This window comes from Paraburkholderia sp. A3BS-1L, from assembly GCF_051125215.1.
GTDB lineage: Bacteria > Pseudomonadota > Gammaproteobacteria > Burkholderiales > Burkholderiaceae > Paraburkholderia.
In genome coordinates, this window is sequence record NZ_CP120443.1 from 625,123 (window position 1) to 682,793 (window position 57,671).

The window sequence follows — 57,671 nt, forward strand, 5'->3', positions numbered from 1 at the left end:
ACGGCGAAGTGCGATTCGATCTCCGAAATCAGATCGGCGAAAAAGGCCGTCTCCATCTTTTCCTTGCGGTCGACATACCAGTCGGTGCCGCCTTGCGGCATCACGATCACGACTGGTGGAATCTCGTGGCGCGCAATTAGCGTGTCGGCGGTGTTTTGCAGGCCGCCTTGGGTGACCCAGTCCATCGCGTCGCCGTTGTTGCCGTGCAGCAGGTAGAGCACCGGATAGCGTGCGGCGTCGGTGCGATAGCCGGTGGGCAGATAGACCGCGTAAGGCCAGTCGCGCCCGAGCGCCGTCGCGTGGAAGCTGTGCATGGCGACCGTGCCGGCCGTGGCGCGCCCGGCGAACGGGACGAGCGCCGCGAAGGTCGCGAAGGCCATGAGGATCACGAGCGCCGCGCGGAGCAGCGCCACGCGCGCCGCGGCGAAAGACGGTGCGAAAGACGGTGCGAAAGACGGTGCGAAAGACGGTGCAAAGTCCGCGGTGCGGGGAGGTCTGCGCATGGCAGGCGTGGCCGATGAGGAAGGCGCGTCAGCGGCGCGCGGGCCCATCATGCTAGCAGCGGCCCGTGCGCGCCGGAAGCGCGGCGGCGCTTTTCAGGCCGACCCTTCTTCAGGCCGACACCCTCGCGCGCGAGGGCAGCAGGCGCTTGAGCGGATCGGATGCGCGCGCAACCAGCAGCAGCGAGGTCAATGCGATGGCGTCGGCGGCGAGGCCGAGCGGCACGTTCAGATAGCCGTCGGTGTACCAGTAGAGGACCGAGTCCACCGTCAGCGAGATGACCGCGCCGGCCACGAACGACAGCATCCCCTTGCGGCCTACGAGTCCCACCCACGGCAGCGCGGCGGCGAGCTTCTTCGCCCAGCCGAGCCGGATCATGTGCGCGGTGAGCCACGCGATGCCGAAGAAGTTGACGGCGCGAAACCACGCGAGATTGCGCTTGTAGTCGCTGTCGAGCGTGGTGTCGCCCAGATGCAGGCGGTAGATGGCGGCGGCCACGACAACGGCGAGCGCGAGCGCGGTGACGAAAGCACCGAGCCTGCGCTGCGCGGTGACGCTCTGGAACACCGGCTGCGCCTGGGCAATCACGCCGGCCACGAACATCAATTGCCAGCCGAACGGATTGAAGTCCCAGCTCATGTCGGCCACGTGCGGCAGCCACGGCGTGAGATACGGGCCGATGGCCCACAGCGCGAAGCTGATAGCGGCCAGCAGCCACGGGCGCGTGCGCGCGAGCGGCAGGGCCAGCGGCGCGGCCAGCGCGAAGCACGCGTACATCGGCAGCACGCCCGCGAGATACGGCTGGCGGCGCAGCAGCACGATATCGCGCAGTGCGGCGGCGGGGGCGAGCGTGAGATCGTCGAGATCGGTGGTGGCGAGGTTCGGCGCGTCGACGTTGCAGGCGACCATGATCGCGGTCACGAGCAGCATGAGCAGCGCGGTGACCACGAAGGCGCGGTAGATCTCGAACGCGCGCTTGATGAAGCGCTGGCGCGCGGCGGCCTCGGTGCGGCGCGCGCAAAGCGCGGCCCACGCGGTGGCCGTGGCGAAGCCGCCCAGGAACACGAACACTTCGGCGGCATCGCACAGCGCGTAAGCATGCAGCGTGACGCGCGAGAGGATGCTGCCGCCGATGTGATCGACGACGATGATCAGCAGGACAAGGCCACGAAAGAAGTCGAGCTCGACGAGACGTTTGGGTGACTGTGACATGGATCGGGCGTCAGCCGGCTGTGGCGCGCCATGTGGGGCTAGGTCGGCCGGGGAGGGCGCGCACGGCCGACCTGGCGCATGCAAAAAGGTCGCTGCAGTGGCGGGCCGCCTCCCGCACGAAGCCGGAGGGGCGCGAAAAGTCAAAAGCCCCCGCGAATGCACAACGGAGGCCCCAGGAATGACCTGAATTGACGCGTCAAGGTTCCCATGCTTCGGGTTATCCGCTTGACGGGGGCAATACTACATGAGTTTCAAACGGCTTTCAGGAGACTCGGCTACTTAAGTTCTGGTTCAGCCTGCCGATATGTCGGATGAGCGCTCGATCTGACTCTATTTCAGTGCGCGCGGGACGAGAACATTCTTCGTATTTTTAAGATTTGTATCAGAGTGTTGTTGCCTACCGGATATATGTGAAATGCGTTTTACAATGCCAGACGGTTTTTAAGATGGATTCGGAGCTGCTGTCATGGAATTTGCGCGACGGTAGCGGATTTTGTCATGTAAAGCCCGCAATTTGAACGCGGATGGGGCCGGGCCGGCGCATGCGACTGGCCGGAGAGCGGAAGGGAGCGCGTTTCGACGCTGCAGACCTGCTCGGGCGCCCGAGTGGCGTTCCGTTGCGATGAGCGGCTTTGCATGGGACAGGAGAGCAACAACCATGTTCGACGATCGTTCCGGGCAAGGCGCCAACGGTCTGGCGCGCCGTCTCTGGCAATGTCTCGCAGGCTTCGGTCTCGCGGCATTGCTGGGCGCTTGCGCAAACGTTGACCAGCAACCGGCGCAGCCGCAGCCGCAGCCCGATCAGTCGGCTGCCGCGAGCGCCGCATCGGATGCGGCCGCCACCGCCGCGAAAGCGTCGGCGAGCCAGCTGCAAGCAGCCGCGCCTGTCACGCGCGTGGTCACCAAGACCACGTGGATACGTGTGCGCCGCGGCGACTCGCTGCTCGGGATCGCGGCGAGCCACAAGGTTGCGGTCAAGGACATCGCGGCATGGAACGGCATCAAGCCCACCAGCCACGTGCGGATCGGCCAGTCGCTCAAGCTGGTCTCTAAGCAGACGATCACGGTGCAAGCCGCGGCGCCCGCGCAATCCGGCGGCGCAGCAAGCAAGGGAAGCAGCGCGGCAGCAGATTCGGCGGCAAGCTCGACGACGAGCGCCGAGGACAGCCGCCAGGTCGCGGCCGAAGTCAAGCGCCATGCCCGCAGCGTGGCGCTGGTGTGGCCCGCTAAGGGCAAGGTGGTGGAGCCGTTCGAGCCGGGCACGACGCGCGGCATCGAGATCGCAGGCAAGGCCGGCGACCCGGTGATCGCCGCCGCCGACGGCAAGGTCATGTATGCGGGCACGGGCCTGAACGAATACGGCAGCCTGATCATCGTCCAGCACAACAAGGACTTCCTGACGGCTTATTCGCACAACCGGCGCCTGCTCGTGAGGACGGGAGACATGGTCCACCAGGGCCAGCAGATCGCGGAGATGGGCAGCGAGAACAACGACCGCGTGGCGGTGATGTTCGAGGTGCGCCGCGACGGCAAGCCGGTCGACCCGATACCGTATCTGCCCGCTCCGCAGAGCTGAGCGCGCCGTTTCGGAGCGCGGCGCAAGGGCGTCGCGTCCGATTGCCGGACAGCTTCGCTTGCTCGATCAGATAGAGCCAACACATTGCCATAAAGCAAAAAACGTCCTGACGCATCGCCGCGTCAGGACGTTTTTTCAATCAGCGCAAACCGCGCGCTGCTGAAAACCGCGTCTCAAAACGCATCTCCCGGCACCCGCACCGACCCTTCCATCAGCACGCGCGCGCTGCGGCTCATGATGGCTTTCTTGACCACCCACTCGCCGTTTTCCTCGTGCGCCTCGGCGCCCACGCGCAGCGTGCCCGACGGATGGCCGAAGCGCACCGCTTTGCGCTCGCCGCCGCCCGCCGCGAGATTCACGAGCGTGCCCGGAATGGCCGCCGCCGTGCCGATCGCCACCGCCGCCGTGCCCATCATGGCGTGATGGAGCTTGCCCATCGACATCGCGCGCACCAGCAGATCGACGTCGCCGGCTTCCACGCGCTTGCCGCTCGAAGCCGCATAGCCCTGCGGCTTCGCCACGAAGGCAATCTTCGGGGTGTGCTGGCGCGTGGCGATCTCGTCGAGGTCCTTGATGAGGCCCATGCGCAGCGCGCCGTGCGCGCGGATGGTCTCGAACTTCCTCAGCGCTTCGGCGTCGCCGTTGATGGCGTCCTGCAGTTCCGTGCCCGTATAGCCGATGGCTTCGGCGTTCACGAAGATCGTCGGAATGCCGGCGTTGATCATGGTGGCCTTGAGCGTGCCGACGCCCGGCACTTCGAGGTCGTCCACGAGTTGGCCGGTGGGGAACATCGCGCCGCTCGCGCCTTCTTCTTCGGCGGCGGGGTCGAGGAACTCGAGCTGCACTTCGGCGGCGGGGAAGGTCACGCCGTCGAGCTCGAAGTCGCCGGTTTCCTGCACCTCGCCGTCCGTGATGGGTACATGCGCGACGATGGTCTTGCCGATATTGGCCTGCCAGATGCGCACGGTGGCGGTGCCATTGGCGGGAATGCGGCTCGGGTCGACAAGCCCGCCGCTGATCGCGAACGGACCGACCGCGGCCGAGAGATTGCCGCAGTTGCCGCTCCAGTCGACGAAGGCGCGGTCGATGGCGACCTGGCCGAACAGATAGTCGACGTCATGGTCGGGCCGGCTGCTTTTGGCGACGATCACGGTCTTGCTGGTGCTGGAGGTGGCGCCGCCCATGCCGTCGATCTGCTTGCCGTAGGGGTCGGGGCTGCCGATCACGCGCATGAGCAGCTTGTCGCGCGCCTCGCCGGGTTGCTGCGCGGCTTCGGGCAGATCCTGGAGGCGGAAAAACACGCCTTTACTGGTGCCGCCGCGAATGTAGGTGGCGGGAATGCGGATCTGGGGTTTATGTCCCATGGAAAAAATCCTGTATCGATGAAGTTACGCGATCTCCCCTCTCCCTTGAGGGAGAGGGGCCGGGGGAGAGGGGGAAGTGTTCTTGCCGAGCGCGCCAAGAATTGCCTCCAGCACCGCTTCGGTGTTCAGCAATATCTCGTCGTTCCAGAAACGCAGCACCGTAAAGCTTTGGCGCTTCAACCACGCGTCACGCACCGCATCGTTGGCGTTGTCGTTGTGCTGGCCGCCATCGGCTTCGACGATCAAGCGCGCACCGAAATGCACGAAGTCCACGATATACGGACCGATGGGTTGCTGGCGGCGGAATTTCTGACCGTGCAGGCGATGCGCGCGGAGGTGGCGCCAGTGCAGCCGTTCCGCGTCGGTCATGGTTTGGCGCAGGGCTCTGGCTCGTTGGGTCTGATTCATCGCGTTTCCCTTTCCCCTCTCCCCAGCCCCTCTCCCCCAGGGGGAGAGGGGCTATCGCCGGTTACGCCGCCTGGGAGGACTCCAGGAAGTCTTGTGCGAAGCGCTGCAGTACGCCGCCCGCTTCGTAGATCGAGACTTCCTCCGCCGTGTCCAGGCGGCACGTGACCGGCACTTCCACGCGCTCGCCGTTCTTGCGCTGGATCACGAGCGTGAGGTCGGCGCGCGGCGTGCGCTCGCCAATCACGTCATACGTCTCCGTGCCGTCGATGCCCAGCGTCGTGCGGTTCGTGCCCGCCTTGAACTCCAGCGGCAGGACGCCCATGCCGATCAGGTTCGTGCGGTGAATGCGCTCGAAGCCCTCCGCAACGATCACTTCCACGCCCGCAAGACGCACGCCCTTGGCCGCCCAGTCGCGCGACGAGCCCTGGCCGTAGTCCGCACCCGCCACGATGATGAGCGGCTGTTTGCGTTCCATGTAGGTCTCGATGGCTTCCCACATGCGCGTGACCTTGCCTTCCGGCTCGATGCGCGCGAGCGAGCCCTTCTTCACGGCGCCGTCCACCACGGCCATCTCGTTGATGAGCGTGGGGTTCGCAAAGGTTGCGCGCTGCGCCGTGAGGTGGTCGCCGCGGTGCGTAGCGTACGAGTTGAAGTCCTCTTCGGGCAGGCCCATTTTCGCGAGGTATTCGCCCGCTGCGCTGTTCGCCAGGATCGCGTTCGAGGGCGAGAGGTGGTCGGTCGTGATGTTGTCGCCAAGCACGGCGAGCGGGCGCAGGCCCTTCAACGTGCGCTCGCCCGCAAGCGCGCCTTCCCAGTACGGCGGACGGCGGATGTACGTGCTTTGCGCGCGCCAGTCGTAGAGCGGGTCGGTGGTCTCGCCGCTGGCGGCCGTGACCGCGAACATCGGTTCGTACACCTTGCGGAACTGCTCGGGCTTCACACTTTGCGCGACGATGGCGTCGATTTCCTCGTCGCTCGGCCAGATGTCCTTCAGGTACACCGGCTTGCCGTTCTGGTCCGTGCCCAGCGAATCCTGCTCGATGTCGAAGCGGATCGTGCCGGCAATCGCATACGCGACCACGAGCGGCGGCGAGGCAAGGAACGCCTGCTTCGCATACGGATGGATGCGGCCGTCGAAGTTGCGGTTGCCCGAGAGCACGGCGGTTGCGTACAGGTCGCGGTCGATGATCTCCTGCTGGATCTTCGGATCGAGCGCGCCAGACATGCCGTTACACGTCGTGCACGCGAACGCCACGATGCCGAAGCCCAGCTTTTCGAGTTCGGGCAGCAGCTTCGCGTCTTCCAGATACAGCTCGACCGCCTTCGATCCCGGCGCGAGCGAACTCTTCACCCACGGCTTGCGCGTGAGGCCGCGCGCGTTCGCGTTGCGCGCGAGCAGCGCGGCGGCGATCACGTTGCGCGGGTTGCTGGTGTTCGTGCAGCTCGTGATGGCGGCGATGATCACCGCGCCGTCGGGCATCTGCCCCGGCGTTTCTTCCCACTTGCCCGCGATGCCGCGCTCGGCCAGTGCCGAGGTGGGCAGGCGCTTGTGCGGGTTCGACGGGCCGGCCATGTTGCGCACCACGCTCGACAGATCGAACGTCAGCGTGCGCTCGTACTGCGCATTGGCGAGCGTGTCGGCCCACAGGCCGCCGGTCTTGGCATACGTTTCGACCAGCTTGATCTGCTCTTCCTCGCGGCCCGTGAGGCGCAGATAGTCGAGCGTCTGGTCGTCGATGAAGAACATCGCGGCCGTGGCGCCGTACTCGGGCGCCATGTTCGAGATGGTCGCGCGGTCGCCGAGCGTGAGGCTCGACGCGCCGGCGCCACGGAACTCCAGATATGCGCCCACGACTTTTTCCTTGCGCAGGAACTCGGTGAGGGCGAGCACGATGTCGGTGGCGGTGATGCCGGGCTGGCGCTTGCCCGTGAGCTCCACGCCGACGATGTCGGGCAGGCGCATCCACGAGGCGCGGCCGAGCATGACGTTCTCGGCTTCCAGACCGCCCACGCCGATGGCGATCACGCCGAGCGCGTCCACGTGCGGCGTGTGGCTGTCCGTGCCCACGCAGGTGTCGGGGAACGCCACGCCGTCGCGCGCCTGGATCACCGGCGACATCTTCTCCAGATTGATCTGGTGCATGATGCCGTTGCCCGGCGGAATCACGTCGACGTTCTTGAACGCTTTCTTCGTCCAGTTGATGAAGTCGAAGCGGTCCTCGTTACGGCGGTCTTCGATCGCGCGGTTCTTCTTGAACGCGTCCGGGTCGAAGCCGCCGCATTCGACGGCGAGCGAGTGGTCGACGATCAGCTGCACCGGCACGACCGGGTTCACCTTGGCGGGGTCGCCGCCCTGGTCGGCGATGGCGTCGCGCAGGCCGGCGAGATCGACGAGCGCGGTCTGGCCGAGGATGTCGTGGCACACGACGCGCGCGGGGAACCACGGAAAGTCGAGGTCGCGCTTGCGCTCGATGAGCTGCTTGAGCGAGTCGGTGAGCGTGGCCGGGTCGCAGCGGCGCACGAGGTTTTCGGCGAGCACGCGCGAGGTGTAGGGCAACGTGCTCCATGCGCCGGGCTGGATGGCCTCGACGGCTTCGCGCGCGTCGAAGTAATCGAGCCGGGTGCCGGGTAGGGGCTTGCGGTAGGCGGTATTCACGGCTGTGGGGACCAATGGTGTAGTGGGGTTGCGGCGGGCACGCGCGCCGTAAGCGATGTGCTCACTCTACGCGCACGTGCCGCCGTCTCCCAGCCTGCCAAACGGCATAGTCCGTCCGGCAGGCTGGCGTGCCTCGATCAGCGCTTGCCGATCGGCGTGAACTTCAGATTCTCCGGACCCGTGTAATTGGCGCTCGGGCGGATGATCTTGTTGTCGATGCGCTGCTCGATGATGTGCGCGCTCCAGCCGGCCGTGCGCGAGATCACGAACAGCGGCGTGAACATCGCCGTCGGCACGCCCATCATGTGGTACGAAACCGCGCTGAACCAGTCGAGGTTCGGGAACATCTTCTTGATTTCCCACATCGTCGATTCGAGGCGCTCGGCGATGTCGAACAGCTTCAGGTTCGACTGCTCCTTCGAGAGCTTCTTCGCGACTTCCTTGATCACCTTGTTGCGCGGGTCCGAGATCGTGTAGACCGGGTGGCCGAAGCCGATCACGACTTCCTTCGCTTCCACGCGGCGGCGGATGTCGGCTTCCGCCTGATCCGGCGTGTCGTAGCGCGACTGGATCTCGAACGCGACTTCATTGGCGCCGCCATGCTTCGGGCCGCGCAGCGCGCCGATCGCGCCGGTGATGGCCGAGTACATGTCCGAGCCCGTGCCGGCGATCACGCGGCCCGTGAAGGTCGAGGCGTTGAACTCGTGCTCCGCGTACAGGTTCAGCGAGACATGCATCGCGTCGACCCACGACTTCGACGGCTCGCGGCCGTGCAGCAGGTGCAGGAAGTGGCCGCCGATCGAGTCGTCGTCGGTTTCCACTTCGATGCGCTTGCCGTTGTGCGAGTAGTGATACCAGTACAGCAGCATCGAGCCGAGCGAGGCCATCAGGCGGTCGGCGATGTCGCGCGCGCCGGGCAGGTTGTGGTCGTCCTTCTCCGGCAGCACGGTGCCGAGCATCGAGACGCCCGTGCGCATCACGTCCATCGGGTGCGCCGAAGCCGGCACCCATTCGAGCGCCGCCTTCACGTTCGCGGGCAGGCCGCGCAGCGCCTTGAGCTTGGTCTTGTAGGCAGCGAGCTCGGCGGTGTTCGGCAGCTTGCCGTGCACGAGCAGGTATGCGACTTCTTCGAATTCGCACGCGGTGGCGAGATCGAGAATGTCGTAGCCGCGGTAGTGCAGGTCGTTGCCGGTGCGGCCCACGGTGCACAGCGCGGTGTTGCCCGCGGTCACGCCGGACAGCGCGACGGACTTCTTCGGCTTGAAGGCGCCTGCGGCTTGCGTGGTGTTGTCGGTTTCGCTCATGGTGTCGTCCTTCCTCTCTCTAATCTGGGCAGATAGTTGAATGCTTGTGCGGCGTTACTTCTTCGCGGCGAAGAGCGCGTCGAGCTTGTCCTCATACGCGTGATAGCCGAGGTACTTGTAAAGGTCCTCGCGCGTTTGCATCGTCGAAACGGCGGCCTTTTGCGTGCCGTCGCGCTTGACCGTCTCATAGAAGTTCAGCGCCGCCGCGTTCATTGCGCGGTACGCGCCGCAGCAGTAGAGCGCGATGTCCACGTTGGCGCTCTTCAGTTCTTCGGTCGTGAAGAACGGCGTCGAGCCGAATTCGGTCAAGTTCGCGAGAATCGGCACCTTCACGGCCGCGCGGAAACGGCGGTAGTCGTCGAGCGTCTTCATGGCTTCGGGGAAGATCATGTCGGCGCCCGCTTCCACGTAGGCGACCGCGCGCTCGATGGCGGCGTCGATGCCTTCCGCGGCTGCTGCATCGGTGCGGGCCATGATCACGAAGCCATCGTCGGTGCGCGCGTCCACGGCGGCCTTCACGCGGTCCACCATTTCGTCGGTCGAGACGACTTCCTTGCCCGGGCGATGGCCGCAGCGCTTCTGGCCCACCTGGTCTTCGAGGTGCACGGCGGCGACGCCCGCCTTGATGAACGACTTGATCGTGCGCGCGATGTTGAAGGCGCCGCCCCAGCCGGTGTCGATGTCGACCATCAGCGGGATGTCGACGGCGTCGGTGATGCGGCGCGCGTCGATCAGGACGTCGTCCATCGTGCTGATGCCGAGATCCGGCACGCCGAGCGAGTTGGCGGCCACGCCGCCGCCCGAGAGGTACACCGCCTTGAAGCCGGTCTGCTCGGCGAGCTTGGCGGCATAGGCGGTGATGGCGCCCACGACCTGCAGCGGTTGTTCGGTGGCTACGGCCGCGCGGAATTTCGCGCCGGCGCTTGCGGGGGATTTGCTGTTCATGTGTGCGAGTCTCCAAAGGAACGGGGCTCATACTGCAGATACCGTGCCAGCTCTGACCAACGCCGCTAATGCGTTGATTTTTCGCCTGATCGCGCCGAGGCCGCCTTGCGCCCCAATTTCCTGCATGAAATTGTGATTTCAAATTTGAAATCATCGCGCGATAATGAAATTTCGAGCCGATGATGAACCGCCGCCCCATGAATCGCTTTCCCACTGCTTCCGAATTTCGCCCGCGCGTCTGGGCGATGGGCATCAGCCGTCTGCGCGACCTGTTCCGCGACATCGCCGGCGAATACGAGGGGCTGGCCGACCTGCGCGTGGTCCCGCGCGGCTTCGAGGAAGCCGCGGCCGAAATCGCGGCGGCCGCGCCCCATCAGCGGCCCGACGTGGTCGTGGCGGCGGGCTCGAACGGCACCTGGCTGAAGGCGCGCATCGACTTGCCCGTGGTGCTCGTGCAGCCCACCGGCTTCGACGTGATGCAGGCGCTCGCGCGCGCGCGCCGCGAGGCCGACCTCGTCGCGCTCGTGACTTATGGCGAGACGCCAGCCGAAGTACGGCGCTTCGCGAGCGCCTACGGCCTCGATGTGGTGTTCGCGTCCTACCGCACCGTGCAGGACGCCGAGGCTTGCGTGCTGGACCTGCGCGACCGGGGCGTGGGCGCGGTGGTGGGGCCGGGTCATGTGAACGACCTTGCGGCGCGGCTCGGGCTCGTGCCGTTTTTCGTCTACTCGCGCTCCTCGGTGCGGCTCGCCTTCGACAACGCGCTCGAAGTCGTGCAGGCCACGTGGCGCGAAACGCAGCGGCGTCAGCGCCTCGACAGCGTGCTCCAGCATCTGCGCGACGGCGTGGTGGCGCTCGACGCGAACGGGCGCGTGGAGGCGATCAACCAGCGCCTTGCCGCCGTGCTCGGCGTCGACCCGGCGGCGGCGGCGGGCCGCTCGCTCGAAGAGCTCGCACCCGACATCGCCTTCACGCTGCCCGACGCCGACGGCGAATCGCTCGAAACCGTGCGCGGCGTGAGCTATGTCGTGCATCGCGGGCCGCTCGTCGACAATGGCGTGGCCTCGGGCGCGGTGCTCACGTTCCAGGAATCGCGCGCGGTGGAGCGGCTCGACCGCACCTTGCGTTCGCGCCAGCGCACCCAGCAATTCGTGGCGCGCTACCGGCTCGGCGACCTGAGCGGCGCGACGCCGGGCATCGCGCGCGTGCGCGAGCTCGCGCAGCGCTACTCGCGCTCGGACGCTACCGTGCTGATCCGCGGCGAAAGCGGCACCGGCAAGGAGATGGTGGCGCAAGGCATCCACCGCGAGAGTGCGCGGCGCGATTTCCCGTTCGTGGCGATCAACTGCGGCGCGTTTCCCGAAGCGCTGCTGGAGAGCGAGTTGTTCGGCTACGAGGAAGGCGCGTTCACGGGCGCGCGGCGCGGCGGCAAGGTCGGGCTGATCGAGGCCGCGCATCGCGGCACGCTCTTTCTCGACGAAATCGGCGAGATGCCGCTGCCGCTGCAAAGCCGTCTGCTGCGGGTGCTGCAGGAGCGCGAGGTGGTGCGCCTCGGCGCAACCGAACCCACGCGCGTGGACGTGCGCGTGGTGGCGGCCACGCACCGCGGGCTCACCGAGCAGATCGACTCGGGCGAATTCCGCGCGGATCTGTTCTATCGGCTGAATATTCTGAATCTGGCGATTCCGCCGCTGCGCGAGCGCGGCGCGGACATCGTGCCGCTCGCCGCCGAGTTGCTGCAGCAGTCGGCGCGCCGCGAGCCGCGCGTGGCGCTGCGCATCCGCAACCAGGACGACGCGGCGCGCGCGCTCGCGCCCGTCGGCGACGCGCTTGCGCGTCATGCGTGGCCAGGCAACGTGCGCGAATTGCAGAACGTGGTGGAGCGGATGGTGGTGGAGCTGGCCGATTCTGACGTGGACGTGCTCACGCCCGAGGTGCTGCGCTCGATCGCGCCCGAGGTGTTCGAGCTGCGCGGCGGCGCAGCGCGAGGAATGTCCATGCCGGGCGCAGCGGCGTTGCACGATGCACGGGCCGTGCAGGATGCGACGGCCGCTCCGGTCGATATGCCAGCCGGTCCGGCCGGTCAGCCGCTCACCTTGCGCGAGCGCAGCCTGCACGTGGAAGCCGACGAGATTCGCGCAGCGCTCGAAGCGCATGGCGGCGACCGCGACCGCGTGTGCGCGCAGCTTGGCATCAGCAAGACGACGCTCTGGCGGCGCCTGAACGCCGCGAAGGCCAAACCGGGCGCGAATCACGCAGGCGGAGGAAATGGAGAGGGTGTGCGGCGCAAAGCGGCGCGCGAGTCCTGACGTGGGAGGGCGTGCGAGGGCGTGCGAGGACGCGCCGCCGCCCTCGTCGCGCGCTCAGTTCTTGATGCCGTTGAGCAGCTTCGCAACCCCGCCGTGCAGGTGCAGCACCTCGGGGCTCTTTTGCAGGAGCGCCTGATAGCGCTCGAAAAACTCCACCGACTCCTCGCCTGCGAAGAGCCCAGCCACGCCTTCGGCGGCGCCCACGCGGTCTTCAGACTTGGCGTCCTTGGCGTCGAGCGTTTCGTCGACGTTCGCAATCACCGTCGAGAGCGGCATCAGCCAGCGGAACTCCGGCCCGTTGATCAACACTTGCAGGAAGGCCGCCGGCGGCGTCGGCCCGAACTCGCGTTCATATACGGCGCGCTCGTGGTCGAGGATCGCCTTGTGCAGCGTGAGGAGCGGCTTGCGGATCTCGGAGAGGAACTGGATTGCGCGGGCTTCGTCCATCGTGGCGGCTCCTGGAGTGGGTTCGACATCGCGCGGCGCGCAAGGCGCGCGCCCATGGCGACGATGGTAGCGCAACAGGGCAGCGCGCGTGACACCGATGCGGTGTGATCGAAGCCAGGCGGGTGGGCGCGCCCGGGAGCGCGGCGCTACACTCGGCCGGTTCCCGCACGGCCGCGATCGCGCCCCTGGATCGATCGACGGCAATCGGCCATTCCCGCATCGGAGGCGCAGGCCATGTCGACCGTAGCCAGCAAATTCACCCGCAACGCCAGCACGCCATCCGGCGACGCGCATGTCGCGCTGCCCATCGTGCCGCTGCGCCGCGAGGACCTGCCCATCGACACGGTCGAGCTTGCGCGCTTCATGGTCGGCAAGTATCTCGTTCGCGACTCCGACGAGGGGCGCATCGCGGGCCGCCTCGTCGAAGTGGAAGCCTACCCGCTCGGCGATTCAACGAGCCACGCCTTCATTGGGCGGCGCGCCTGGAACGCGTCGATGTTCCTTGCGCGCGGGCATGCGTATATCCGGCTCACTTACGGCAGCGCCTACATGCTCAACATGTCGAGCGAAGCCGAGGAGGTGGGCGCGGGCGTGCTGTTTCGCGCCGTGGAGCCGCTCGAAGGACTGGCGGCGATGACGCACCGCCGCCGCGGCGCGCCGCTGCGCGACCTCGCGCGCGGACCCGGGCGGCTTACGCAGGCTTATGGCGTCGGCCAGTCGTTCGACGGCTTCGATCTTTGCAGCGGGCAAGGGCTGTGGATTGGGCGGCTGGACGCGACGATGCAAAACGGAGCGGAGCAAGCGCTGGAGAGCGCCACGGGCGTGACGACTCGCATCGGCTTGTCGCGCGAGACCCATCGGCTACTGCGTTTTTACGAGGTGGGCAACCCGTTTGTCAGCGGTCCGCGCAAGCTGCTGGGGGAGGGCGTTTGAAGCCGATTCATTGCATATTGCATTGTTGCCAGGTACGGAATTGTATTTTAGAGAAATAGGTATTTGCCCTTATCTCTTGTCTTAATAAACTTGAAATCGTTGGCTCGCGGCAAGGCGCTGCCGGCCGGCGCAGAACAAGCTATGGAGGTAAGTGATCATGAAGACCCGTACTCTGATTCAAGCCGCGGTTGTCGCCGCCCTCGTTGCCGCTCCGGCGCTGTCGTTCGCGCAGGATTCGAGCAGCGCCCCCAAGTCCCGCGCCGAAGTGCGCCAGGAACTGATCCAGATCGAGCAGGCCGGCTATAACCCGGCGACGGCTAACGACTCGATGTATCCGCAAGACATCCAGGCCGCCGAAGCGCGCGTGTCGCAACAACAGGGCATGGCCCAGGCGCAATTGCCGGTAGCCGACACCGGCTACGGCGGCGCGCCGATGGGCACGATGCAGTCGGGCCAGCCCGCGCCGCGCGTGGCGCCGTCGCCGGCCCAGTCGACCTATTTCGGTAACTGATTCAGGCGCTCAGACGCCGCGCGCAGGCCGGCCAGACGGGTGGCGCCCGCCTGGCCGGCTCGCTTGCCGGTTTGCAAGCGAGCGCCCGATTTTTCATGCGTGTAACCTCCGCCGCCGCAAGGCGGCTTCGCCCAACCCGCTCGGGATTGGGCGTTTTTTGCTGGCTGCCGCATGCGGGTATTTCGACGGGAGCGGGCCGTCACGTGCCCGCGCCGCCCGTGATGTAGTGCTCCAGTTGCGAGATTGTGAACTGCTGCTCGGCGATGATTTCCTTCACGAGGTCGCCGATCGACACCATGCCCACGAGCTTGCCCTCGGCCATGACAGGAAGGTGGCGCATGCGCCGCTCGGTCATGAGCGCCATGCAGTCGTAGGTGGTCTGGTCGAGCTGAACGAAGCGCACGTGCGGACTCATGATGTCGCGCACAGGGGTCGTTTTGGACGAGCGGTCCATCAGCACGATCTTGCGCGCATAGTCGCGCTCGGTCACGATGCCGACGATCGCGTCGCCGTCGGTGACCACCAGTGCGCCGATCTGCTTTTCGGCCATCAGGCGGATGGCGTTGAACACGGAATCGCTGGCGGCAATCGTATGGACCACCTGTTCCGGCTTGGATTTGAGTACTTGGGCAACGCTCGTCATAGGGCGACTCCTGTTCGTCCTTCGTGTGGTTCGGACATTGCGTGGTGTGGCGCGAGCGGGGTATGCGCTGCCCGCGACCGTTCAGTGAGCCATGATGCAGTAAGCCATGAAAGCCATACCAGTATAGGCCGATGGGCTGGCGCGCGGCACCAGGATATGCGTCCGATTATGGGGCCGATGACACACAGCGAGGGGGCGGGCGGGGCGGATCGGGACAAATGGCGGTACACTCCGGTTCCAAACTTCAATCCGGCCATGGGCCGGTTTATGCCAGCGATTTGTACCAGATCATGTCTACGCCCCACGAGCCGTCCTGCGCGGATGGTGATAACGCCAACGAATGCGTCGTGCTTGACGCGGTCGCCACGCTGCCTACCCGTTACGGCACGTTCGAATCTTATGTTTATCGGGTCAAGGACGGCGGCGCCGAGCACGTTGCGCTCGTAATGGGCGACGTGGGCGGCGGCGAGCCCGTGCTCGCGCGCCTGCACTCCGAATGCCTGACCGGCGATGTGTTCGGCTCGTACCGATGCGACTGCGGCGAGCAGCTCGACCTCGCGCTGCGCTATATCGCGGCCGAGGGGCGCGGCGTGCTGCTGTATTTGCGCGGCCATGAAGGCCGGGGCATCGGCCTGTCGAACAAGATCCGCGCTTATCAGCTGCAGCAGCAGGGCCGCGACACCGTCGAGGCGAATCTCGACCTCGGCCTGCCCGATGATGCGCGCGAATACGATTCGGCAGCGGCAATCCTGCGCCTCCTGAAGGTTACGTCAGTGCGGCTGATGAGCAATAACCCCAAAAAGTTCGACACGCTTTCGAAGCACGGCATTCCCGTGATCGAGCGCGTTGCGCTGGCGATCCCGATGCGCGAGGAAAACGAACGCTATATCCGCACCAAGCAGATCAAGTTCGGGCATTACTTCGAAGAGAATGAGTAGGGGAAAATTCAGCAATGTCCGGAGAGGTCCGGGGTGATTCGATAAGTGCTGTAACGGCATGAATTAAAAGAAAAATTTTCGATTTCGTTGCCCTTGAATTGCTGCATTGACGCTTATCGCCGTGCGCCTAAACTTGCCATGTTGGCGTAGGTTTTTTGGCGTTGAACAAAAAACCTACGCCAACTATCCTTCTCTCAGGAAAACCTACGCCGAGAGAAGAATGCACTTCGATGCGCGTGTCGCGGCCAAGCTGCCGAGCGGCGAACACATGACCTTTGAGCAATTCCCGGGATTGCGTCTCCAGGCTTCGGCAAGCCGCAAGTCATGGACGTATCGCTACAAGTCGCCAATCGACGGTCGCATGCGACAGGTCAAGCTCGGAGAATGGCCAGCTATGGCATTTCCTGCGGCGATCGCTGCCTGGGAAACGAACCGCGTCGAGCGCGATTCGGGAGCAGAATTATCCGCAGTGCGTCGAAAGCGGGAAAAAGCTGGCACTCGTCCATCGCCAACGGACTACACCGTCAAACAGCTGTGTCGCGACTACCTGGCAGGGCACGTAGAAGTAAATCGCAAGGCCAAGGGGGCAGTCGAAGTCGCGCGCATACTCAAGGCGATGCTGGGGCCAATTGCAGATTTGCCCGCCGCCAATATCACACGCGCCCAGGCATTCGATTTCCTCGACTCATATCGGTCGACGCCAGTGCTCGCGGGACGCCTGCGTATGGAGCTAGGTTGTGCATGGCATTACGCGCTCGATGCTGGCCGTCTTCCGGAAAACACTGCGAATTGGTGGAGAGATGTATTAAGAGGGCGCTTGAAGAGCAAGGGGCGCAAAATCGAGGGGAAATATACGGGAACACAGAAGCGAGTGCTCTCCGCAGATGAGCTTGGCATATTGATCCGTTGGTTGCCGAACTTCAGTTTGACCGTTGCCGATGCGTTGACGCTTTACCTTTGGACCGGTACGAGGGGCAGTGAAATCGTGGCCATGGAGAGCACGGAGATCTCGGAGGAAGCAGACGGCTTTTGGTGGACTGTCCCGAAACAAAAGACCAAGGGGCTCAACAACGAGAGAGCAACGGACTTGCGCGTACCACTCATAGGTCGCGCCGAAGTCGTCGTGCGACGACGCCTCGATCAGGCTAAGGGAGCGCCTCTGTTTCCATCGGCGCGAGGAACGCCGATGGACCAGACCGTGGTCCAGCACGGGGTTTACTATCATCAGCCGTATTGCAAGATCGCTCCGAAGCACGACCGGCCGCGTTTGCCCGTCACGCATTGGTCAGCCCACGACCTTCGACGAACAACCCGGACGTTGCTTGCAACGCTGGGATGTCCCAATGATATTGCCGAGGCGGTGCTGGGTCATGTACAGCCTGGAATAGTTGGCATCTACAACCGCCATACCTATGACAAGGAGCGCCGCGAATGGCTCACCCAGCTATCGCATCGCTTGGAGACGATCGCGGCGACGTATCCAATAACGAAGTAGACACCCGCATGCCGATCATTGTTGTCAGCGTTCGACGGTGGGGAAGATCGCTACGGTTGCTCGATCACGCCTCGAACTTGCGTGCAGACATTTGATGAGTTGACTTGGAACCTTTCGGGATTAGGGGAGAGCGTTCGTGAATGGCGCTTGTTTCAGACAGCAGACCCCATGAAGGGTTATTGATTGGCGAAGCTAGCGATAGTGCGACGACCAGGGCGCGAGATTTTATTCATCGCCGACATGCCGCGCGAATAGGATCACGCGGACTTGAAACAAAAAAATCAACGCCAAGGAGCAGGTCCGCAGGGAGTTTCAGCTCAGTCTCTTGTATTGGTGGACTGCAGCAGAACTACCCGGAAATCCATCGTGTGACTGATTAACCTCCGGGTGGAATTTTATTCCCACAAGCGCGTTTGCCACGACCTGATATGACCAGTTAAATTCGGATTTGCGTGGTTGTCGACAAGCAGGAAGTGCATTGCACTCCTTATCGACTGTCTGGTTGTTAGTCTTGACGACGTCCCTGCACAAACAAAAAATTAACGGCAACAAACGAAAGGTGAAATCGCGATGAAGATCTATTTCTCTCTGAAAGAAGTGGCAGAGGCACTCTCGTTATCAGAGACGACGGTACAGAAGCTTGTTCGAGAGAAAGCCTTCCCCGAACCGCGACTACTGTCTGGCCGCAGGGTGGGATGGCTCACGCATGAAGTTCAAAAGTGGGCTGACGCTCGTCCGGTTGCAGACCTGCTGCCACCGGAAAATACGGGTGCGAAGAAGCGGCAAGTCCGAAAAGACAAACGCGAGCGTCCCGAGATCTAACTTCGTCGTGTAGAGAGCGTCAAGCAGCATGGCCGGTCGAGTTAATTGTCGCCCCCCAGTCGTGTCACGACTGATATGGATTGCGTGGCTTGGGAAGCTACACAAGGTGGGCGAGTATGAATGTCCGACTTCACCGATATGAGCAAGCTGTGCGTGACGATCGGCGGCGCACCGTTCGAGCACCGGCTGTATCACTTCGTACTGGCATTCTCGCGCTGGGAGTATGCCTGCGTGGTCGAGGGCGGCGAGAGCTTCGAAGCCCTCGCCAACGGCTTGCAGAATGCTCTGTGGCAGGCGGGAGGTTACCCGCGCGAGCATCGCACCGACAGCCTCTCTGCCGCCTTCAAGAACCTGAGCGAGAAGGAGGACTTCACGACCCGTTACAAGGCGCTGCTTGATCACTACGAGATGCAGGGCACGCGCAACAATCGCGGTTTGGGTCATGAGAACGGGAGTGTCGAATCCTCGCACCGGTATCTGAAGGATGCGGTCGATCAGGCCTTGATGCTTCGCGGCCATCGCGACTTCGCTGATCGTGCCGCCTACGATGAATTCACCCGATACATCGCCGCCGCTCAGTATGACGAATACTTCGGAAGCTCGATTACTGAGCTAGCTGGCCTGCAAGAGTTGAGAACCCTAACCAGCGGCCAGATGGACTAGCTCAACGATTTCCGCGTGCGCTCACTGAAGAAAGTGACGCTCGCAGAACATCCCCCCTTGATCGCCTCTAGTCCCGCCCGTCTAGCTGTAGCGGGACCCCTCATTTCCGCGTGTGGCATTCCGCGTCAAGAAGCAGTTCGCTGTCAGTCAACCTCCAAAAATTTCCGCGACGGACGATTGTCCTGAGGCCGCTCCCACAAGCAGTACATGCGGGAGCCGGTCAAAGCTCGGCATATGTGCTGAAGACTTAATGCGGGAGACACAAGGGGTTTTGACCATGAACACAAGCATCAGATCGAATTCGACATATGAACGGCGGGCGATAACGTTGCTCGCGCTTGGCTTCGGGCTGGTCGGGCTCGACCGCTGGCTCATTACACCGCTGTTCCCGCAAATAATGCGCGACCTTGGTCTCACGTATCAGGATCTGGGGAACGTAACGGCCGTGCTCGGCCTTGCCTGGGGCGTGTCCGCAATCTTGATGGGACGCTTGTCCGACACGATCGGCAGACGCAAGATCCTGATTCCCGCCATCATTCTGTTCTCGCTGCTGTCAGGGTCGACGGGTCTTGTCGGCGGTGTTGCATTGCTGATGACGACGCGCGTATTGATGGGCGTTACCGAAGGCGCGTATTGCCCCGCCAGCTTCGCGGCGGGAGACGACGCGTCGCCTGCCGTCCGCCGCGGTTTGAACCTGGGCATCATTCAGGGCTGCTTCGCGCTTTTCGGGCTCGGCCTCGGGCCGATCATCGCCACGCAACTTCTCTCGGTCGTTCCTTCGTGGCGCATCGTCTTCGCAATCGTCGCCGCACCGGGATTGCTGCTCGCATTCCTGATGTATCGCACGATCCGTGAGCCCACTCACCTCGCCCCGGCGAAGTCGTCCGAGCGAGCGCCGCACCGTGAGAGTTGGAGTTCGGTGCTTCGTTACGGAAACGTCCGCGTCTGCATGGGCGCCATTTTTTGTGCAATGGCGGGCCTGTTCGTTCTCGCCGCGATCACCCCCGTGTATCTGACCGACCTCCGTCACATGTCGACGGCACAGATGGGTTTCGTGATGTCCGGCCTCGGGTTCGGCGGATTTGCCGGTCAGATCTGCGTGTGCGGCATTTCCGATTCCATCGGACGCCGGAACGCCGCGAAGATCACCTTCCTCGCCGGTTGTGCGTCACTGCTCGCCTTCGCTTATGCACCGACGATTCCGGCGGTGTTGTTCGTGCTCCTCTTTGCGATCGCCTTCTTCTGCTGTGGCGCGATCTCGCTGATGGCCGGTCCCGTTGCTGCGGAGGCCGTGCCTTCGCTGCTGACCTCGTCCGCGGTGGGCGCTGTCGTAGGCGCCGGCGAGATATTCGGTGGCGGCGTCGCGCCAGCCATTGCGGGCTTCATCGCCCAGCATATGGGCCTCCAATTCACGATCCTGTTCGCCTCGGCTGCGCTCGGCACCGGCTTTCTGCTCTCCTTTCTGCTTAGAGAAACCGCGCCGGGCAAGCGAGGCGAAGCGGCGACGCACGAAAGCCTGACCGCACAAAACAACTAAGTTGCACCGGAGATCTTCAATGAAAATGTTTCATCGACCGTCAGCCGCCTTTCTGTCCGTGGCGGTTCTGGCAGGCGCATCCACTCACGCACTGGCTCAATCGAATGTCACGTTGTATGGCATCGTCGACTCGGGCCTTGTCTATCAGACCAAGTCCTCCGGCAACGCCGGCGCTCTCAAGGGAGCACTCGATGGCGGTTGGGCGCCCTCGATCTGGGGACTGAAAGGACAGGAAGACATTGGAGGAGGGACCAAAATCGGCTTCGCGCTCGAGAACGGTTTCTCGACGACGACTGGTCAGTTTGGCAACTCCAATGGCGGCATTTTCGGCCGCCACGCGTATGTCCAGGCAACGGGCAGTTTCGGCGATATCAAGGCTGGCCTGCAATTTTCGCCCTTCTTTCTGGCGATCGGCGGCCGCGATCCACGCACCATGTCTAATTTCGCGAGCGCGTTCACGGAGTATCTGGGCAAGGTGGGAATCAACGGGATTTTCGATTCCAACTCGCTGGTGTATACGTCGCCCACATTCGGCGGATTCACTGGCAGCGTTCAGTACGCGCCGGGCGGAATCGCCGGCAGTAGCGTCAAGGGTCGCCGCCTCTCCGGCTCGCTCGTCTATTCGACCGGCCCCTTCTCTGCCGATGCCGCGTACTACCAGACGAAAGACGCGACGACCGGCTCGACCGCGATTGACGGCGTTACGCTAGGCGCGTCATATTCGTTCGAGTCGGTGACGGGTTACGCGCTCGCCATTCGCCTGCGCAACAACGAGGCTCCCGGCAGCCCGAACTATATGGTCTACGGTGGCGGGCTATCGTGGAAGCCTTCGTCTCCCATACTCGTAGATTGCGGCGTGTATTACTCGAAGGACCGATCGGCGAGCGGCAGTCATTCGCTGATGTATTCCGTGGGCAGCATGTACTCGCTGTCCGCGAGGACGTCGCTCTACGCGCAGGTCGCACTGGTCAATAATCATGGCGGCATGGGAACGGGTGTCGCGGCAAACGGCGACCTTACGCAGATCCCGGACGGCAATACACTGGCTGCATCGGTCGGCATTCAACACAGGTTCTGATCTGGACGGTGTCCAGATCAAATAAGAGGTACTCACATGGCACTGGAACATTCGAAGTACGTTGCGGCCGTCGTTCAGGCCGCACCGGAATTCCTGAATCTCGAAAGAGGGATCGAAAAGACGATTGCACTGATCGACGAGGCGGGACAAAAAGGAGCGGCACTGATAGCATTTCCCGAAACCTGGCTGCCCGGCTATCCGTTTCACGTCTGGCTCGGGTCTCCCGCTTGGGCGCTTGGCTCGGGTTTCGTCCAGCGCTATTTCGACAATTCGATGACGTACGACAGTCCGCAAGCCGCTGCACTCAGGGATGCTGCAGCGCGCAACCGGATCACAGTGGTATTGGGCTTGTCAGAGCGAAGCGGTGGCAGCCTGTATATCGCGCAGTGGATCATCGGCCCGGACGGTGCGACGGTTGCCACGCGCCGCAAATTGCGGCCGACGCATATCGAGCGCACCGTATTCGGCGATGGCGACGGCAGCGATCTGGCCGTGCACGATCTCGACATCGGCCGCGTCGGTGCATTGTGCTGCTGGGAGCACATTCAGCCGCTGACCAAATACGCGATGTATGCGCAGCATGAACAGGTGCACGTCGCGGCCTGGCCGAGCTTCTCCATGTATGAATTCGCGCCCGCCCTCGGCCATGAGGTGAACAACGCGGTCAGCCGGGTATATGCTGTTGAAGGCTCGTGCTTCGTACTCGCACCATGTGCGGTGATCAGCGAGGAAATGGTCGACATGTTGTGCGACACGGCGGACAAGCGTGCGATGATCCGCCCCGGCGGCGGCCATGCCACGGCATACGGGCCGGACGGGCAAGCGCTCGTCGAGAAGCTGCCGGAGGCGACGGAGGGGTTGCTGTACGTTGACATCGATCTCGCGCGCATCTCGCTCGCGAAAGTGGCAGCGGATCCCGTTGGGCACTATGCGCGCCCCGACGTTTTGCGACTCTGGTTCGACAACCAACCGCGACGGTGCGTGGAGAATCCTGGCAAAAACGATGCTTCACGCAGATCGCAGTTACCGGTGCGGGATGGCATACCGAACGACACCGACGATCGTCAGGACGCCGTCGACTGATGGCTTAGCCGGTATTCGCGCGGCGTTTTCATGTAATGAGCCCGAAAAACTCGACTGAAATGCGCCGCGCTCGCAAACCCCCAGGTTCCTGCGATCTGCTCAATCGAGCAATTTGCATAGCATCTCAGCGAAAGCCACTGCGCACAGCGCTCCAGTCGCGCGACGAGAATCATGCGGCCGATGGTGGTTCCATCCTGCTGAACGAGGCGATGCAGATAGCGTGCCGACATGCCGAGCGCCGCTGCGGCCAAATCGGCGTTCAGATCGGGATTGCGAAGATTATTCGAGATGAACTGACGCAGTTGTTGCAAGTGCATTGAATGAAGATTGGTGCGGGGGCCGGGACGGACCTGCATCCACTCAGCCAGCAGCCCACCGACCAGATCGGCCGCTGACGCGGAAATTTGTGGCGCGCCTGGGGAACCGGCGAGCCGGTCGCGTTCGGAGCACAGGGTGATGAGGTGTTGGGCCACGAGCATGCCCAGGCCCTCCGTGCCGGAAATCGCATGTGCGACGAAGGTGTCCCGAAGCGGGATCCGGTGCATGACCAGCGACATCGGGAACCGGATGCAGATCTGGTCGAACGACTCGGAGAGTTCCCAGCGAAACGGTCTGCGCGAGTCGAATAAAACAAGGTCATGATGCTCGACGGATGCACAACGTCCGTCCTGAATCAGCTTGCCTGCACCCTGCAACTGTAGACTCGCAAGGATATATTCTCCGTCCGTGTTGGAGACCGACGCGACATCGTGCTCGGCGGCATGCCTGCCACCAGAAATTCGTGAGATGCAGACTTCGGCGATCGTCGCGCTTTGTATGCTTCCGGAGAAATGAGCATCTCGCTCGTGCGATATCGCAAGCGGAACGCAGCATTGCGCCGCTGCCGCCTCCCATTTGGCGAGCGATACGAGCGATTCGCTAACACGGCAATTCGCGTTCGAGGTATCCGGCGATCCCATTCTTCGATCTTCCCAGGGCAGGCGGCTGTGTCACATGAACCATCTCGACATATATGAACTCGCAAATTTCCGGCGTCAATTGGCGATTGCCGCCGGAAATGCGTATGCCTAACGTCGCCTTGAATCTGCAGATGCGGGAATATGCTGGCGGACGACGGCGAGCGCGACCAACACTACCGTCATCGCCGAGCCGAGCATCAGCAGGTAGCCGGTTCCCCCGGTAGCTGTAATAACGGCCGCACCAGCAAAAGCGCTGAGAATTGCGCCGAGCCGGCCAAACGCAAGCGCGGACGCAGTACCGGTTGCCCGCACGCCGGTCGTATAGACATACGCGCAGAGCGCATACATCGTCGATTGGACTGCGTTGACGAACAGGCCGTGCAGCCCCAGTCCGAGGATCAGTAACGCCGTTTGATTCTTCAAATCCACGCCCAGGATCAGCCATGCGCTGAGCGCGCCCCCGACGCAGCACAGGAGCAGAGGGCCGCGCGAGCCGTAGCGGGCGATTGCGATGGCGCACGAAAGGGCGCCGAGCACTCCGCCAAGATTGTAGGCAGTCAGACCATAGCCTGCGATCGCGACCGACAATCCCTCGCTTGTGAGCATGGCGGGCAGCCAGCTGAACGCAGCATAGACGGCGAGCAGGCACGCAAAGAACGCGCACCAGATCGAAATGGTATCTTGGGCGCGGCCCTCACGAAACAGCGTCAAAAATCCGGTCTGCCTTTCAGTGTGCTGCTCGCGCGCATCGGTGAAGGTCGTGGCGGAACCGCAATGGTGCCCCATGCGTGCAAGCAGACGCACGAGATCAGGCCAGCGTCGTCGACGACGCGCGAGATAGCGGGGCGTTTCAGGCAGCATGACGAGCAACACGATACCCAGGGTAAGCGGCAGGATGCCACCGGCGAAGAACAGACCACGCCACCCGTACGATGGCAACACCTGCCCCGCAAACAGTCCTGCGAGCATCCCGCCGAGCGGTACGCAAACGATGGTTGCCGTTACGGCAATCGTCCGATACCGGGCCGGCGTGAATTCGGCGGTGATTGTCGTCGATGTGGGCAGCGCTCCGCCAATGCCCAGACCCGCCACGAAGCGCAGCGCGGCAATGACCGTGATGTTCGGTGCGAACCCGATCGCGCAAGTCGCGGCGCCGAAAATCAACACGCTGGCGATGACGGCCCAGCGACGCCCGAATCGATCGGCGAACAGCCCTGCCGCTGCGCTGCCGATCCCCATGCCGATCAGGCCAGCCGCGACAACAGGCGCGAAGGCGCCGCGTGTTACGCCCCATTCCTTAATCAGGACTGGAATCGAAAAGCCGATGAGCTGGCTGTCGAAGCCGTCCACGACAATGGACAGCGCGGCAAGGACGACAGCGATTCGCTGTACGAGTGCGTATGGGCCGTGATCAAGCGCGTACCCGATGTCGAGCGACCCGCCGTGGTGCCCGCTGTGTCCGCCTGATACGGTTCGCGCCTCGGATGACGCTGGAAGGTACTGGCTCATCTTGTCTCCTCGTGCGCGCAGGGCGCCCTTATGTTCGAAATGGCCGCCTGCAGGCAGCGCTACGATCCGCGCCGCGGCCGGCTGCGTAGATGTGTCGACGTACGGTCAACGACGCACACGCCCACACGCAACATGCGCTTCAATGTCGGGTTGTCGCTCTGTCCGGCTAACGTGCGCGGGCATCGACGAGTCTGACGAGGCTTGCCAGGCAGTGCGTATACGGCACGTCCACACCGACCTTGCTGGCGGCCTCGACGACCGCGCCGTTGATCGCTTCGATCTCGGTACGGCGGCCGGCCAGCACGTCCTGAAGCATCGATGGGCGGTGCGTGCGATGGTGCGCGAGCGCTTCGCGGACATTCGACGCCACATCCGCTTCATTTGCCTCGACTCCGTGAGCGCGCGCGACGGCCACGACCTCCGAAACGATCTTCAACGCGAGCACTTCGCCCTCGGGGATTTTGGTCAATTCGCCGACCATGCATTGCGTCACTGCGCACAGGCTGTTGAGGGCAGCGTTGAACGCAACCTTCTCCCAGATCGCAGCCCACACGTTGGAGTCGGCATGACATACGAGGCCGGCGTCATTCAACGCCTGCACCGTCTGGTCGAGCGCTCTCGTGTGCGAACCTTCCGCGCTCATCAGGCGGATCGTGCCTTGGCCGTGCGAGCTGACGGCGCCAGGCTCCGACTTGTCGGCAGGCCAGGTGGTCACACCGATCATGACTCGACCAGGCGCCGCGGATCGGGCCAGTCTTTCAGCGTTCCCGAGGCCGTTCTGCAATGACAGGATGGCGGTATCGGGGCCGAGTATCCGACTTGCGGCGGCGAGCGCGGCTTGCGTATGCATGGTCTTCGTAAAGACGATGACAAGGTCGACAGGCTGCGTGGCTTCTTGCGGCCTCAGTGCATCGAGATTGCGCACGACCTGTTCGCCGGAATCGGTCGAAAGCCGCAGGCCGTTGTTGCGAATCGACGCGATATGAGCCTCGTCGATGTCGAGCAGACTGACCCCATGACCCGCCAGCGCAAGGCGACCGCCAAAGAACGAGCCCATCGCGCCAGCGCCCAAAATAGCGATCTGCATGACGTGCTCCTCAGAACGGATAGTGGCGTGGAGTGGTCTGCAGCGTGATCCATCGCAAGTCGGTGAACTCGGCGATGCCCGCGTGGCCGCCGAATCTCCCGAAGCCGCTGTCCTTGACGCCGCCGAACGGCATTTGCGCTTCGTCGTGCACCGTCGGCCCGTTGATATGACAGATGCCCGACTCGATCCGTCGAGCGACGTTCATCGCTCGCGCGCTGTCACGGCTGAATACCGCCGACGCAAGACCGTAAGGGTTGTCGTTCGCGCAGGCAATCGCCGCCTCCTCGCCGCGCACGCGTACGATCGGCTTCACCGGACCAAACGATTCGTCGTGATAGATGCGCATGGCCGGCGTGACGTGATCGAGCAACGTAGCCGGCATGAGTGTGGTCTCCGCCTTGCCGCCGCTTGCCAGCGTTGCGCCGTGCGCGAGCGCATCGTCGATCAGCGCGTTGCAGCGCTCGACCGTACTCATGTCGACGACCGAGCCGAGTACGACCGGGCCCTTTCGGGGATCGCCGAGCGGTAGCGTGCGCGCTCGCGTCGCGAGCCGGTCGACGAATACATCCGCGATCTGTTCGTCGACGATAATGCGCTCGGTCGCCATGCAGATTTGTCCCGAGTTGGCGAATGCACCGAAGATGGCCGCATCGACGGCTGCGTTGATGTCGGCGTCGTCGAGCACGATGAACGGCGCCTTGCCGCCGAGTTCGAGCACGGCCGGCTTTAGATGACGGGCACACTGTTCCGCGATCAGGCGCCCAACGCGCGTCGAACCCGTGAAGTTCACCCGCCGGACCTTCGGATGGGCAACCAGCGCGTCGACGATGCGCGGTGCGTCCGCTGGGGCGTTCGTCACAAAATTGACCGTGCCGGGCGGCAATCCCGCCTCCTGCATGGCCTCGACTATCAGGCCGTGGGTGGCGGGACACATCTCCGAGCCCTTCAACACCACGGTGTTGCCGCAGGCAAGCGGCAGCGCGATCGCGCGCACGCCGAGGATGACGGGCGCGTTCCATGGCGCGATGCCGAGGACGACGCCGGCAGCCTGGCGCATGCCCATTGCGAGGCTGCCGGGGACGTCCGACGGGATCAGTTCGCCACCGATCTGCGTGGTCATCGCGGCGGCTTCGAGCAAGCCCTGTGCTGCAAGGTGTACGTTGAAACTCGCCCACAGGCCGGATGCGCCCGTCTCGGCCGCCATTGCCGCTGCAATGGCCTCGAACTTCGCTTCGAGTGCGTGCGCCGCCGCTGTCAGCAGTTCGCGCCGCCTGAGCGGGCCGAATCCCGACCAGACGGGGAAAGCACGGGCCGCGGCATCCACCGCTGCCTCTGCATCCTCCACGCTCGCGGCGGGCGCGCGTGACGCCAGCGCGCCATCAAGCGGACTGTGGCGCTCGAAGATGGCGCCGTTGCGCGCCATGACCTGCTCACCGCCGATCAACATCGACACGGTCTTCATTGTTGTCTCCTGGATTGTTCGAAGGTCAAAGGCTGGCTATGCGACCATGATTTCGACGAGCGACGGACCGCTTGACGAGAGTGCGCTTCGAAGCGCGTCGCGCAGGCCGTCCGCATCGTCCAGACGCACGCCCGGGCATCCCATGCCGGCGGCGATCTTCACGAAATCGAGACCGGGCAGATCGGTGCCCTGTACAGGGTCTTCAGGACGGAAGCCGAATACTGGCGCGAAGTCCTGTAATGCCGCATAGCGCGTATTGTTCAGAATCACGAAGGTGATGGGCAGTTGCAGATGCACGGCTGACCAGATCGCCTGGATCGAATACATGCTCGAGCCATCTCCGATCACGGCGATCGCCCGCTCGCCGTGACTCGCCAACGCCACGCCGACGGCGGCCGGCATCCCGAAGCCAAGGCCGCCGCTATCCATGGTGAGAAACCCGCCCGCGCGCTGGATGGGCAGATACGCTTGCATCACGGGGCGCGCGCTCGGTGCTTCTTCGACGACGATGTCCTCGACACGGCGCACTTCGCTCAGTGTCTGCAACGCGAAGGCGACCGACATGCGCTCACCCGGGCCGGGCGGAAGTGCGCGCGGCGGCAACTGCCGGGGCGCGGGCAACGGCCGCGCGCGCGGCGCCCGACGCTCGAGCAGATCCTGAATGCCGAGCCGCACATTTCCGACGACGGCCAGCCCCTGCGGCGTCCATGCCGCCGTGCCCGGATCATCGATCAGTTGACAAAGCTGTGCGCCAGCGGGAACGTGCGGGCCTTGTCCCTCGACGTGATAACTGAAAGCCGGTGCACCCACGGCGAACACGACGTCGTGGCCATCGAGCAGTTCGACGATGCGCTCGCGCATTGCCGGCAGAAAGCCTGCAAAGAGTCGATGCCCCTCTGGAAAGCTGCAACGCCCGGTCATCGGCGCGACGTACACGCGTGCGAAATGACGTTCGGCGAGGCGAACGATGTCATCGACGGCGCCGGCGCGGTCTACGGCGCCGCCCACGACGAACGCGGGGCGCTCGGATTGATCGAGCAGGTCCCCAATCTGCGCGAGCGCTTCGGGCGCCGGACGTGTGACGTGCGAAACGACGCGCTCGGGCAGCGGCTCGGCGTGCTGATCCCAATCGTCGACAGGAATGGACACGAACACGGGCCCGCGCGGCTCCTGCATCGCGATTGCCCATGCGCGGGCGATGGCAAGCGGCACATCCTGGGCTCGCGCCGGCTCGATGCTCCACTTCACATAGGGCTTGGGGAGTTCCGTGGCGCTCGTGGCCGAGAGAAACGGATCGAACGGCAGGATCGAGCGCGCCTGTTGTCCAGCTGTAATCACCAGCGGGGTTCTGTTGCGGAAGGCGGTGAAGATGTTGCCCATCGCGTTGCCGACCCCGGCTGCCGAATGCAGGTTCACGAGGGCGGCCCGGCCGCTCGCTTGCGCATACCCGTCGGCCATGCCGACGACAACCGCTTCCTGCAGTCCCAGCACATAGCGGAAATCAGCGGGAAAGTCCCGGAACATGGGCAGTTCTGTCGAGCCCGGGTTGGCAAACACGGACGTCATGCCGACGCGCCGCGCGAAGTCGATCACCGCATCGCGCACCGTCATACCCTGTGTGCCCATTTGATTGCCATGCGCTGGAAGGCTCTGCGCCATTGATGTCTCCTGTCGTTCAGAACGGTCTTGGTCTACGGATTATCGGAACATCCGGGAGAGTCCGAAATTGCCGATTTCACAAAAAGGCATTACCTTTGCGCATGACTTTTAATCTCCAGCAGCTTCACGCATTCGTCGTGATCGCATCGTCGGGCAGTCTCGGGCGTGCGGCCGAGACCTTGCACGTCACCCAACCGGCATTGAGCCGGGCAATCCGTCGACTCGAAGAAGAGGTCGGCGCCCCTTTGTTCGAGCGCCATACGCGGGGTATGCACCTGACGGCTGTCGGCGAGGCGCTGCTGCCGCACGCTATCCTGCTGCAACGCGAAGCGGAGCAGGCGCGCGAAGAGATTGACGCGATGCGCGGACTCGCACGCGGAACGATCCGCTGTGGCGCAGTAGGTAGCATTGCAAGCCTCGTGCTGCCGCAGGCGGTAAGCGGCGTGCTGCAAAAGTGGCCCAATTTGCGGGTTGAGATCATCGAGGGAGTCTGGGATCGCCTTGCCGAAGGGTTGGTGCAGCGTGAGATCGATATCGCGCTCAGCACTGCGACGCCGGACACCGAAGAGATCGTCGCGATCGAAGACTGTCGCTGGGAGGACAACAGCTACGTGGTGGCGGCGCTGGATCACCCGCTGCGCGGAAAGCCTGGAATCACGCTTGCCGATACGCTGGAGCAACAGTGGGCGATCCCGCCGCGCGGCACCGCGCCGTTCGAACACATGCAGCAGGTGTTCGTCGCAAACGGGCTCGGATTGCCGAATGTGGTGGTCGAAACCCGATCAATAACCGTATTGAAGAGTCTCGTCGCGAGATCGGGTTTCCTGAGTTGGATGGCTGAACCGATGTACGTGACAGAGAGCAAGGCGGGGGTGTTCGATACGCTCCCATTGCCGGGGGCAGCCGGGCGGCGCACGTTGACCGCATTTCGGCGTCGGCACGGCTTGTTGCCAAGCCCTGCTGTAAAGCTGCTCGAACAATTGAGGCAACTGACGACCGAACCTCGTTAGCGGCAGCACCGGCATATCGCACGTTTTCATCGTGGTCGGCCGCCACCCAGGCGCTGGATCGGGCAAGCTCATGTGGTCGAGTCGTTGCTCGACATTACGCCTACGACTTGAGCGGGCATCGTGGACCGCTTGCCGGCCCGTTGCAGCCGTTGCAACGGCAAGTTTCCACGCTCGCTGAACGGCAGGTTGTGGCCGACTCCCGCCCGACACGATCGGCCAAAGTCGACCATCTCTGCTGTTCGGCAATCGTTCTTTCTACTGCCCCTTCCCTCAGCACACCGGTTAGAGTCCTGACTTCCGTGCAGCACGGTCCTTGTCATACCAATCCAGTTGCGCTGTGTTGTGCATGTTGATCGCGAGTTGGATCTGATATCGCTAATCCTCCTCGTGATCCTCGCACAGCCCTTCGTTCGATGTGACGGTTGCCTTGGCGGACCAACTAATCTGAACTTCCCCCCGCAACAGCTTGCCTCCCATGGCACCTAAAACCGGCGCAAGCCTATCCTGCCATCCCTCGTCGTTATTTTGTTCTTTTGTCGTCCGCAAATCCTGTGAGCGGGGTCGCCGGTAGTCGCGCAAATAGATGAACGCTCACTACAAGAAAATGCATTCGTTCACGCAGCAACGTGAACTGGCCCGGCTGAAAAAATAATGTGTTGCGTGAGCGGGTCTTCCCCGTACACGCAAATAGATGATTGACCGGGAGCGCGAAGGTATGATTCATGGCACAACATGGATGAGCATAGGTTGCCGTGCTCCGAGCAGAAAGATCCAAAGAAAGTATTGAATCGGCGCGCAAAGATACAGACGCCGGCGCAAATTGCACAAAGACATTTCCGCGCGCGGCGCAGCAGGAATCGCGTCAGACCGACAGGGCATTTCAATTCCCCCGATCATCCGACGCGAATTGGCGCGCGGCGGATTTCAATTGCAGCTCGTTGTCAACGGCCAGCCTCTGATGAGTCGACTCTAAGGCCGATACCCTCGTGTTGACCGACGTGCAAATCCCCCTATGGTGTGCGCACGCGACGGCACAAAAAAAGTTTGTTATTCCAGAGAAGTCCTGCTCAATCCGGCACGTTCCATCACACCGATTCGAGCCTCGTTCCGGCTATTGACGAGTGCCAATCTCGTTTGCAAGATGGCATGAAGGCTGTGTGCTGGAGTCAATCATGCCGGTGGTGAAAAGCTTTACCCGGGCGCAATGGGACGCGGCAGCGCGCCGTCTCGAGGCTCTGCCGGAGAAGGCCGCGCATGAGCACCGTGTCAATGTACGGGATGCAATGAAGTCCATCCAGCCTCAAATCATCGATGCGCAGAGAAAGGGCTACACGCAGGAAGAAATCGTCGAGCAGATCGCCCAGGACGGTGTGGAGATCAGTGCCAGCACGTTGCGATACGCGATGCAGCGTGCTACCAAAGAAGAAAAGGCAGTGCAGGCAGAGCGGCACGTCGCTACGAATACCGCCGTGACATCGTCTCGAGTAAAAAATGGCAATCAGGCGAAGCCATCACATTCTGGCCATGCGCGCGCGGGATCACAACAGAACGAGAACGAGGATGGCGGAATCACCAGGCCGCAACGCACAGAGGTTCAAGGCTTCCTCGGATTTCCGATCAGGCCGGATACCGAAAACTTGTAGAGGTATGAAATGGCAATGGAAAATCCTTCTATCTATATGGTCGGTGGCAGCAAGGGTGGCGTTGGCAAGAGTTTCGTTACGCTGGCGTTGGTTGAATATCTCCGGCGTACGGATGTCCACGTTGTCCTGGTGGAGACGGACACGTCCAATCCCGATGTCATGAAAGCCGTCCATGACGAAATCGAATGCGCTTCGTGTGATCTGGATGAGGCGGGGGGCTGGATTGATTTCGTAAATTTCTGCGACGTGCATCGGGATGCGACTGTCATCGTCAATACGGCGGCGCGAAGTCAGGCAGGCGTTGCCCGATACGGAGGGACGCTCGCCAGCACCCTGGATGACCTGGCCCGGCGTCTCGTCGTGCTATGGGTCATCAACCGACAGCGTGACAGTCTCGAACTGCTGCTCGAGTTTGGCGAGACTTTCCCGCGTGCGCTCACGCATGTCGTGCGCAATGGTTACTTCGGCACTCCGGACAAGTTCATGCTGTACCGTGAGTCGAAGCTCCGCAGGGCCGTCGAGGCCCAGGGCCAGTCGCTGGATTTCCCCGACCTTGCGGATCGTGTCGCGGACGAACTGCGTAGTCAGCGTATCTCGATTCGCAGGGCGGCGGAGTCCATGCATATCGGGCAACGTGCGGAACTCTTTCGCTGGCGGGCGCTGTGCGACGCGATGTTCTCGAAGGTCATCGATGTCGACCGGGCGGTTCATGAGCAATAGGCATCAGAGTTCAGTCGACCCGCTCATCCGCCTTTTTCACGAAGTCTCCGGCGATGTTCCCGACGAGGTCAGCCTCGCCCGCATGCGCCGGGTGTCGGGCGCACTGAGTCTGCATGACAATGACGCGCTATGGTCGGTAATTGCCGTGCTCGAATACTACGCGCGTCTTTATGAAGCCATGCCAGAACGCATCAGGTGGGCGGGGGAGGGTAGCGTCGAAGCCGCGCGCCGGGAAACTGGCGGCGCAAAAGATGCCCTGATGCAGCAGCATCGCGAAGCGCTTGAGCGGTGCAAAGCGACGATCCAGTTGGCGGAAAACCTGATTCAGGAACATGAGGCCCGCTACCGGGCCGCACTGGCAAGTCTCAATGAGGCTGCGGTGACGGGTCTGATCGGGCGCCTGTCGAATCAGGTCGCGCGTTCGGCAGGTAACCGGCTGATCGGCGCGGCGACAGTGTCAGCGCGTGAGCAGCGCGAGCGGCTGGGCGTCAAGCTTGACGCCTTCGAGCGGGCGGTTGATACAACGGCGGCGCGCGTGGAGGGGATGGCGACCCGCATGGAAGAGCGGTTCGCGCGTTCGATGCGTTGCATGTTGCTGGTGGGCGGTGCCGTTCTTTGCCTCCTACTGGTTGCCGGTGGCGTTACAGACTGGCAGATGGGACGTCATGTGGCGAGCTCGGACTGTCATGCGTCGCGGTTCTCGCAGGCAGACGGCAGGCCCTGATGGCACTGTCGTCTGCTGCCGCGCGTCCGCGGCTATGGACGAAACTCACTTTGCGCTTGGGTCAGCTTGCGCCGCGTTCAGCGTCTCGCCGGTCGGGAAGGGCCACGGCGGCTGCGCGGTGTGGGTAGCGTTTGGCATTTCCGCGTCAGGAGAGGTGTTGTCGAATTCCTTGTCGCCATTGCCGGGATTCGATCCTGCAATAGGGGCCTCGTCCTCTGGTGCTTCCTCACCGTTTTCTCCCGCATCGGCGTCGTCCGCGTCATCCTGGCCGACAGCCCACGAGGGCGTGGCCGGAATCTCGCGGTCGGTGAGGATTTCAGGAACCCACGGGATTCTGGCGAGGCGGAGTTCGGCGGCGGCAGCGGCGTCGGCTTTTTTCATCTTTGCGATATCGGCGGCGACCTTCGGAGACACAACAGCGGACACGACTTCCGCGATGCGCGCCTTGCTGACGTGATCAAAATACGTGGCACGGGTCGGCGTCCAGTACCGGGCCATGTCGAGGTTCAGCGCATCTGTGAGCGCGTTGATCGCATGCGGCGTTTCTTCGCCTTCGATGCCGTCGAGCAGCGTGCCGGTGCAGAACGCGAGCAGGTCAAGCAACGTCGTGCCGGGGTCCTGGCGGATCATCCACGGGAGCAGATCAGGGCGTTTCGCCGGCAGTTCTGCGATCCATCGCGCGCGTTGGGTTTCGATGGCGTTCCATGCGGGGCTGGTGGGCAGGTCGTCGGCTGCGTGCAGCAGACTGTCGTGATTGTTCCTGCCGGACAGCGTCAGATAGTCAAGCGTGGTCGTAAAGGCAAAGTGCCCGGGCAGCGCGTGCGGGATCAGGTGTTGCAGCAGGGCCGCCAGCGCGACGGTGGGTTGCGTGACCAGTTCAGCGTGGATGGCGGCGGTGCGGTGCGCGGTCAGCCGCTGGCAGAGCTTCGCGCTGTGGACGGGCTTCATCTTCGAAGCCGACGAGCCCGCTCTGTCGGGGGCGTCGGCTTCCGGCGTACCGGACATGGTCGCGCCTGACGTGTCGAGTGCCGCCGTGGTGTCCCGTCGCATGAGGCCGCGCTCGATGACCAGTTCGCCCTTTGGTCCGACGATCACGCACGCGCCGGCCTCAGCCATCTGTGATGCCTCCCAGACCATGGTGCGGCCTTCGAACGCCATGATTGCGGTGTTGACGCGCCCGATTTCAGCGTCGAGGCGTTCGGCTTCCTCGTAGGCGTTCTCATCGTCCTCCGACAATGCTTCGAGGTTTTTTTCCAGCCCGTCGTACTGCGCCGAGAGCGCGTCGATGTCGCGTTGCTCGTCCTCCGTGTATAGGCGCTAGACTGGTTTCAATTTGCCGAAGCGGTTCAGTTCCAGCACGTCGCGCTCGATACGCGTTTCGACCCAACCCCAGCCTTCGGCGCAGACTTCCTCGGCGGCTGCGTCGAGCTTCGCTGCGACGAGGCGTTGCAGCAGATCAGCGTCGGCAATGTAGCCCGCGTTTTCCTCGTCACTGAACAGATCCCGACGGACGTACCCGCCAGCATCTTCGTAGGCGGTGAGGCCGACGAAACGCACAAGACGGCTGCGGCTCGCGTCGATCTCGGCGCGCGTGATCGCCTGCCGCAGATAGTGCGGCTGACGCTGCCACTCGTTTGCCTCAAACCAGAGGCGCTCCTGGGTGTCGTGGTCGTCCGCCAGGGCGAGCGCGGCAAGCTGGTCGAGCGTGATCGCATCCTCGCGCAGCAGCGCGAGCAGCCTGGGCGACAAGTTGGCGAGCTTCATGCGCCGTTTGACCGTGATGGGCGAGGCGGAAAAAAGCGCGGCGATGTAATTGACGCTGCGGCCTTCCTCAGCCAGCATCCGGTATGCGCGGAGCACGTCGAAAGGATCGAGCCCTTCGCGTTCGCTGTTCTCGATCAGTGAAACGGCGAGCGCTTCGCCCTCGCTGACGACCCGCACAGGCACGGGGTAGTCGGCACTGATGTGCTTTTGCTCGAACAGCAGGTCGAGCGCAGCTTCCCGGCGCTGACCCGCGCAAACGCCATATTTGCGGTGTTTCCCGCGAGACCCCTTGATCTCGTGGACGACGAGGTTTTGCAGCAGCCCTTTTGCGCGAATGTTGGCGGCAAGTCCAGGGATACCTGCCAGTGATTTCGTGCGGGCGTTCAGTGGCGACCGCTGCAGACTGGAATACGGCACGGTCGCGACCGGTTGCTCGTTGCCGAAATTGGTTTCGAGTGCGGTGGTGGATTCGTCTGCGTCAACGGAGACGGTGACAGTTTCGACAGTTTGGGCTTGCATGATGGACTCCAGAGTCGGAAACAAGGTGCCGGGCCAGTGCTATGTGAACGCGCCGGAACGTGACCCGGAGGGCGTCGTGGCGCAAGGGCTGGCAACGGGGCGGCGTGGGTGCGCCGCCGCTAGGTCGTTACGCCTTCAGCTGGCGCATGGTTTCAGCGAGCATCCAGAGGGCGCGGTTGAGCTTCACGTTCTGGTCGATGCCGGTGATGGGTCGCGTGGACATCGCGCGGCCTGACCGCGAGCGACCGTGCAGTCCACCCTTCGTCAGGTTTTCCTGCACCCGGTTAAACACGGTCCAGAGGTCATCGCGGCGATCCTCGAAGCGACGCGGGGAAAGCAACTGGCTTCCGGTAATGGGTGCGGGCGCTTCGGCATCGGTCGGGTCGTAACGCAACGCGAGTGCGGATCGGGCGAACGCCTGTTGTTCATCGCGATCGAGCGTCATGGCGCGCATGCCTTCCTTCTGCTCGCGGATCAGGTCGAAGCCCTCAAGGACGTCGAAAGCGCCATTGATCACGTTCTGGATGACGTTGCCTTTGTGTGGCACGCGCATATCGGCGATGTTCTCGCCCGCGACCATGCCGTTCTGGCAGACAAACCGGAATGTGCCCGCCAGCATCTGGTAAGTGCTGGTGCCGTCGTGCGAGTTCAGCAGCACGATTTCGTCGGCTTCCTCGCCGGAGATCTGGTCGGCGTGGCGAAGGCGCAGCATGTGTTTGGTGAATCCGCGCTTGCCCTGATCGCGTACGCGGGTCTGGCAGATCATGAACGGCTGAAAGCCTTCGTTGCGCAGGCCGCGGAGCACATCGATGGTGGGAATGTAGGTGTAGCGCTCGGAGCGGCTTTCGTGCTTGCCGTCCGCGAAGATGGAAGGGGCAACGTGGCGAATCTGGTCGTCCGAAAGCGGCGAGTCAGCGCGAAGCATCGGGGACCCGTAATGGAAAGAGGAAGCGAGTTGCATGGCAATCTCCACAGTCAAGGTTGAGGACCTGAACCGGGCGAGAGGAGGTGCTTTGCTATTGAGGCTGGGCACTTCCCGGTGGAACTCGGGGTTGGCGTTGCTACCGCCTGCTCCCGGGTTCCCGCCCGTGCGACTGGAGGAGCCGATAGCGGGCGTGTGTCAAGGAAAAAGGCGAGGGAGGGGTGCGGGCAACACGGTCCCTCGCCCCTTGATGCGCGCCCGCTATCGGCTACTGTCGCGGGTCAAGGGCGGGAAGCTGGGAGCCGGGTGCATGCCATGCCTCGGGTTGACCGGGCCTGCAGGTGTGGTCCTATCGACCAGACTCGCGCATCGTATTCTCGTAAGAACCGCGCAGGAGCCGTACGGCCTGACGAAGCTGCGGTTCGACAACCGCACGTGCTACGGGATCGAGCCACGTCAGTTGTATGCGATGGTCGAGACGGCGCCGGTGAACTAGCATGCGCTGAACGCGCTGGTGCTGCTGATCGGTCAGCTGCTATCCGACCTGCTGTACAAGAACGGCGTCGACAGATCCTGACCTGCAGCCCGTGGAACTACTAAGTTGCCGCGAATTTTTGTTTGTGGTCAAATGACCATGTCAATTGACCTTAATGCCTGCTATATCCCCAATTCGTGAGGCGCCCCTATAGTGAGGGCGGTTTCTTCCGCGCAGTGCAATCTTTAGCGAAAGCTAGGGGCGAGGGATTTGGCGTGAATCAGCATCGGATCTTGTACGAAACCTTACGAGAGGGGGAAGACACTCTCGCATTCAACGCCTGAGCAGTTTTCGACGGTTCGCTGAAAGCGCCTGGTTGAGTGACACGGATTTCTACAGACGGTTCTTGTGGATGCAATGCGACGCCACCCACGAGAGCTATAAGAAAGAACGAGTGTCTATTTTTTGGAATCTCGAACTGAGGACCAATGGAATCGACGCTGTTCATTTTCACCATACAGAGTGAGACAGGATGAACCAGGCGACTGTACCTTCGGCGCTATGCGCCCAACTGCGAGACGGCTCCTTGCTGGAGACGCGTGCCTGGCTTGCGTCGGGATGGGAGGGGGGCACGGATGGTCGTTCGTTTCCCGTAACGAATCCAGCCACGGGTGAAATCTTGGCTCGCGTCGCCAGTCTTGGCGCCGGAGAGGTCGAGAAAGCCATTGCATCATCGGCGCTTGCACAAGAGGGCTGGCAGAAACGGACTAGCCACGAGCGCGCGAGGATATTGCGCGCGTGGTACGACTTGATAATTGCGAATGCCAACGACCTCGCATTCATCATGACGTCGGAGCAAGGCAAGCCGCTGGTGGAAGCACGCGGCGAAATCATGTATGCAGCTTCTTTCGTGGAGTGGTTCGCCGAAGAAGCGAAACGTGTATATGGTGACGTCATTCCTCACCCGCAAGGTGACAAGCGGATCCTTGTCATTCGTCAGCCGATCGGCGTTTGCGCCGCGATTACACCGTGGAATTTTCCTGCCGCGATGATCACGCGTAAGGTTGCTCCCGCACTGGCGGCGGGTTGTTCCATCATCGTGCGCCCGGCAGACCTGACTCCGCTGACCGCGCTTGCGCTTGCCGTACTGGCTGAGCGAGCCGGAATTCCGGCCGGTGTGTTCCAGGTCGTGTGTGGTCCGTCGCGCGAGATTGGGACGGTCCTCACGGCTAGCCCGATTGTGCGCAAGCTATCGTTTACCGGTTCAACGGAAGTCGGCCGTGTACTCATGAGCCAATCGTCCGGAACGATCAAGCGACTTTCTCTCGAACTTGGTGGTAACGCACCCTTTATCGTATTTGACGATGCAGATCTCGACGCAGCGATCGAAGGTGCCATGGCGTCGAAATACCGGAATAGTGGTCAAACCTGTGTTTGCGCGAATCGCTTCCTTGTTCAGGCAGGCATTCATGATCGTTTCGTCGACGCGCTCGCCCGGCGAGTTCAGGGGCTCAGCGTAGGAAACGGCATGGAACCCGGGGTACAACAGGGGCCGCTGATTCAGAAGTCGGCCTGTGACCACCTGAGCCAGCTGATTGACGACGCTGTAGCCAAGGGCGCACGAATTGTCACGGGCGGGAAAGGTCATCGGCTTGGCGGAACGTTTTTCGAGCCGACGGTTATTTCCGATGCGACGCCGGCCATGCGTCTCGCGCGCGAGGAGCTCTTCGGACCCGTCGGTCCGGTGTTCCGTTTCGACGACGAGGCAGAGGCGATCGCGATGGCCAACGACACTGAGTACGGACTGGCAGCCTATCTCTATACACGCGACCATGGTCGCATCTGGCGGGTAGGTGAGGCACTCGAGTACGGCATGGTTGGCCTGAATACTGGTGTGATTTCCAACGAGGTCGCGCCGTTCGGCGGGGTAAAGCAATCTGGCCTTGGCCGTGAGGGTTCCCGTTATGGAATCGAGGAATATCTGGAGATCAAGTACATCCGTGCCCAGATCTAACTGCCAACGTCGGCATGAAGGAAATGTCAATGAAAATGTTCCCGCAGTCGATGCTCTTCGAAACCGTTCCGTCAATTCTCCAGGAATGGGGCTGTGTACGTCGCTTGGGTCAAGTGATGGCGGCATGGACCGATCGACGTAATGTTCTGATTGTTACCGACGCGGGCCTGCACAAGGCCGGCGTGCTGGAGCCGGCGAAAGAGTCGCTGGCGGCCGGGGGATTCCGTGTAGCAGTTTTTGACGAGGTCGTGGCGGACCCACCAGAGAGCGTGGTATCGCGCTGTGTCGAGTTCGCGCGCAGTGCCGAGGTTGACGTTGTTATTGGCCTGGGTGGTGGGTCGTCGATGGACATCGCAAAACTGGTCGCCGTTCTCACCGTCTCACAGCAATCGCTGGCAGAAATGTACGGAATTGGCAACGTTCAGGGTGTGCGCCTGCCATTGGTGCAAATCCCTACCACGGCTGGTACCGGGTCCGAAGTCACTAACATCTCCATCGTTTCGGTTAACGAAACAAATAAGATGGGGATCGTCGCACGTCAACTGTATGCCGACAGGGTAATTCTGGATGCCGAACTGACGGTTGGTCTGCCGCGCAGTCATACCGCTGCAACAGGCATCGACGCGATGGTCCACGCTATTGAGGCCTATACCAGCAAGCACAAGAAGAATGCTATCTCCGACGCCCTGGCGCGTGAAGCATTGCGATTGCTGGCATGCAATCTGATCCCGGCTTGTGAAAATGGCCAGGACCAGCGCGCGCGCGAGGCAATGCTACTGGGGGCTACTCTTGCGGGCCAGGCCTTCGCCAATGCACCTGTGGCCGCGGTCCATGCACTTGCGTATCCGCTGGGAGGTCATTTCCATATCCCGCATGGTTTGTCCAACGCATTGATGCTTGCACCGGTGCTGCGTTTCAACGCCGAAGCGGCAGTTTTGCAATATTCGGAATTGGCAGACGTCGTAGGTGCGGGTGGAAAAGCTAACGTGGCAGAAGGCGCGGCCGCGCTCATCGGATTTATGGATGACCTGATGGACCGATCCGGCGCTCCGCGCCGTCTCCGCGACATGGATGTGCCGCGTTCGAGTCTGCCTACCTTGGCGGCAGATGCCATGAAGCAGCAGCGCTTGCTGTTGAACAATCCAGTTGTTGTCACGGAATCAGACGCATTGCGCCTGTATGAACAAGCTTATTGAACCGGGGCAGGCAATTCTGTGGTCGCCGTAACGTTAATATTGAGAGCGCATCATGAACAATGTAGAAAGGATTGAGCACCACGAGGTCGTCATTCTGGGTGCCGGGTTCGGAGGCCTAGGAATGGCTGCTCGCATGAAAATCGCGGGCATCGACGACTTTGTCGTCCTGGAGAAGCGTCCCGAACTCGGCGGCGTCTGGCTTGATAATTCGTATCCCGGCGCGGCATGCGATACGGAGTCGCATCTGTATTGCTACAGCTTCCATCCGCATCTACGCGTGAGTGCCATGTATGCGGGCAGGGATGAGTTGCTCAATTATTTGAATTCGCTTGCCACGCGGTTCAACTTGGCAGAACACCTGCGGTTCAACAGCGAGATTCGCAGTGCTGACTGGGATGTGAGCGCGAGCCTTTGGCGGTTCGAGCTGGCCGATGGTTCGCGTTTGACCGCTCGTTACTTCGTGCCGGCGTGGGGTCAGCTCAACCGTCCGATGATTCCCGCGATTCGCGGCCTGGCGAGCTTCAAGGGAGACTATTTCCACTCCGCGCAGTGGCGGCATGATGTGAATTTGAGTGGCAAGCGTGTTGCAAGCATCGGAAACGCCGCAAGCGCTGTGCAGTATGTGCCGGAAATCGCGCCGAAGGTCGAGAACCTTACTGTGTTCCAGCGAAGCGCAAACTGGATCATGCCACGCAATCAGATCGTCTTCTCGATGGAGCAACTCGATACATTCGAGCGTGAGCCCCATCTCTTTGAGGAAAGCAGGAAATCGTTGCATGCATTCCGTGAAGCAGGGTTCGAGCGCACACGTATCGGTACCGACGCGCAGACGGAAGGCAAGAGTTTGGCTTTGGCGCACCTTCATCGGCAGGTGCCGGACGCGGTACTTCGCGAGCAGCTAACGCCGGATTACGAATACGCCTGCAAGCGAATTCTGCGATCGGATGACTACTATCCAGCTCTTATGCGCGAGAACGTCTCGTTGGAGACGGCGGGCGTAGAGGCTTTTGTCGAGGACGGTATCCAGACCAGGGACGGGCGTTTTCTCCCGTTCGATGTAGTCGTGTTCGGAACGGGATTCGAGAGTCAGGCATTCCAGGGTAGCCTGCAAATTCGCGGGACGGATGGCACGTTGGCGCAGGCATGGGAAGATGGCCCGGAAGCCTATCTTGGCATGACGGTGCCGGGCTTTCCGAACATGTTCATGTTGTATGGGCCGAATACGAATCTGAACCACAACTCCATCGTTTCGATGCTCGAGATCCAGCAAAACTACATCATCGACGCGATCGGTGGCTTGGCTGCAGCTGGCGTGAGGGCAGTAGACGTCGATAGGGCGGTGTTTGACGAATACAACAGCAGGCTACAGTCAGCGATGGCCGGCTCTGCGTTTTCGGCGGGCTGCTCAAGTTGGTACAAGAACGCAAAGGGCAAGGTGATCAACAACTGGGCTGGCACAGTGGACGAATACCGCACTGTGACACGATGGGATCACAGCGCGTTCGGTGCGATCTGACCGGGGGTGCACATGACATCAGTGCACTGGTTGCCGCTGACGGAGGTTTCCGAAGATGCCCGGGACGCCGTTCGGGCGTTCCGCGAACTGGGCGGACTGCATTACGGTAGCTTTTCCGTAGACCAGTCGCGCGTGAACTTCGTGCGCGCGTGCGAAATGAACGGCATTGCGTGCGATGAGACCGTTGTCCATGAGGACATGTCCGTTCCCGTGGCGGACGGCAGCATTCGCGTACGGCTCTATCGTCCGCGCGACGGGGAGGCCAACGACGAAAATCCACTTGTAGTCTTCATTCACGGAGGCGGGTGGGTGATCGGGAGCGTGGACACGCATGACGGCATCTGCCGCCATCTCGCGCGGCATAGCCAATGCCGTGTCGCCTCGGTGGAGTACCGCCGAGCGCCGGAGCGCCAGTGGCCAGTCCCACTCGAAGACTGCGAGCAGGCATTGGACTACTTGATCGCCAACGCCCCTGCGCTCTCTATTAACGCGTCTCGGGTGATCCTGGCGGGCGACAGCGCCGGCGGCAATATTGCGACCATTATCGCTAATGCGGCCTCGACGGTTGGATCCACGGTCATCGGGCAGATCTTGTTTTATCCGGTGACGGACCTGACGGCGATGTTCCCGTCATATCAGCGTATTCAAGGTGGATTTCCGCTTGTGGCTGAATCGATGCTTTGGTTCCGGAATCACTACGTGCCGGCTGGTGTTCCGTTTGATCTTCCGCGCCTGTCGCCGCTGCTGTATGCCGAAGGTCGGCGACAGCCGCCGATGTTCATTGCAACGATGGGGCTGGACCCACTATGCGACGAGGGCATTGCCTACGCGTCGTGCGCGGCACGAGCCGGAAGCAATGTCGAGCATCATCATCTTCCTGGGCATCACCATGGCATCGTCACCGCAGCCCGCAATATCGCGGCAGCGAGATATCTACTAGAACGCGCAGTTTCCTTTGTTCGGCGGCTCGCCGAAACAAGGCAGATTCAATGATGTCCCGGGGCTTCCGAAGATTTGATGGCGTTCTGTAAAGACTAACTTACTGATTACAAACGAACGAAAAGCATCGAGCTTCTCGACGCCTGCCAACGAGCAACGTCGGAACGATCCTCCGGCGAGAGTTGTGGGCACCGAAGAACTCACGTCATCGTCGGGATCCGATGCCATCGAGGTCGAGCCGCGGCCCATCGCGTTTATCCGATCTTGCACAGGAATGAAGGGACGAGAAACGTCCGTCGTGGGGCGGCAGTTTCGCGAGGTACCTTGGCCCCACTTCCGGTGCAGAGGCAATCCAGACTGGCTGCCAGTCAGTCGGGGAGGGGGCGCTGAACACGGAAAGAGCGAAACAACGGCTGGTGCGGCCTGGTATCTGGCGTGCTACGCACCTTATAACGCCGTTGCAACATTCGCAACCGATTGTGTAATGGAAACCCCTTATTCAAATTGTCCTTCGACTGCATGAGACTGGGAACACTGGAACTTGGTCAAATGATCATGTCGGAAGTGACCGGTCGAACCGAGGCGCGCATGGATGACCTACCGCGGGGGCGTTTCCCGTTGGGTCGGCGAGTTGTCGCCGATCTATGTATGGGGAACTCAACGCTAACGTAATCAAATGAACAAGTCAAATGATTGGTTAGGGTGGCGTTACAGATATTTTCAATAACTGGTCAGTGGAGAGATCTCATGGCTAAGAATCAAACGGATTCATGTTCGACCGAGCACGTAGAAGTACTAATCATTGGGGCCGGGATATCCGGCATTGATGCGGCATGCCATCTCCGCATGCATTTGCCGGATCGCTCGTTCGCCATTCTGGAAGCGATGGAGGGATTCGGCGGTACTTGGTGGACCCATCGTTACCCAGGGGCGCGCTCCGACAGCGACCTGTATACATATGCGTACGGATTCCGTCCGTGGAGTGGCCGCTCGATCGCCACGGCGGATGAGATCCATGGCTATCTCGGAGATGTCATTGACGAATATGACCTCGGTTCGACGATCCGCTACGGGCATCGTGTTCACACGGTGGGCTGGTCGAGTGAACAAAAGCGCTGGACTGTCGAAGTATCGCGAAACGATACGGGTGAACGCTTCTCGATGACTACCGACTTTTTGTGGCTCGGGGCGGGATACTACGACCATCGTCAGGGCTTTACGCCTAAGTGGAACGGGTTCGATCGTTACAAGGGAACGATTGTTCATCCGCAGCACTGGCCCGAGGACCTCGACTATGCCGGAAAGCGGGTGGTCGTGATTGGCTCGGGGGCTACCGCTGCAACGTTGATTCCGGCGATGGCCAAAACCGCAGCGCACGTGACGATGCTTCAGCGGTCACCCACCTTCTTCACATCCGTTCCATGGACCCACCAACTGGACGCGCCGCTTCGCGAACTTGACGTTCCGGAGGAGTGGCGTGCGGAAATTCTGCGGCGTGCGCACCTGAAGCAGACGTTCGACCTGATCAACCTGTCCGCAGCGAACCCGGACGCTGTTCGCGATTGGCTGATCAACGAGACTCGCCAACAATTGCCGGAAGGTTTTGACGTCGACAAGCACTTCAACCCTGGCTATCGCCCGTGGCAGCAGCGAGTTGCTGCAATCCCGGAGGGAGACCTCTTCGCGGCTATTCGTGACGGGAAAGCATCCGTAGTGACGGACACGATCGAGTCATTCGACGAGAACGGCATTACATTGGCCTCCGGCGAACATCTGCAGGCGGATATCGTCGTGACGGCGACCGGCTTCGACATGAGTGCTTTTGGCCAGATCGCTTTTCACGTCGACGGAGATCCAGTCGACATGACCAGGCGGGTCTCATATCGAGGAATGATGATCGAGGGTATCCCGAATATGGCGTTCATCTACGGATATTACCGTTCGAGCTGGACGCTCCGCGCTGATCTCATCTGTGAATTCACCTGTCGTGTACTCGCACATATGGACAAGGTTGGTGCGAAGACGGTGGAGCCGCGCCTGCGAGCCGAAGACGCCGACATGCAGCGGTTGCCCTGGACAGACCCGAATAACTTCAATGCTGGGTACGTTATGCGGTCGCAACACCAGATGCACTCGCGGGGCGATCGTATGCCGTGGCAGCACCACTTTGAGTACCAGGAGGAGAGCAAGACTCTTCCGGAATTGAGCCCGGATTCCGAAGTCCTCGTATATCGCTGATCTCCCGGTAACGTCCGCATAAAAGGTAATGTTATGGCACTCGATTTGCATCTCGCTGGTTTTCTCGAAGCTTTTGCCGGATCTGGCGCGAAGCCACTGTCGCAGTCAACCCCGGAAGAGGCGCGCGCATTGATGCATCAATTGGCACACGCAGTTCGTGCATCAGGGGCAGTGGTCGAAATTCATAGTGTGGAAGACTTGACGGTTCCCGGCGCGACTGGATCGCTACGGGCGCGGCTCTATCGTCCGACTCAAGATCGTCATTTGCCGACGATCATTTATCTTCACGGTGGTGGGTTTGTCATTGGTGATCTGGATACCCACGACAATATTTGTCGAGAGCTGGCTCGTGGTGCGAACGCGGTAGTCGTCTCAGTGGACTACCGCCTGGCTCCCGAGCATCGGTATCCGGCGGCGGCGGACGACGCGTTAGCCGCGACCAAATGGGTTATCGCAAACGCTGGTGAGCTGGGTGGCAACGATGTAGTAGCGGTTGCCGGAGATAGCGCTGGCGGTAATCTTGCGGCCGTCGTGACCCAAGAACTGCACGCTGAGGGCATTTCGCTTGCCGCTCAGTTCCTGATTTATCCGGCGGTAGCACAAGACCGATCCAATTTTCCTTCCTTCAAGGAAAACGGTGAAGGCTATCTGCTCGACCTCGATACGATCGGCTGGTTTGATCGACATTACGTCCTCGACGGTACAAACCGGGCGGATGCACGACTGGCCCCGATCCTCGCCAAGGACTTTGCAGGGTTGCCTCCGGCGATCATCCTCACCGCGGAATACGATCCACTGCGCGACGAGGGCGAAGCATACGGTCGCTTGCTTCATGCAAGCGGCGTCAAGGTAGAAACGATCAGGTGTGATGGCATGCTGCACGGGTTCTTCGATATGGGGGGGATCTCCCCGGGCGCCCAGGCATGGATCGAGAAAGGAATCGCGAGTTTCCGGAAGATGCTCGGCAGTGCGCAGCACCATTGATACGTTCACGGTAGCGACTTGACTCTGCTGTTCGCAGTTCTGTGGCCACATGCAGCGTGGCAGGCGAGTTCCAACGTCGCCGACGCGGCCACAGTCCTGTCTCATGGCGGAATGTGCCCGATTGCCTAATGCCTCCGTGGAGCCGAAAAGTGCGGGGCGGAATGAATGCATCCGGTGGCGATTGCGCTTTTTCGCCGTCGGCATCGGTTCGTGCACGCTTTCGTGAGAGGGCTCCGGTTATTTGTCTCGATACCATCCGAGCTATCGACTGTGTTGAGACAGGGCGCGACGCGTCGGTACGCTTCGCCGCGGCACCACACTTTGTGGTCGAAAGTTGTGAACGAGTGTGAAAGATCGAAATATAAGGGATGGAGGAGACGCCAATATAGCCGGGCGAATATTTGGGCCTGGTGACAAGTGCGTACGTCGTGACCTCCTTTTATAAGGCCAGCCAGGCCGTGGGAAATGCTCGCATGTCTGATCAACTCAAGACTTGACGCGCGAGCCGACCTGACGTGTCTTCGCTGGGTAGTCTATTCAGGACACAAACCTGTGAAGAATTCATTCGATTATCTTGTTGTAGGTGGCGGATCGGCAGGCAGTGTGCTGGCTTCGCGTTTGACCGAAGACACTGATGTGACGCTGTGCCTCTTCGAAGCCGGTGGCACCGGCGACGGATGGACAGTAAACGTTCCGGCCGCCTTGGTGCTGATGATTCCATCCAGGCTGAACAATTGGGCGTTTCAGACCGTTCCCCAAAAGGGGCTGCTGGGACGACGCGGCTACCAGCCGCGAGGCAAGGCGTTGGGCGGATCGTCTGCGATCAATGCGATGGTGTACACGCGCGGCCATCATTGCGACTACGACGATTGGGCTGAGCTTGGCAACGAAGGCTGGGCCTGGAACGACGTCTTCCCTTATTTCAAGCGAAGCGAGCATAACGAACGTCTTGGCAATGAATGGCACGGGCGCGGCGGCCCGCTTTGGGTCAGCGATCTGAGGACAGGCAATCCTTTTCAGGAACGTTGGCTGGAGGCCGGACGACAGTGCGGCTTGCCCATCACGGACGATTTCAACGGTGCGGAGCAGGAAGGCGTCGGTATTTACCAGGTGACCCAGAAGAATGGAGAGCGCTGGAGTGCTGCACGCGCCTATCTTTTCCCACATATGAAGGCTCGCGACAACCTGACGGTGGAGACCAATGCGCTGGTTAGACGCATTGTGTTCGATGGAAAAAGGGCCGTTGGTGTCGAAGTCTCGCGTGCGGGCAGTGTCGAGACGGTTTGGGCGAAAAAAGAGGTGATCCTTTCCGCGGGCGCTCTTCAATCTCCTCAGTTGCTGATGTTGTCCGGCGTTGGACCGAAAGACGAACTTCATCGTCATGGGATAAAGGTCGTATCCGATCTCCCGGGCGTTGGAGAGAACTTGCAGGATCACCCGGACGTCGTTGTCGGCTATAAAACGAATAGCCTGGATGCGCTCGGTGTATCGGTACGCGGTGGGATCAAGACGCTGCGCGACATCAGGCAATATCGGAATTCACGGCGCGGTACCATGACAACCAACTTTGCTGAAGGCGGCGCCTTCCTGAAGACGCGTCCCGATCTGGATCGACCGGACGTTCAGATGCACTTTGTCGTTGGTCCCGTCAACGACCACGGAAGAAAGTTGCAGTTTGGACATGGTATTTCCTGCCACGTGTGCCTGTTGAGGCCGAAAAGCCGTGGGTCGCTCAAGCTGCAAAGCCCGGATCCGCTTGAGGCGCCGTTGATCGACCCGGCATTCCTCGATCATGCGGATGATCTCGATGTCCTGGTCGAGGGATACAAGTTGACTCGGCAGCTGATGGCGGCGCCGGCCATGTCGGAGTTTGTGACGGAGGATCTGTTTGAGGCTCGGTCGCGATCCGATGAAGACATTCGTGCGTTGCTACGTGAGCGAACCGACACCGTTTACCATCCGGTGGGAACCTGTCGCATGGGGAACGACGAGCTCGCCGTCGTTGACTCCCAATTGCGCGTTCGGGGAGTGGAGGGCTTGCGTGTCGTTGACGCCTCCATAATGCCGACTTTAGTTGGTGCAAATACGAACGCTCCGACGATTATGATTGGAGAAAAAGCCTCGGATTTAATCCGGGGGATTGCAAGATTTCCGCCTACGGTACCGAATTGAATTTTAAAACGGTGGTTTAACTAGCACCTTCTCGTGCGGCATTCGTACGCACGAATGCCGCAACCGTGCACGGATGTTGCGGACGTAGTATGCGCAACTACAGAGGTGGCTATTCGGGGACCCGCATCCCTATTCGGCCATAGACAAGCTTTCAAAATACCGACATAATCTACAATATGATGGTCATCTGACCATGTATCTCGATTGAACGCTACACGCCTGTACGACGTGAGCGGAAGAGGATTTTCGTGTCGGAGCTTACCAATGACAAGAGTTAGGGCCGCGTTACGGCGACAAGACTTTGTTGACGCTGCCGTTGATGTCATCGCCACGCATGGCGTTGCGGGAGCCACCACGAGGCGAATAGCTCAAGCCGCAGGCTGCCCTCTGGCGTCGCTACACTATGTATTCCACACCAAGAACGATCTGTTCGATGCGGTTTACGAATCCCTGTTTGACCGTATCGCGACGGACCTCACCGCCGATAGACCATTTCAGTCTTTCGCGGAACTCGCTGGATGGCAGTTGCGCAAGATTGTCGAATGGCTCGTGCAGAATCCATCATACGCCCGAGCCCAGTCCGAGCTGATCCAGTGGGCAGCGCGTCATCGACCCGATTTCGCCTTGAGAACCTATGTCCAGTCTGTCGAGCGAACGGTGGCTTACTTCAGCAAGTGCGCCGTGGAAGTCCACAGCGACATGATTGAAGCCGTAGCTAGAATGAGCCTCGTTCTGATCGATGGATTACTTAATAGTTGGTACGCGGAACTGAATATCCGCACGCTTGGGACGAACCTGAAAAATGCGAGTTCAGCTTTGGAGGCGTATGCAACCGTCATCTCGAACTCAACGGTACAGGTTTGAAATCGACGCGGCCTGCTGTGGCGCTTTTTGAAGTCCATTTCGACCTTGTTTCCGGTGCGTAGATGGACGACGGCATCCAGTTGGGAGCCCCCCGAGAGAGGCACCCAGCGTCGATTCTAGTTAGCTGATGGCGCCCGGCGCCGCGCCGAACATAGACTTCGTCTCCAGGAACTCCTCGATGCCGGCGTAGCCCCATTCTCGTCCATTTCCGGACTGCTTGTAACCACCGAATGGTGCCGCGATGTCAACTGCCGCGCCGTTCAAGTGGACCATTCCGGTCCGCAACTTTCTTGCGACACGCTCCGCTTGTTCGATCGAGTCTCCATAGACGTAGCCGGACAATCCGTACGGCGAGTCGTTGGCGATGGCGATAGCATCTGGTTCATCTTTATAGGGGATGAGGACCAATACAGGGCCGAAAATCTCTTCGGTTGCTATTTTCATGCGATTGTTTGCGCGGCTGAAGATCGTCGGCTTTACGTAGTAACCTCGTTCAAGCCCGGAAGGATTGCCGAGCCCGCCCGAGATGAGCACTGCACCCTCCTCAATTCCAACCCGAATCATTTCCTGCACCTTTTGATGCTGGCGCTGGTTCGCCATTGGTCCCATTGTTGTGCTGGGATCGCGCGGGTCGCCGACTACTACCTGCCCGCACGCGGCTGCTGCAATCGCTTCCGCTTCCTCAAGCCGATGCGCTGGCACCAGCATTCGTGATGGCGCCGTGCATGTCTGACCGGAATTGGCCATCATCTGGAGCACCCCATGCGTGACTGCTTGCTGAAAGTTTTCGCTATCCAGAATGATGTTCGCCGACTTTCCACCCAGCTCTAGCGTCACCCTTTTGATCGTCGTCGCCGCTGCCTGAGCGACCTCCACACCAGCGCTCGTCGACCCGGTAAGCGACACCATATCAATGAGCGGGCTGGAAGCAATGGCACTTCCCAAGCGCTGCCCAGAGCCCTGTACGAGATTGAATACACCGGGAGGTACGCCGGCCTTCTCAAGGATCTCGGCGAGAACAATGGCCGAGTACGGTGCATTCTGACTGGGCTTCAACACAATTGTGCAGCCCGCCACCAGAGCCGGCGCAACCTTGCACATGACCTGGTTCATTGGCCAGTTCCATGGCGTAATCAACCCGCAAACACCCACAGGCTCCTTCACGATCCGCGAAGTGCCTTGGGTTCGTTCGAACGGATACTGCTTTGCAACTTCCAGAGTCGTATGGAGGTGCCAGAGTCCCAGCGCCGCCTGAAGTGGGCGAGAAATAGCATCCATGGGTGCGCCCATCTCTAGAGTGATTGCGTCCGCCATGTCCTGCAACCGCTCAGTGTATGCACCAATCACGCGTTCGAGCATCTGGAGTCGCTCAACCAGGGGCGTGTTCGAAAATGCTGCGAAGGCGTCGCTAGCCGCCTTCGCAGCCAAATTCACATCCGCCTCGTCAGAGAACAGCAATACCCCAGAGACCTCGCCGGTCGCCGGATTGATAATTTCGTGCTCAATGCCACCGTTCACCGGCTCCACCCATCGCCCGCCTATCAACGCCCGGCGTAGATGTTCTGCTTCAAAAATTGGCATCAGCTAGCTCCATGTTAGTTGGCTTCGCGGGCGAGTCTTCAGAACTCCCCAGAGTAGCCATGCTACCGCCTTTTTTGATCAGTTGTCCAAGTCGAACGACTCAGTAATAATCAGGATTGACCACTGGCACTTCGAAACACGATGCTCTAGGGAACCAGCAGCAATGCCGTTGCAAAATAGTCCGAGTTCGAGTCAGCTCGCCGTTCGAGTACTCACGCACGTATCACAGAGGGTTAACCTTCATCGACAAGGAATTTTTCGAGCAATACCTTCTGCCACACGGTCATTTGATCAAGTCAAGTAGTAGACTCCATCCCGGATAGCCAAATAGAAGTAAGCAATCCATAAAGTGGCGAACCGCGATTCGGTCGCTTTTAGATGTCAACGTCGAACGACAACTCTCCTTCAAGAGCGAAAGGTAATTACCATGGCAATTATTCAAGTACAGCAGATCATGCATGAGCACCCATTGCATGCTCGTGCCCCGCATGAATCCCGCTACGAAGGTGGCAGTGCCTTCTGCGACGGCAACTATGTCCCCATCACCGAAGCGACCGTCCCGCTCGTTGACGCGGGGTTCTTGCATGCCGATGCTGCCTACGATGTCGTTACCGTCTCACGAGGCAACTTCTTTCGGCTCGACGATCACCTCACCCGCATGGAAGAGTCGTCGGCGAAGTTCTTCCTCGAGAATCCGTTCAATCGCGAACAGGTCAGGGAAATTCTCCACAATCTCGTGCGAAACGCCGGCCTGAAGGATGCGTACGTCTGGTGGTGCGTCACCCGCGGCCCCCTGAGCGTCGACCGTCGTGACCGCAGTGCAATGAAGAATGCGATGTTTGCCTTTGCCGTGCCGTTCTTCTTCCAGGCGGACGACGAGGTCCGCACGCGCGGCTCGAACCTGTTGATCAGCAAGCTGTACAACCGGATTTCCGCAAAGGCGGTGGATCCCACGGCCAAGAACTTCCATTGGATGGACATGAAGCTTGCTCTCTTCGAGGCGATGCAACAAGAGAAGGACTGGGCGATTCTCGTCGACGAAAGCGACAACCTCACCGAAGCTGCCGGCGCGAACGTCTTTTTCGTCAAGAACGGCGAGCTCTATACCCCTGCTGAAGGCTGTCTTCTGGGTATCACGCGCCAGAGTGTCTTCGATATCGCCGCCGAGCTTGGCATCAAGGTGAACATCGGCAAATACACCGCGACCCAGCTGCGCCAGGCCGACGAAGCATTCACTTCCTCGTCTGCAGGCGGAATCATGCCCATCAGCTCCGTCGATAACCAGCGCCTTGGTGACCACAACGGCCCCGGCCCGATCTCCGAGAAGATCCATAACCTCTACTGGGAGAAGCGCTGGGCAGGGTGGCATTCGCAGCCAGCTGAATACTTCACGTCTGTCCCGGCATAAGCCGGGAGCCCATCACAAGCGACGCGCGTACAGAGTCGATCCGGTCAGATTAGCCGTGCCGGCTTTGACGCATGCACGATAGCTGTAGCCATCGAGAATGCGGGAAAAGCCTGTCCGGCACTCCTTAACGGTGCCGGACGTAAAGTGTGTCGAGCTTCGGTCGGCAGCCGGTTCCGGCAAGGACTGGGTCTGGCGCCGAGTGGCAACGATCTACGTTGAAACCACCATCGGCGATATCGCACCTCGGACGGCCGGACGTGCAGGCCGCAAAGCGAGAGAAATGGAAAGGAGAACGATGATGAAGCAGATAAATATCAGGGCCGTGTCCGTGATCGCGGCCGCAGTGTGTCTTGTGATTGGAACTGCAGCCATGGCGGAAGACCTCACGCCGTCAGGCGCCGAGCGCGCGGCCAGCAAGGACGGACTGGTGCCAGCTTTTGCCGGCCGGGAAGCCATGCCAGCAGGCTGGGAATGGGGCAAGGTCCGCGGCGACTTCTGGAAGCACAAGAACGAAAAGCCGCTGTACACGATCGATGCGTCGAACGTCGACAAATACGCCGACAAACTGTCGCCGGGGCAGGTCCAGCTCGTCAAGCAGTTGAAGGGCTACCGCATGGACGTTTATCCGTCCCACCGCGAATGCCAGTTGCCGGAATTCGCCGAGCGGAATTCGACGGCGAATCTCACGACGGCGAAGCTGGCTTCGAATGGCGAGACGATCCAGACCGCGACATTCCCGGGCGTGGCGTTTCCGCAGCCGAAGAGCGGTGCCGAAGCGATCTTGAACTACGAAACGCGCTACCGGGGCGAAGGCGCCGAGTGGGCGCCGGGTGTCACGGTCATTTCCCCACGCCCGGGCAGTAATGACTGGATCGACAGCGTCGGCCCGCAGGTCTTCTACTTTCCGGCGGGCAAGGATGGCAAGACCGCGCCGCAGGACGTCGACCAGTTCAGCCAGGGCGCGTATTTCGAGGTTGACTCACCTGCGGCACTGGCCGGACAGGCGTTCGTGCAACGCCAGTACTTCGACAAGGACTCGGAGACCTACTACTACTTTCCCGGGCAGCGGCGCGTGCGACGCATGCCGGCCTATACACACGATGCACCGCTGATCGGCTACGAAAACCAGTATCTGATCGACGAATCCAACATGTTCAACGGTTCCATCGACCGCTTCAACTGGAAGCTCGTAGGCAAGAAGGAAATGATCGTACCTTACGACGATTTCGGCATGTACACCTTTAAAGACAAGCTGCACGACGTCGCCACGCCCAATGGCATCGCGACCGACCATCGTCGTTACGAGGTGCATCGCGTCTGGGTGGTCGAGGCAACGCTCAAGCCTACGGCGCGCCACGTCGATTCGAAAAAGATCCTGTATCTGGACGAGGACAGCTGGCTGGCACTCGTCGGCGAGGACTATGACGCACAGGGCAAACTCTGGAAGGTGCGCGAGAGCTACCCGATTCCGGTTTGGGAGCTTGGCGGTGCCTGCGATAACGAGCCCTTCGTGCAGTATGACCTCAACAACGGACGCTATGTGTTCGACGCCTCATCAGTTGGTCAGGGCAAGGACATCCACTGGTATGAGCATATTAACGATCCGCGCTTCAAGACAGACTTCTTCACGGCCGAATCGCTGCGCTCGGTGAGCGAACGCTGAGGTTCGACGCAAATGCAGGGGACCGACGCGCGCCGGTGGTGCGCGTCGGCATAAAGGGTGACGGCAGGGGAGACGGATGAAAACGAAGATCATTGGAAGATATGTTGCGGCGTCGCTGGCCATGTTCGGCACGGCTGCAACGAGTGCGTACGGTTACGAATTCAAGACAGGCCTGAACGATCTCACGGGTTCGTGGGTTACCAACCTCACGGCAGGTGCAGGCATCCGCACCAAAAACCCTAGCTGCTCGCTCACGGGCGACCCGAACTCGTTCGGTTGCGGCGCGGGGGCCAACACCAATCAATGGGGCGCGGGCGACGACGGTGACCTGAACTACCGGAAGGGCCAGCCCTTCAGCACCTCCATCAGCGCGACGAGTGAGCTCTTGCTGAAGATGCCGAGCGAAGGGCTCAAGTTCATGATCCGCGGCACAGGCATGTACGACTTCCTCGCCGGCAATACGAACAGAACGCCGCTGTCGAGCACGGCCTCGGCACAGGTCGTATACGACGCACAGCTGCTCGATTTGTGGGGCGAGAAGGACTTCACGATCAAAGGGCAGAACGCTCACGTGCGCCTTGGCAACCAGGTGATCAACTGGGGCGAGAGCATGTTCGCGATGGGCGGCATCAACGCCACCAACTCGCTCGACGTGCAGAAGCTTCTGGTTCCAGGCTCGCAATTGAAGCAGGCGCTTCTGCCCGCGCCGATGATCAGCTTTGCTGCCGATCTTTCTCATGGTTTCAGTACTGAGGATTACTATCAGTTTCAGTGGAACGGCAACCGCTATCCACCGGTTGGCTCGTACTGGTCGCTGTCGAATAGCCTGGGCCGCGGCACCGATCCGTTTACGGTGAGCACCGCCAATCTGAACGTGTACGGCCCCAGCGCGGGTACGATCGCGGGCTCCAGCAGTGGCAACCAGAACGTGCTCAACGGCATCAATACGGGCCTCGTTAGCGGTGCCTACGCGGGGCCGCCCTTTAACGACATTGGCCTGCCTGTCAACTGGCAGGCGCCGTCGAAGTACCATCCCCAGTTCGGCATGAAATTCAACTATTCGCCGCGCTCCTTCGATGCGAACTTCGCGGTCTATTACGAGAACTACACCGACAAATCACCGGTGCTCTCATCGCTGGCCAACGGCACACTGGGCTGGTCGTATCTGCAGAACCGTCAGCTCTTTGGCGCGAGCGCGAACTTCGGCATCGGCAACTGGGCGATCGGCACCGAGCTGTCGTACCGGCCGCATGACGCCGTGGCGCTGTCGAGCTGTTATGGCGTGGGCGGCCCGCTCGATCTGAACACCAATGGCGTACAGGGTGTCAACTGCCAGCAGTGGGCAGACATGAAGAAGCTGCAATACGACGTCAACGGCATTCTGGCGCTAACGCGCAGCGAGTATCCGTTCCTGAAGCTGATTGGTGCGGACCAGGCGACGCTGACCTGGGAGCTCACGTGGATCTACTATCCCGGCCTGAGCCAGCGTGGCGTCACGCGCACGGTCGATGGCCAGACGGTAACGCAGGTGCCGCAGGCGGGCTACATGCCCTGGCTGAACAACGGTTCGAGTCTCGGCTACCCGATCGGCATGGCGCAGGGCACCTCGAGTTCGGTGGGCGCGACCGTCGATTTCAACTGGACCTACGACGGCACGCTGATTCCCGGCTGGCAGGTGACGCCGGGCATCACGTTCGCCGATAGCCTGTACGGCTATACGCCAACGTTGAGCGCCAACTACATGCAGGGTGCGAAGTCGATGAACCTCTATGTGCTGTTCAACCAGAATCCCGCCGTCTGGCAGGCGGGAATCAATTACACCATGTTCTGGGGCGGGCACAACACCGTGGGCAATCCTTACGCAGACCGGAATTTCGTCGGAATGTTCGTCACGCGAAACTTCTGATCGCGGATTCTGTACGCTATTGAATCACTTGAAGGGAAAATGCCGTGTTAAATCGCCTGGTCAAAAATCTGGAACGGTTCTTCTTCGGTCACCGCATGGCCGTGCTCGTGAGCATCGGCCTGTTCACAGCGGTCATGGCGTTCTTCGCCGTGCAACTGCGCATGGATGCGGGCTTCGAAAAGCAGATGCCGATCGGCCACGAATATATCCAGACCTTCCAGAAGTACCGTTCGGACCTGCTCGGAGCGAACCGGATCACCGTTGTCGTGCGTGCACGCAAGGGCCCGATCTGGACGAAAGAGGGTCTTACGCGTCTGTACAAGGTGACCCAGGCCGTCACGTACCTGCCTAACGTCGATCGCGGTGGCGTGCAGTCGTTGTGGACGCCGAACGCCTACGTGAACGAGATCACCGACGAGGGCTTTCGCGCCGAGCCGATCATCTCAGGCACGATCACGCCCGACCAGCTCACGTCCGACGTTGTCGCGAAGATCCGCCGCGCGACCACGCTCGGCGGCTATGTCGGCACGCTTGTCTCGCACAACGAAGACAGCGGCATGATCACGGCCGAGCTCAACGAGCGCGACCGCAACGGCAAGGTGCTCGATTACGTGGCGTTCAATCATCTGCTCGAAGCGCAGATCCGCAAGCCGTTCGAGGATGCTGGTTATGAGGTGCAGATTATCGGCTTTGCCAAGCAGATCGGCGACATCGCCGATGGGGCGACGGCCGTGCTCGGTTTCTGCGGCATTGCGCTCCTGCTCACGGCGCTCGCGGTTTACTGGTACTGCCATTCGGTGCGCTTCACGGTGCTGCTGATTTCGTGCTCGCTGACGTCGCTCATCTGGCAGTTCGGCACACTCAGGCTGCTTGGCTTCGGGCTGGATCCGCTGGCCGTGCTCGTGCCCTTCCTGGTGTTCGCGATCGGCGTCTCGCATGGCGTGCAGCAGGTAAACTTCATCGTGCGCGAGATTGCGCACGGCCATAGTTCGTTCGACGCGGCACGCCACAGCTTCAGCGGACTGCTGATTCCCGGCGTACTGGCGCTGATCACGGCATTCGTTTCGTTCATCACGCTGCTGCTGATTCCGATTCCAATGGTGCGCGAGCTGGCCATCACGGCATCGCTGGGCGTCGCGTACAAGATTGTGACGAATCTCGTGCTGCTCCCAGTCGCAGCTTCATGCTTCAACTTCACGAAAGCGTATGCGGACAGCGCGCTCAAGCGCAGCGAACGGCGCTCGGCGTGGCTGCGCGGGCTCGCGCGCATCGCGCAGCCACGCTATGCAGGCGTGACCGTGGCCCTGACGCTGGTGGTGTTCGCACTCGCCGCGTGGCAAAGCCGCGACCGCGTGATCGGCACGCTGCAGCCGGGTGCGCCAGAACTACGTGCGGACGCGCGTTTCAACCGCGATGCCACGTCGATCGCCTCGAGCTACGACATCGGCCTCGACTGGCTCACGGTCGCGATCGAGTCGGCGCAGAAGGGCTGCGATAACCCCGCGGTCGGCCTGTACGAAGACGACTTCACGAGCGCGATGCGTACCGAGCCCGGTGTGGTGTCGGCGCAGTCGTACTCGGCGATGCTGCGCCGCTATAACCAGGGCTACAACGAGGACTACCCGAAAATGAATGTCGTGCCGATAGACTCAGAGAATTATGGGGCGGTGTCGGTGGACGCGAGCCGGGTGAAAGGCTTCATGAAGACGGACTGCAGTATGACGGCGGTACACCTGTTCCTCACCGACCACAAGGCCACGACGATCAGCCGGATTCTGGACGATGTGAAGACGTACCGTTCAACGCATCCGTTCCCGGGCATCACGGTGAGGCTCGCGGCAGGCAATGCGGGCGTGCTGGCCGCGACCAATGAGGAGGTCGAGAAAAGCGAACTACCGATGATGCTGTACGTGTACGCGGCCATCCTGATTCTCGTGTTCCTCGCCTATCGAGACTGGCGCGCGATGCTCGCATGCTGCCTGCCGCTTTCCGTGGGGACTTTCATTGGATACTGGTTCATGAAGGAACTGCAGATCGGGCTCACGGTGGCCACGTTGCCGGTGATGGTGCTCGCCGTGGGCATCGGCGTGGACTACGCGTTCTATATCTACAACCGGTTGCAGGTGCATCTCGCGGGAGGTCAGAACATCGTCAAGGCGGTGCAGCACGCGATGCTGGAGGTAGGCGTGGCGACGATCTTCACCGCCATCACGCTGGCGATCGGCGTGGCGACATGGAGCTTCTCGGCGTTGAAGTTCCAGGCCGACATGGGCAAGCTGCTGGCGTTCATGTTCCTCGTGAACCTGCTGATG

General features: G+C 61.4%; 42 protein-coding genes and 2 pseudogenes (2 of these 44 only partly in view). 27 read left to right on the top strand and 17 right to left on the bottom strand.

Annotated elements, in window-relative coordinates:
* Positions 1-314, bottom strand: partial view of an alpha/beta hydrolase gene (locus tag P5W99_RS18000; protein WP_434664427.1) — the beginning only. Its footprint begins 445 nt before the window's first position; only the first 314 of its 759 coding nucleotides appear in the window; it begins with the start codon at positions 312-314; the stop codon falls past the left edge of the window.
* 298 nt (positions 315-612) lie between these two features.
* A complete protein-coding gene (locus P5W99_RS18005; protein WP_434664095.1) occupies positions 613-1,713 on the bottom strand; it encodes an OpgC domain-containing protein in 1,101 nt (366 codons plus the stop codon).
* 658 nt (positions 1,714-2,371) lie between these two features.
* Between P5W99_RS18005 and P5W99_RS18010 the strand changes: the two genes are divergently transcribed.
* Positions 2,372-3,289: a peptidoglycan DD-metalloendopeptidase family protein gene (locus P5W99_RS18010; RefSeq protein ID WP_421026540.1), complete on the top strand. Its 918-nt coding sequence runs from the start codon at positions 2,372-2,374 to the stop codon at positions 3,287-3,289.
* Positions 3,290-3,462: 173 nt separating this feature from the next.
* Here the strand turns inward: P5W99_RS18010 and prpF are convergent, their stop codons facing one another.
* From prpF to prpB, 5 genes are all read right to left on the bottom strand, one after another.
* Positions 3,463-4,653 carry a 2-methylaconitate cis-trans isomerase PrpF gene (gene prpF / locus P5W99_RS18015; RefSeq protein ID WP_434664098.1) on the bottom strand — a complete coding sequence of 397 codons (1,191 nt, stop codon included), beginning with the start codon at positions 4,651-4,653 and terminating at the stop codon, positions 3,463-3,465.
* A 24-nt stretch (positions 4,654-4,677) separates the two neighbouring features.
* Positions 4,678-5,061: an endonuclease domain-containing protein gene (locus P5W99_RS18020; RefSeq protein ID WP_421026542.1), complete on the bottom strand. Its 384-nt coding sequence runs from the start codon at positions 5,059-5,061 to the stop codon at positions 4,678-4,680.
* Positions 5,062-5,122: 61 nt separating this feature from the next.
* Complete coding sequence (gene acnD / locus P5W99_RS18025; RefSeq protein WP_421026543.1) at positions 5,123-7,717, bottom strand: Fe/S-dependent 2-methylisocitrate dehydratase AcnD; 2,595 nt, start codon at positions 7,715-7,717, stop codon at positions 5,123-5,125.
* Positions 7,718-7,854: 137 nt separating this feature from the next.
* On the bottom strand, positions 7,855-9,021 hold the full coding sequence (prpC, locus tag P5W99_RS18030; protein ID WP_421026544.1) for a bifunctional 2-methylcitrate synthase/citrate synthase: 1,167 nt from the start codon (positions 9,019-9,021) through the stop codon (positions 7,855-7,857).
* 54 nt (positions 9,022-9,075) lie between these two features.
* Positions 9,076-9,966 (bottom strand): methylisocitrate lyase, encoded by an 891-nt coding sequence (prpB, locus tag P5W99_RS18035; protein WP_421026545.1) that lies wholly within the window; start codon positions 9,964-9,966, stop codon positions 9,076-9,078.
* 197 nt (positions 9,967-10,163) lie between these two features.
* Here prpB and prpR point away from each other — a divergent pair, with 197 nt between their 5' ends.
* Positions 10,164-12,275, top strand: a complete 2,112-nt coding sequence (gene prpR / locus P5W99_RS18040) for a propionate catabolism operon regulatory protein PrpR (RefSeq protein WP_421026546.1) — start codon at positions 10,164-10,166, stop codon at positions 12,273-12,275.
* A gap of 54 nt (positions 12,276-12,329) precedes the next feature.
* Here prpR and P5W99_RS18045 read toward each other — a convergent pair whose 3' ends face one another.
* Entirely contained in the window at positions 12,330-12,722 is a 393-nt protein-coding gene (locus P5W99_RS18045) for a hypothetical protein (RefSeq protein WP_421026547.1), read from the bottom strand.
* 234 nt (positions 12,723-12,956) lie between these two features.
* Between P5W99_RS18045 and P5W99_RS18050 the strand changes: the two genes are divergently transcribed.
* A complete protein-coding gene (locus P5W99_RS18050; protein WP_421026548.1) occupies positions 12,957-13,655 on the top strand; it encodes a DNA-3-methyladenine glycosylase in 699 nt (232 codons plus the stop codon).
* A gap of 157 nt (positions 13,656-13,812) precedes the next feature.
* Positions 13,813-14,166 (top strand): DUF4148 domain-containing protein, encoded by a 354-nt coding sequence (locus P5W99_RS18055; protein ID WP_421026549.1) that lies wholly within the window; start codon positions 13,813-13,815, stop codon positions 14,164-14,166.
* 199 nt (positions 14,167-14,365) lie between these two features.
* Here P5W99_RS18055 and P5W99_RS18060 read toward each other — a convergent pair whose 3' ends face one another.
* On the bottom strand, positions 14,366-14,809 hold the full coding sequence (locus tag P5W99_RS18060; protein WP_421026550.1) for a CBS domain-containing protein: 444 nt from the start codon (positions 14,807-14,809) through the stop codon (positions 14,366-14,368).
* A 290-nt stretch (positions 14,810-15,099) separates the two neighbouring features.
* Between P5W99_RS18060 and ribA the strand changes: the two genes are divergently transcribed.
* The 7 genes and pseudogenes from ribA (at position 15,100) to P5W99_RS18095 (ending at position 22,425) form a co-directional block, all read left to right on the top strand.
* Positions 15,100-15,747, top strand: coding sequence for a GTP cyclohydrolase II (ribA, locus tag P5W99_RS18065; protein ID WP_421026551.1), 648 nt, complete (start codon positions 15,100-15,102; stop codon positions 15,745-15,747).
* 220 nt (positions 15,748-15,967) lie between these two features.
* Complete coding sequence (locus P5W99_RS18070) at positions 15,968-17,242, top strand: tyrosine-type recombinase/integrase (RefSeq protein WP_421027064.1); 1,275 nt, start codon at positions 15,968-15,970, stop codon at positions 17,240-17,242.
* Positions 17,243-17,812: 570 nt separating this feature from the next.
* Positions 17,813-18,064, top strand: coding sequence for a helix-turn-helix transcriptional regulator (locus tag P5W99_RS18075; protein WP_421026552.1), 252 nt, complete (start codon positions 17,813-17,815; stop codon positions 18,062-18,064).
* Positions 18,065-18,184: 120 nt separating this feature from the next.
* A pseudogene (locus P5W99_RS18080) lies at positions 18,185-18,625 on the top strand (IS21 family transposase); the annotation flags it as partial.
* Positions 18,626-18,839: 214 nt separating this feature from the next.
* Complete coding sequence (locus P5W99_RS18085; protein WP_421026553.1) at positions 18,840-20,264, top strand: MFS transporter; 1,425 nt, start codon at positions 18,840-18,842, stop codon at positions 20,262-20,264.
* 19 nt (positions 20,265-20,283) lie between these two features.
* Complete coding sequence (locus tag P5W99_RS18090; RefSeq protein ID WP_421026554.1) at positions 20,284-21,342, top strand: porin; 1,059 nt, start codon at positions 20,284-20,286, stop codon at positions 21,340-21,342.
* Positions 21,343-21,378: 36 nt separating this feature from the next.
* Positions 21,379-22,425: a carbon-nitrogen hydrolase family protein gene (locus tag P5W99_RS18095; RefSeq protein WP_421026555.1), complete on the top strand. Its 1,047-nt coding sequence runs from the start codon at positions 21,379-21,381 to the stop codon at positions 22,423-22,425.
* Here P5W99_RS18095 and P5W99_RS18100 read toward each other — a convergent pair.
* From P5W99_RS18100 to mdlC, 5 genes are all read right to left on the bottom strand, one after another.
* The gene (locus P5W99_RS18100) at positions 22,407-23,384 is read right to left on the bottom strand and encodes a helix-turn-helix domain-containing protein (RefSeq protein ID WP_421026556.1); all 978 of its coding nucleotides are present in this window, start codon (positions 23,382-23,384) and stop codon (positions 22,407-22,409) included. The two genes, P5W99_RS18095 and P5W99_RS18100, sit on opposite strands and share 19 nt — an antisense overlap.
* Before the next feature lie 108 nt (positions 23,385-23,492).
* Complete coding sequence (locus P5W99_RS18105; RefSeq protein WP_421026557.1) at positions 23,493-24,893, bottom strand: MFS transporter; 1,401 nt, start codon at positions 24,891-24,893, stop codon at positions 23,493-23,495.
* A gap of 166 nt (positions 24,894-25,059) precedes the next feature.
* On the bottom strand, positions 25,060-25,980 hold the full coding sequence (locus P5W99_RS18110; RefSeq protein ID WP_421026558.1) for a ketopantoate reductase family protein: 921 nt from the start codon (positions 25,978-25,980) through the stop codon (positions 25,060-25,062).
* Between the two features lie 10 nt (positions 25,981-25,990).
* The gene (locus tag P5W99_RS18115; RefSeq protein ID WP_434664111.1) at positions 25,991-27,442 is read right to left on the bottom strand and encodes an aldehyde dehydrogenase; all 1,452 of its coding nucleotides are present in this window, start codon (positions 27,440-27,442) and stop codon (positions 25,991-25,993) included.
* Between the two features lie 36 nt (positions 27,443-27,478).
* Positions 27,479-29,101 (bottom strand): benzoylformate decarboxylase, encoded by a 1,623-nt coding sequence (gene mdlC / locus P5W99_RS18120; RefSeq protein ID WP_421026560.1) that lies wholly within the window; start codon positions 29,099-29,101, stop codon positions 27,479-27,481.
* Positions 29,102-29,202: 101 nt separating this feature from the next.
* On the opposite strand from mdlC, the gene P5W99_RS18125 reads away from it, so the two are divergent.
* The 4 genes from P5W99_RS18125 (at position 29,203) to P5W99_RS18140 (ending at position 33,198) form a co-directional block, all read left to right on the top strand.
* Positions 29,203-30,111 carry a LysR family transcriptional regulator gene (locus P5W99_RS18125; RefSeq protein WP_421026561.1) on the top strand — a complete coding sequence of 303 codons (909 nt, stop codon included), beginning with the start codon at positions 29,203-29,205 and terminating at the stop codon, positions 30,109-30,111.
* Positions 30,112-31,283: 1,172 nt separating this feature from the next.
* Entirely contained in the window at positions 31,284-31,754 is a 471-nt protein-coding gene (locus tag P5W99_RS18130; protein ID WP_421026562.1) for a hypothetical protein, read from the top strand.
* Positions 31,755-31,763: 9 nt separating this feature from the next.
* Complete coding sequence (locus P5W99_RS18135) at positions 31,764-32,474, top strand: protein mobD (RefSeq protein ID WP_421026563.1); 711 nt, start codon at positions 31,764-31,766, stop codon at positions 32,472-32,474.
* On the top strand, positions 32,464-33,198 hold the full coding sequence (locus tag P5W99_RS18140) for a hypothetical protein (RefSeq protein WP_421026564.1): 735 nt from the start codon (positions 32,464-32,466) through the stop codon (positions 33,196-33,198). The genes P5W99_RS18135 and P5W99_RS18140 overlap by 11 nt, the downstream gene beginning before the upstream one ends.
* 45 nt (positions 33,199-33,243) lie before the next feature.
* On the opposite strand, the pseudogene P5W99_RS18145 reads toward P5W99_RS18140, so the two are convergent.
* Positions 33,244-35,481, bottom strand: a pseudogene (locus tag P5W99_RS18145) (ParB/RepB/Spo0J family partition protein).
* 127 nt (positions 35,482-35,608) lie between these two features.
* Positions 35,609-36,442: a DUF932 domain-containing protein gene (locus tag P5W99_RS18150; protein ID WP_421026565.1), complete on the bottom strand. Its 834-nt coding sequence runs from the start codon at positions 36,440-36,442 to the stop codon at positions 35,609-35,611.
* A 968-nt stretch (positions 36,443-37,410) separates the two neighbouring features.
* Here P5W99_RS18150 and P5W99_RS18155 point away from each other — a divergent pair.
* From P5W99_RS18155 to P5W99_RS18190, 8 genes are all read left to right on the top strand, one after another.
* The gene (locus tag P5W99_RS18155) at positions 37,411-38,892 is read left to right on the top strand and encodes an NAD-dependent succinate-semialdehyde dehydrogenase (protein WP_434664117.1); all 1,482 of its coding nucleotides are present in this window, start codon (positions 37,411-37,413) and stop codon (positions 38,890-38,892) included.
* Between the two features lie 29 nt (positions 38,893-38,921).
* Positions 38,922-40,088, top strand: coding sequence for an iron-containing alcohol dehydrogenase (locus P5W99_RS18160; RefSeq protein ID WP_421026567.1), 1,167 nt, complete (start codon positions 38,922-38,924; stop codon positions 40,086-40,088).
* A 52-nt stretch (positions 40,089-40,140) separates the two neighbouring features.
* Positions 40,141-41,604 carry a flavin-containing monooxygenase gene (locus P5W99_RS18165; RefSeq protein WP_421026568.1) on the top strand — a complete coding sequence of 488 codons (1,464 nt, stop codon included), beginning with the start codon at positions 40,141-40,143 and terminating at the stop codon, positions 41,602-41,604.
* A 12-nt stretch (positions 41,605-41,616) separates the two neighbouring features.
* On the top strand, positions 41,617-42,597 hold the full coding sequence (locus P5W99_RS18170; RefSeq protein WP_421026569.1) for an alpha/beta hydrolase: 981 nt from the start codon (positions 41,617-41,619) through the stop codon (positions 42,595-42,597).
* A gap of 693 nt (positions 42,598-43,290) precedes the next feature.
* Entirely contained in the window at positions 43,291-44,781 is a 1,491-nt protein-coding gene (locus P5W99_RS18175; protein WP_421026570.1) for a flavin-containing monooxygenase, read from the top strand.
* A gap of 33 nt (positions 44,782-44,814) precedes the next feature.
* Positions 44,815-45,765 (top strand): alpha/beta hydrolase, encoded by a 951-nt coding sequence (locus P5W99_RS18180; protein ID WP_434664122.1) that lies wholly within the window; start codon positions 44,815-44,817, stop codon positions 45,763-45,765.
* 552 nt (positions 45,766-46,317) lie between these two features.
* The gene (locus tag P5W99_RS18185) at positions 46,318-47,937 is read left to right on the top strand and encodes a GMC family oxidoreductase (protein WP_421026572.1); all 1,620 of its coding nucleotides are present in this window, start codon (positions 46,318-46,320) and stop codon (positions 47,935-47,937) included.
* A 264-nt stretch (positions 47,938-48,201) separates the two neighbouring features.
* Positions 48,202-48,801, top strand: a complete 600-nt coding sequence (locus tag P5W99_RS18190) for a TetR/AcrR family transcriptional regulator (RefSeq protein ID WP_421026573.1) — start codon at positions 48,202-48,204, stop codon at positions 48,799-48,801.
* A gap of 120 nt (positions 48,802-48,921) precedes the next feature.
* Here P5W99_RS18190 and P5W99_RS18195 read toward each other — a convergent pair whose 3' ends face one another.
* A complete protein-coding gene (locus P5W99_RS18195; protein ID WP_421026574.1) occupies positions 48,922-50,382 on the bottom strand; it encodes an aldehyde dehydrogenase family protein in 1,461 nt (486 codons plus the stop codon).
* A gap of 427 nt (positions 50,383-50,809) precedes the next feature.
* Between P5W99_RS18195 and P5W99_RS18200 the strand changes: the two genes are divergently transcribed.
* The 4 genes from P5W99_RS18200 to P5W99_RS18215 form a co-directional block, all read left to right on the top strand.
* A complete protein-coding gene (locus tag P5W99_RS18200; RefSeq protein ID WP_421026575.1) occupies positions 50,810-51,790 on the top strand; it encodes an aminotransferase class IV in 981 nt (326 codons plus the stop codon).
* 280 nt (positions 51,791-52,070) lie between these two features.
* Positions 52,071-53,453, top strand: a complete 1,383-nt coding sequence (locus P5W99_RS18205) for a DUF1329 domain-containing protein (RefSeq protein ID WP_421027065.1) — start codon at positions 52,071-52,073, stop codon at positions 53,451-53,453.
* A 76-nt stretch (positions 53,454-53,529) separates the two neighbouring features.
* The gene (locus P5W99_RS18210) at positions 53,530-55,359 is read left to right on the top strand and encodes a DUF1302 domain-containing protein (protein WP_434664127.1); all 1,830 of its coding nucleotides are present in this window, start codon (positions 53,530-53,532) and stop codon (positions 55,357-55,359) included.
* Between the two features lie 44 nt (positions 55,360-55,403).
* Positions 55,404-57,671 carry the 5' portion of an efflux RND transporter permease subunit gene (locus P5W99_RS18215; RefSeq protein WP_421026577.1) on the top strand. It continues 93 nt past the right edge of the window, so 2,268 of the gene's 2,361 nt are visible here — the first part of the coding sequence; it begins with the start codon at positions 55,404-55,406; the stop codon falls past the right edge of the window.

Excerpts from the sequence above, each read along its gene's own strand:
- ribA (WP_421026551.1), top strand. The coding sequence starts at position 15,100 with ATGTCTACGCCCCACGAGCCGTCCTGCGCGGATGGTGATAACGCCAAC.
- P5W99_RS18130 (WP_421026562.1), top strand. The coding sequence starts at position 31,284 with ATGCCGGTGGTGAAAAGCTTTACCCGGGCGCAATGGGACGCGGCAGCG.
- P5W99_RS18125 (WP_421026561.1), top strand. The coding sequence starts at position 29,203 with ATGACTTTTAATCTCCAGCAGCTTCACGCATTCGTCGTGATCGCATCG.
- P5W99_RS18020 (WP_421026542.1), bottom strand. The coding sequence starts at position 5,061 with ATGAATCAGACCCAACGAGCCAGAGCCCTGCGCCAAACCATGACCGAC.
- P5W99_RS18165 (WP_421026568.1), top strand. The coding sequence starts at position 40,141 with ATGAACAATGTAGAAAGGATTGAGCACCACGAGGTCGTCATTCTGGGT.
- P5W99_RS18180 (WP_434664122.1), top strand. The coding sequence starts at position 44,815 with ATGGCACTCGATTTGCATCTCGCTGGTTTTCTCGAAGCTTTTGCCGGA.
- P5W99_RS18055 (WP_421026549.1), top strand. The coding sequence starts at position 13,813 with ATGAAGACCCGTACTCTGATTCAAGCCGCGGTTGTCGCCGCCCTCGTT.
- P5W99_RS18095 (WP_421026555.1), top strand. The coding sequence starts at position 21,379 with ATGGCACTGGAACATTCGAAGTACGTTGCGGCCGTCGTTCAGGCCGCA.
- P5W99_RS18195 (WP_421026574.1), bottom strand. The coding sequence starts at position 50,382 with ATGCCAATTTTTGAAGCAGAACATCTACGCCGGGCGTTGATAGGCGGG.
- P5W99_RS18170 (WP_421026569.1), top strand. The coding sequence starts at position 41,617 with ATGACATCAGTGCACTGGTTGCCGCTGACGGAGGTTTCCGAAGATGCC.
- P5W99_RS18075 (WP_421026552.1), top strand. The coding sequence starts at position 17,813 with ATGAAGATCTATTTCTCTCTGAAAGAAGTGGCAGAGGCACTCTCGTTA.
- P5W99_RS18050 (WP_421026548.1), top strand. The coding sequence starts at position 12,957 with ATGTCGACCGTAGCCAGCAAATTCACCCGCAACGCCAGCACGCCATCC.
- P5W99_RS18150 (WP_421026565.1), bottom strand. The coding sequence starts at position 36,442 with ATGCAACTCGCTTCCTCTTTCCATTACGGGTCCCCGATGCTTCGCGCT.
- P5W99_RS18175 (WP_421026570.1), top strand. The coding sequence starts at position 43,291 with ATGGCTAAGAATCAAACGGATTCATGTTCGACCGAGCACGTAGAAGTA.
- P5W99_RS18140 (WP_421026564.1), top strand. The coding sequence starts at position 32,464 with ATGAGCAATAGGCATCAGAGTTCAGTCGACCCGCTCATCCGCCTTTTT.
- P5W99_RS18005 (WP_434664095.1), bottom strand. The coding sequence starts at position 1,713 with ATGTCACAGTCACCCAAACGTCTCGTCGAGCTCGACTTCTTTCGTGGC.
- mdlC (WP_421026560.1), bottom strand. The coding sequence starts at position 29,101 with ATGGCGCAGAGCCTTCCAGCGCATGGCAATCAAATGGGCACACAGGGT.
- prpR (WP_421026546.1), top strand. The coding sequence starts at position 10,164 with ATGAATCGCTTTCCCACTGCTTCCGAATTTCGCCCGCGCGTCTGGGCG.
- prpB (WP_421026545.1), bottom strand. The coding sequence starts at position 9,966 with ATGAACAGCAAATCCCCCGCAAGCGCCGGCGCGAAATTCCGCGCGGCC.
- P5W99_RS18110 (WP_421026558.1), bottom strand. The coding sequence starts at position 25,980 with ATGCAGATCGCTATTTTGGGCGCTGGCGCGATGGGCTCGTTCTTTGGC.
- prpC (WP_421026544.1), bottom strand. The coding sequence starts at position 9,021 with ATGAGCGAAACCGACAACACCACGCAAGCCGCAGGCGCCTTCAAGCCG.
- P5W99_RS18105 (WP_421026557.1), bottom strand. The coding sequence starts at position 24,893 with ATGAGCCAGTACCTTCCAGCGTCATCCGAGGCGCGAACCGTATCAGGC.
- P5W99_RS18155 (WP_434664117.1), top strand. The coding sequence starts at position 37,411 with ATGAACCAGGCGACTGTACCTTCGGCGCTATGCGCCCAACTGCGAGAC.
- P5W99_RS18200 (WP_421026575.1), top strand. The coding sequence starts at position 50,810 with ATGGCAATTATTCAAGTACAGCAGATCATGCATGAGCACCCATTGCAT.
- P5W99_RS18115 (WP_434664111.1), bottom strand. The coding sequence starts at position 27,442 with ATGAAGACCGTGTCGATGTTGATCGGCGGTGAGCAGGTCATGGCGCGC.
- P5W99_RS18160 (WP_421026567.1), top strand. The coding sequence starts at position 38,922 with ATGAAAATGTTCCCGCAGTCGATGCTCTTCGAAACCGTTCCGTCAATT.
- P5W99_RS18205 (WP_421027065.1), top strand. The coding sequence starts at position 52,071 with ATGGAAAGGAGAACGATGATGAAGCAGATAAATATCAGGGCCGTGTCC.
- P5W99_RS18070 (WP_421027064.1), top strand. The coding sequence starts at position 15,968 with ATGCACTTCGATGCGCGTGTCGCGGCCAAGCTGCCGAGCGGCGAACAC.
- P5W99_RS18135 (WP_421026563.1), top strand. The coding sequence starts at position 31,764 with ATGGCAATGGAAAATCCTTCTATCTATATGGTCGGTGGCAGCAAGGGT.
- P5W99_RS18060 (WP_421026550.1), bottom strand. The coding sequence starts at position 14,809 with ATGACGAGCGTTGCCCAAGTACTCAAATCCAAGCCGGAACAGGTGGTC.
- P5W99_RS18090 (WP_421026554.1), top strand. The coding sequence starts at position 20,284 with ATGAAAATGTTTCATCGACCGTCAGCCGCCTTTCTGTCCGTGGCGGTT.
- P5W99_RS18100 (WP_421026556.1), bottom strand. The coding sequence starts at position 23,384 with ATGGGATCGCCGGATACCTCGAACGCGAATTGCCGTGTTAGCGAATCG.
- P5W99_RS18210 (WP_434664127.1), top strand. The coding sequence starts at position 53,530 with ATGAAAACGAAGATCATTGGAAGATATGTTGCGGCGTCGCTGGCCATG.
- P5W99_RS18045 (WP_421026547.1), bottom strand. The coding sequence starts at position 12,722 with ATGGACGAAGCCCGCGCAATCCAGTTCCTCTCCGAGATCCGCAAGCCG.
- P5W99_RS18010 (WP_421026540.1), top strand. The coding sequence starts at position 2,372 with ATGTTCGACGATCGTTCCGGGCAAGGCGCCAACGGTCTGGCGCGCCGT.
- P5W99_RS18190 (WP_421026573.1), top strand. The coding sequence starts at position 48,202 with ATGACAAGAGTTAGGGCCGCGTTACGGCGACAAGACTTTGTTGACGCT.
- prpF (WP_434664098.1), bottom strand. The coding sequence starts at position 4,653 with ATGGGACATAAACCCCAGATCCGCATTCCCGCCACCTACATTCGCGGC.